Raw genomic sequence first — 55,370 nt, forward strand, 5'->3', positions numbered from 1 at the left:
CCACCGCCATCGGCCGGCCCAGGTGCGGGATGGTGAGATAGAAGAAGCGCTGGAGGGAACTCGCGCCGTCCATGCGCGCGGCTTCCATCTGCTCGCGGTCGAGCGACTGCAGCGAGGTGATGAAGATCAGGCAGGCGAAGGGCAGCCACTGCCAGGCCACCATGATGATCACCGAGAGCAGCGGCACGTCGGTGAGCCAGTCGACCGGCGTGGCGCCGAAGAAGCGCCACACGTCGGCCAGCACACCGTAGATGGGGTTCATCATCATGTGCTTCCACAGCAGCGCGTTGACCGCGGGCATGACGAAGAACGGAGAGATGAGCAGCACCCGCACGATGCCGCGGCCCGGGAAGGGCTCGTTCACCAGCAGCGCGAGCAGCACGCCGAACACCACGGTGATGACGATCACGCTGCCGATGAGCAGCAGCGTGTTCCACGTTGCGGGCCAGAAGTCCGGATCGGTAACGAAGTAGTGAAAGTTCTCGAGGCCCGCGAACGTTCGTTCGCCGGGCTGCATGAGGTTGTAGTTCACGAAGGAGAAGTACAACGTCATCAACAGCGGCACGATCATCCAGAGGAAGAGCGTGAGCACGGCGGGCGCCATGAGGGCCCGGGGCAGGAGTCTTTTCATTGCGTATGTCTCTCTGGTTTTTGTTCTCTCTTGCCGACTCTCCGCGCGATCATTTTTCCCGTTGGATATCGAGCGCGTGCATCGCGTCACGCACGGTGCTGCTCGTGCCGACGCTCACGTACTGGCGATAGAGGCCGTCGTAGATATGCATCGCCTCGGCATTCGGGACGTAGTCGACGAACTCGCGGGCTCCGTAGCGCCGCGCCCCGTCCGCGAAGTCGGGAACCACCCCCGCCGCGACCGCGCCATGAATGGCGGCACCGACGGCCGTCGCGTGGTCGATCAACGGGACATGAACGGTGCGCCCGAGCACATCTGCCATCAACTGCATCAGCAGCGGATTCCTTCCGGACAGTCCGCTGGTCAGCACGATGCGTTCGACTGGTGCGCCATCGGTGGCAAGGCAATCGACAATGCGCCGCGTGCCGCAGCACAAGGACTCCAGCAGCGTGCGATAGACGTCGACCACCGTCGTCTTCAGACTCAGGCCAAGCAGAAGGCCGCTGAGCGAGGAGTCGCCGAACGGCACGCGGCATCCATTCCACCAATCCAGAGAAAGCATCCGGGTCTGACCGGGTCGCATGTCGGCCGCGAGTGCATTGAGGCGGGCGAATTCCCGGTCCGGATCCGTCGATTGCAGAAAGCCCTTAATGAACCATTCGAGCGTGTCGCCGAAACCCGCCTGACCCGCTTCGTAGCACCAGAAGCCCGGCAGCACGCCATCGCGTGCCACGCCTTCGATGCCACGCGGCAGGGGACGCCGGGCATCGTCCAGCAGCATGAATGCGGCCGAGGTGCCCAGGGCCCCGACCAGCGTGCCGGAGCGCACCGCCCCGGCGGCCGGCATCACGACGTGCGAATCGATGACGGCCACGGCCACGGTGGCTTCGCCCTCGATGCCGGTCCGGGCCCGCCAGCCGGCACTCAAGCGGCCGGCTGGCTCGCCGATGGTCACGGGCGTCCCCAGCTTCGCTTCCAGTCCGCCGACCAGCGATGACGGATAGCCGATGCCCGGCTGATACTGGGCCTTGTAAGCCGCAAAGCCGAGGCTGCGCACTTCATGTCCGGTCAACTGCCACACGAGCCAGTCGCCGGCCTCGATGAAGCGCTCGGTTTCCGCCCAGAGATCCGGCGCCTCGTCGGCCATCTGCGCGGCTTTGGCGATCAGCCACTCGGCCGAGAGCTTGCCGCCGAAGTTCGCCAGGAATTCGCCGCCGTGCGCATTGATGCGATCCGCCCATGGCTGCGCCACTTGGTGCTTCCAGAGCTTGACGTAGGCGTGAGGGGCTTGCGGATGCAGCGTCGACAGCGGGGTGCCGTCCGCCCGCGTGGGCAAGGGTGAGCTGGCCGTGAAGCCCAACCCGATCCCGCGAATGACACGGCTGCGACCCAGATGCCCGAGGATGGCCTCCGCCGCTTCCGTGTAGTCGGGCGCGCATTGCAGCGCCCAGCCGGGCGGCAATGCCGTGCCGCCATCCGGCAACGCTGCTGCCAGCGTGCCGTGGCGATACGGATGCGTGTGGCTCGCTTCGATGGCTCCGCTAGCCACGTCGATCAGCACGCCTCGCGCCGATTGCGTTCCGTAGTCTAGCCCGATGAGATATTCGTGACTCATTGCGTTCAGGCTCCGACTGGGGCCGGCAGCAACGCCAACGCCGTCTCGACGATGCGAGGCAGGTCCACCCGGAAATGCGCGAAGAGCGCTTCCGCCGGGGCCGACTCCCCGAACTGGTCGATGCCGATCACCGCGCCGGACAATCCGACGTACTTGCGCCAATAGTCCGTGACGCCGGCCTCGATGGCCAGGCGCGGGACTCCTTCGGGGAGGACGCTGCGCCGGTATCGATCGTCCTGCCGGTCGAACTGAAAAGTCGAAGGCATCGACACCACGCGCGCTGCAACCCCTCGGGCCGCCAGGTCGGCCTGCGCCTGCACGGCGAGCTCGACTTCGGAGCCGGTAGCGATCAGGACCAGCGCGAGTTCACGTGGTTCGTGCCGGAGCACATAGCCCCCACGACGGATGTCGTCGAGCTGTCGCGCGTCGCGCGCCTGAAAGGCCAGCTCCTGCCGACTGAGCACCAGGCTCGTCGGCGTATGACGATGCTCGAGCGCCACCTGCCAGGCCACCATCGTCTCGACGCTGTCGCAGGGCCGCCAGACATCCATGTTCGGCATCATCCGCAGCGTTGCGATCTGCTCGATGGGCTGATGCGTGGGGCCATCTTGTCCGAGCGCGATCGAGTCGTGCGTGAACACATAGATCGGATTGAGCTTCATCAGAGCGGCCATGCGCAAGGCATTGCGGGCGTACTCCGAGAACATCAGAAAGGTACCTCCGAAGATCCGATGGCCACCATGACAGACGACCCCGTTCATGATCGCAGCCATGCCGAACTCGCGTACGCCGTGATAAAGGTAGTTGCCTCCTTGCAACGCCGTCACGCCTCGCGCGCCCTCCCACAGGGTCAGATTCGAGCTTGCAAGATCTGCCGAACCGCCCACGAGTTCGGGCAGCATTCCGGCAAAGGCCTGGATGGCGTTCTGGCTGGCCTTGCGCGTGGCGATCGTCTCGCCCGCTTCGGCGACGTCTCTCACATGCGCCTGTGCCTGCTTCTCGAAGCCGTCAGGCAGGGCGCCTGCGGCGCGCCGCTCGAACTCGGCTGCGTCGCGGGGATGCGCTGCGCGGTAACGCGCCATCGTTGCGTTCCACGCGGCCTCCGCGCGCCCGCCCGCAGCACGCGCATCCCAGGCCTCGTAGACGGCCGCCGGAATCTCGAAGGGCTCATACGGCCAATCGATCGCCGCACGGGTCGCCGCCACTTCCGCGGCACCCAGCGGTGAGCCATGCGAGCTGTGGCTGTCAGCCTTGTTGGGCGAACCCTTTCCAATGGTCGTGCGGCACAGGATCAGCGTGGGTCGGTCCACGGAATTCCTGGCAACGGACAGCGCAGCGGCAACCGCATTCACGTCATGCCCGTCCACGCTCCGGATCACGTTCCATCCGTATGCTTCAAAACGACTCGCCGTATCGTCTCCGAACCAAGCTTTGACATACCCGTCGATCGAGATGCCGTTGTCGTCGTAGAGCACGATCAGTTTGCGCAACGCCCAGGTGCCGGCCAGCGAGCAGGCCTCGTGGGAGATGCCCTCCATCAGGCACCCGTCGCCGACGAACGCGTAGGTGCAGTGGTCGACGATGTCGAGTCCGGGACGATTGAACTCCTCTGCCAGCAGCCGCTCGGCGAGGGCCATGCCCACGGCATTGGCCAAGCCCTGTCCGAGCGGACCGGTGGTCGTCTCAACGCCCGGCGTGTAGCCACGCTCCGGATGACCGGGCGTGCGACTTCCCAGTTGCCGGAAGCGCTTCAGGTCGTCAATCGACAGGTCGTATCCGGTCAGGTGCAGCAAGCTGTACAGCAGCACGGAGCCGTGGCCATTGCTCAGAACGAAGCGGTCGCGATTGGCCCAGGCCGGGTTGGCCGGGTTGTGACGCAAATGATGCTGCCACAGGGCAACCGCGATCTCGGCCATGCCCATGGGCATGCCCGGGTGGCCGGATTGAGCTCGCTGTACCGCATCCATCGACAAGGCACGGATTGCGTGCGCTGAAAGATCCGGGGTCGATACGTCGGACTGATTGTTCACAGGCACACCTGTCTCCAGAGAAATTGCGTCAACGCACCCCACGCCATTGCTTGGAGTTCAGGCAATACTATTTATGTTTTGATCGATAATATCTAGTAAATACCCTAGTTATGATTGTTTTACGTCATAACTGCCACAGGAGTATGTAGGCTCGATCAGCGATCGAGACTGATCGAGTTAAGTGATGGCAAGCCAAACGAGATGTCTTCTCGGCGCAGGCGTCGACGTCCGCGCGCAACAAACGTCACGCGCAGGGCTGACGCTGCCCGTGCCTCCCCTCGCTTACTGCTCTGTGCTCGAGCGCGCCGAACTGACGACCAGCGTCAGACATGCCGCCGCGCGAGAGGCGGTCACACGGCTACGCAGTCGTATGGTCAGGTGCATGCCTCCTGCCCCGAGCGCATTCCCAACCGTGCGGCCCAGGTTGCGTACGGCCTGCCCTGTCATCTTGCAGCCGGGCTGCACCCACAGCACGATGATGACCCCGTGGGCCTGCTCGATCTCGACGCCTCGCCCGTCGACCAGTTGCAGCGCCTGTTCCATCGCCGTGTCGAGTTGATCGGCCCGGTCCAGGCACTGCGTGACCAAGGTTAACTGTACCTCCCGAAAGTCCAGCACTTCGATCACGTCGGACTGATCCCAGGCAGGCTCCAGGAACGGATCGCCGTCCATCACAGACCGCCGTATCGCCGCATAGAACCATTGCACCGCAGCCAGGTCGTCCGGCTCCCAAGACGCCGAAACATCGATTCGCGCTTCGATGGACTTGAACAGGATGCCCAGCATCGAGTCGCGGCCCACCCTCCGTCGCGTCTCGGCGCCCAGCACAACGCCGACGACTTGCGCATCCTGCTCCCAGGCGCGCCAGATCAAGAACATCGCGGCTTCGATTTCGGCGGGCCGCACACCCACGCCAAACACCAGACACAGAATCCGCGCGTGGTTCATGTTCAATTCCTCGGCGACAGTGGCGGCACCACCGCGCCCGATCTCGAAGTAGATGGGCTCTTCATCGAGCAGGTCTTCTGAAGGCCCCGTAGGAAGCTGATTGGGCTTGGCAAAGAACTGCCGCACGAAGCGCCGACCTACAGCGCCGATGCCGATCATGCGCACGGGGCTGGCCCCGTCGTCTACGGCGGATGCGGAGGTATGAAGAACATTCATAGGTGTCACCTGTATGGCCGTGCGCGACTCACACGCACGGCGATGAAATGGAGAGGAGAAAAAGAAAAGCGCCGCACCAGCCTCTCAGCCAGTGCGGCGCTTTGCGCGCGCGGAAGGGTTGCTACATCAGCACTGGCTATCCAGGCTCTCGGCCGCGAAGTTCTTGCCTTCGGTGCGGGTCAGTTCGCGCAGGCACACCGGCGTCTTGCTGCTGATGGCCCGGTCGAGCAGCGCGTAGTCCATGCGCCGCATCTGTCCGGCCTGCATCCAGACCGTGTTGCCCTTGCCGGTGTGCAGGCACACCGCCTCTTCACCGCAAGGCTCGTATTTGGTGATCAACGACATGAGGTTCTCGGGGCCGCCACTGGCAGGGGTGGCCGACGCCGGAGGTACAGATGCCGAAGCATCGACGCCTCGCTGGGGATTGCCGGCCGCGATCATGTCCGCCGCTTTCTGCAACCGGGCTTGCTCCGCCTGCTCGGCCGCAGTGGGGGGCGCAACCGGTGCAGCGGCGACAGGTTGAGCCGCCGCCGATGCGGGGGTGAGAGCGGAGGTAGCGGGCAATGATCCAGCCGAGGACGCTGCCGGCTGCCCATACTGCATCGATGACGGGATAGCCTTTCCACGGGCTTTGAGGACATTGCGCACATGCTCGTCAAAGGCCAAAGCGTTGGACGCGACTTTCAGATACGGCGTTGTCGTCGCGGTGCTGTAGCTGACGGACGTGCTGAAGGTGTTCGCCCCTTCGTCCTTCACGATCTTGTACGCAACGGACAGCTGCAGCGGCGCTTCGCTGACCTTGTCGCCGGTCACCACCCGTATCACTGTGGCGTCCATCTGGGATTGCTGTGGTCTGTCGATGTTCCAGTACAGCTCGGGTGGAATGCCGTACTTGAGGGCCGAGCCCAGCGGGTTGCCCATCCAGTCCATGAAGAAGTTCATCTTCTGGACCACGGCGGGCTTGAACGCGAACGTCAGGTGCACCTCGCACGAGCGGCGCTTGATCGATTCGTCGTAGGACGTCACGACAGGCGTGCCTGCTTCAAGGGACACGGTATCTGCCGTCTTGAGCTTGTAGTTGCCAAGGTCTTCGTCGTGCCCCTTGGCGACCATTCTCAGCACGGCCTCTATGCGTTGTGGATCGTTGCAAGGAGGGGCTTCGGGACCGCAGCCGACGAGCAATGCGGAAGTCGAAATGGCCAGACCGAACAGGGACAGTCGGAATTTGGCCTTGCGGATGTACTGGAACATGGTTGGGTTCTCTTCGTTGTAGCTGTTGATTGGTTCGAGCACTCGGGCTGCCTGTGTCTCGTAGCGAATCGCCCGCTCCTCGCAGCGCGTCCCCGATAAATGCACGCCGCTCAAATGCTACCAAATCGGTAGTATTTGAGGTGCGCATTGTCAGGACTATCTTGATCTTTGGACCCAAAGATCTAAATGACCGTTCTGGGGAGACGCCTCAAGCAGGCGAGGCAGTTGGCTGGCTTGTCACAAGAACAAGTTGGCATTGAAGCCGACCTTGATCCGATGTCTGCCAGCACGCGAATGAACCGCTACGAGTTGGGCAAACGCGCGCCCGCGTATGAGTTGGTTGAAAGGTTCGCGAAAGTGCTTGGGGTGCCGACTGCATATTTCTATGCGGTGGCCGAGGACGAAGCTCAGCTTCTGCTTGCCTTCGGCAAGTTGCCGAAGGCCAAGCGGTCACAGGCTGTCGAGTTCGTTGTCGGCTTGAACAAGTAGATACCACCCCACTGAGCAACGAGATTCATCTCAGTACTCCTCGGGCAACAGCAATGTCGTGACACTGCGATCTGCTTCGGTGATCAACCAGATGCGTTCGTCACTCACGTCCAAGTGGGTTGATGCTTGCTCCGTTTTTGCGCCGCCTTCGGGCACGCTCTGAAGCGGCAATCGATAGACCGACAGCACGCGCGATCCATGCGCAAGTGCGTCTTCGTTGGTCTGCGCGTCCTCGGCACAGCATTCACCCCAGTCACCTGCAACGTGGAGCGCCAGAAGCGTGAAGGGGTTGCTGTTCGTGCGGTGCATAAGCGCGAGCGCACCAGGGGTGGCAACGATGCGGCCAAGTTCGAAGCGCGGCGCACTATCGGGCTTGATGTAGCCGGAGAGAAGGTTCTTCATGGTTGATTGCTCAAAGTGAAACGCCCATGCGGCGGCGCGCCCGGACCTGTGAAGGCAAAGGCGCACTAACGGAGGGCGAAGGGGTTGGAGAAAGAAAAACAGCCGCAGCGGCTACCGGGTGGACCGGCTCCTACTGCGACTGCTTGCTGCAAGCGGCGGGCGCATGCATACGGGCATGGTCTTGCCTAGCTTTCGCTGGCAGGTTTCTACCCGTGGGTATATTGTAGCACAAAAACAACAAATACCGAGCGAGGTACGCCCCCTCCATCGGAAAGAAAACTCCTGTTTTGGCGGCTTTTGGTGCGCCACGCGCGGTAGCCCTGGCAAGGGTGCTAACGCGGCCCTTGGCGACCGAGAAAGCCTGCTAGCCACGCGGCAACCAGGGCTTGGCTTGCCCAGCAAAGGCCACGGCCAACCATTGCCGCCCACCGCACCAGGGCAAACCAAAACATGGGCAAAACCATGGCACGTGGCCCACCAACCAGCGCTGCAAGCCCCGCGCCCAGCAAAAAGCCCCAGTAACAAGGGCTGCTACTGGGGCTTGAGTTTGGCGGAGAGTGTGAGATTCGAACTCACGGACGATTTCTCGTCGGCAGTTTTCAAGACTGCTGGTTTAAACCACTCACCCAACTCTCCGGAACCGTAGATTTTATGCCGACGGCGATGCCTCAATCTCCGTCCGGCAAGAACAGCGTCTGCAGATCGCTCAAGAAATCCAGCCCGCGCTCGGTCGGCCACACCCGGAACAGGTCACGCGCCACAAGCCCCTTGCGCTCGGCCTCTTCCAGCCCGCGCTGGATCGACGTCATCGCCAGCCCCGTGCGCTCGCTGAACTGCGGCAGCGTGAACCCCGCCTTCAACCGCAGCGCATTGAGCATGAACTCGAACGGCAGATCCGCCAGCGACACCTCGTCGCTCTGCGACACGGCCGCGCCGGCGCGCGCGTTCTCCATGTACAGCCGCGGCTCGCGATAGCGCACCTGCCGCACGATGCGGTGCGCAAAGCTCAGCTTGCTGTGCGCGCCGGCGCCGATGCCCAGGTAATCGCCGAACTGCCAGTAGTTGAGGTTGTGCGCGCACTGGTGCCCCTCGCGCGCATAGGCCGACACCTCGTAGCGCGACATGCCGCGCTCGCCAGTCCGCTCGGTGATGCGGTCGAGCATCGCGTAGGCGATGTCGTCTTCGGGCAGCGTCGGCGGAAACTTCGCGAACCAGGTGTTGGGCTCGATGGTGAGGTGATAGACCGAAATGTGCGGCGGCGCGAGCGCCAGCGCCTGCGACAGGTCGGCCTCCAGGTGCTCGAGCGTCTGGCCGGGGAGCGCATACATCAGGTCGAGGTTGAAGGTGTCGAAGGCGCTCGCGGCCTCCTCCACCGCGGCGATGGCCTGCGCGCGATCGTGCACGCGGCCGAGCGCGATGAGGTGCTCGTCGTTGAAGCTCTGCACGCCCACCGACAGTCGCGTGACGCCCGCCGAGCGGTACGCGCGGAAGCGGTTGCGCTCGAAGGTGCCAGGGTTCGCCTCGAGCGTGATTTCGCAATCGGGCGCGAGCTTCAGGCGCGCGCGCACGTCGCCGAGCAGGCGGTCGATGGCCTGCGGCGAGAACAGGCTGGGCGTGCCGCCGCCGATGAAGATGGTGTGGACGGTGCGGCCCCAGATCAGCGGCAGCGCGGCGTCAAGGTCGGCCACCAGCGCATCGATGTACGCCGCCTCGGGAATGCCCTCCGCATCGGCCGCGCTCGTCGCGCGCCATTCGTGCGAATTGAAGTCGCAGTACGGGCACTTGCGCAGGCACCACGGCAGGTGGATGTAGAGCGAGAGCGGCGGCAGCGCCGAGAGCTGCAGCGGGCCGGGCCGCATCCAGTGCAGCACGTCGTTGGCCTGCGGCGCACCCGTGGGTTGCGCCGGCTGGATCGGGAAGACAGTGGCCATCGGCGGCCTACAGCCAGCGCTCGCGCATCAACGCGAGCATCGCCTGTGCCGCGCGGCCGCGGTGGCTGTTGGCGTTCTTGACCTCGGGCGTGAGCTGCGCAAAGGTCTTGCCGAAGGCGGGCAGGAACATCACCGGGTCGAAGCCGAAGCCGTTGTCGCCGATGGGTGCCAGCGCGATCTCGCCGACCACGCGGCCGACGGCGATGAGCGGCTCGGGGTCGTCGTGGCTGCGCAGCGCGACCAGCGTGCTGACGAGCGCCGCGCGGCGGTTGACGACACCATCGAGCTGTTCGAGCAGCGCCTTGACGTTGTTCGCATCGCCCTTGGCGTAGCCGAATTGCGTGGCGTAGTACGCGGTGTCGACGCCCGGCAGGCCGCCGAAGGCATCGACGCAGAGGCCCGCGTCGTCGGCGATGGCCGGCAGGCCGGTGGCGGCGCTGGCGTGCCGTGCCTTGGTGAGCGCGTTCTCGACGAAGGTGCGAAAGGGTTCTTCAGCCTCGCCCACGCCCAGCGCCGACTGCGGCACCAGGGTGACGGACAACGCCGCGAACAGTTGCTGAAGTTCGGCGAGCTTGCCTGCGTTGTTGGAGGCCAGGACCAGTTTCATGGATCGATCAAAGTGGCTGTGACGCCCGGCTGGCAGGCATCAGTAGCTGGGAGGATTTCAGTTCGAGGGGTTCGAGAGCAGGGCCTGCTTCTGCAGGGTGACGAGCTCGCCAATGCCCTTCTCGGCCAGGCCGAGCAGCAGGTTCATTTCTTCGCGCGTGAAGGCCACGCCTTCGGCCGTGCCCTGCACTTCGACAAAGTGGCCGGCGCCGGTCATGACGACGTTCATGTCGGTGTCGCAGCTCGAGTCTTCCGTGTATTCGAGGTCCAGCAGCGGCGTGCCGCCGACGATGCCCACCGAGATGGCGGCCACGTGGCCCTTGATCGGCGATGCGGCCAGGGTGCCTGCGGCGATCAGCTTGTTGACCGCGTCCTGCGCGGCGACGAAAGCGCCGGTGATGGCCGCAGTGCGGGTGCCGCCATCGGCCTGCAGCACGTCGCAGTCGAGGTGGATGGTGCGCTCGCCGAGCGCGGCCAGGTCGAACACCGCGCGCATCGAGCGGCCGATGAGGCGCTGGATTTCCTGCGTGCGGCCGGTCTGCTTGCCCTTGGCGGCTTCGCGGCTGCTGCGGGTGTGCGTGGCGCGCGGCAGCATGCCGTATTCGGCCGTGACCCAGCCTTCGCCGCTGCCCTTCTTGTGCGGGGGCACGCGCTCTTCGACCGAGGCGGTGCAGAGCACGCGGGTCTGGCCGAACTCGATGAGCACCGAGCCCTCGGCGTGGATGGTGAAGCCGCGGGTCATGCGAACGGGGCGCAGCTGGTCGGCGGCACGGCCGCCGCTTCGGGTGAAAGCAGTCATTGTTGAAACTCGAAAAGGAAAAAAGGCCAGCCGCTCTTCAACGGCATGTTCGGGGAACACCGCGGAACCGGCTTTGCCGGGCCGCTGGTGTTGCCCCCTGGAAGGGGGTTGGCGCAGCGACACGAAGTGCGCGAAGACTGGGGGTCATCTAGCTTTTGCGCGCGGCGGAACGGCGAATGGCTTCGTTGATCTCGGCGATGGAGCGCTCGATGGCGTCTTCGTCCATGTCTTCGATCTCGCCGTCCGAGGGCATGCCGGCCTGGATGGTCGAGGCGAACACGCCGTCGTCGATCGTTTCGGTGGAAATGCCGCGGTCTTCGCCGGGCGTCTCGGACATCTCCCACTCGAGCGCGATGAGTGTCACGTTGTCGCTGTGGGCGCCGCCCTTGCGCAGCGCCATCTCGGCGAGGTCGGGGGCCGCATCGGACACGGGCTTGCCGGAGGAGAGCGTGTGGACGATGAGCGCATCGTCGAGCACGCCCCACACGCCGTCGGAGCACAGCATGATGCGGTCGCCGCGCTGCAGTTGCAGCGGAGGCGAGATATCGAACAGCGGCGTGGTCGGCGAGCCGAGGCAGGTCAGCAGCAGGTTGCGGTTGACCGGCATGTCCGAGCCGTGGGGCTTGGGGCGCTCAGCGTGCGAATGGTCGCGCGTGCGGGTCAGCAGGCGGCCGTCGCGCACGACGTACAGGCGCGAATCGCCGCAGTGCATCCAGGTGGCCGCCGTGCCCTGAAGCAGCGCCGCGACGACGGTGGTGCGGGGCGTGTCGAGCATGGCCTTGTGGCTCGCGTACCGCATGATCTGCTGGTGCGCGGCCATGGCCGATTCGGCCAGGAAACCCTTCACGTCCTTCACGGTCGGTCGTGCCTCGCGCTGGTAGAGCGCGGCGATGGTCTGCAGGGCCAGCTGGGCCGCCACTTCGCCTTCGGGATGACCGCCCATGCCGTCGGCCAGCACGAACAGGCCCGACTCCCGCGTGTAGCAATAGCCCATGCGGTCTTCGTTCTTGAGACGTCCGCCTTTGCGGCTGACCTGGAAGACAGAGAATTTCATGTCGTCATGCGGGGCGGGTGGTGGGGGCCGCAGCCCGGGGCAGACTCTTCTTGTCGAAGGAGCGGATGTTGTCGATCGACAGCCGCACCTTCTCGCCGACGGTGAGCTTGGTGTAGCGGCGCTCGCCTTCTCGGCTCAATTCCTTCTGTAGCGCGAACACCGACTGGGGGCGCGAGAGCGGATCGAGCGACATGCACCACTCGACCACCTCGATCAGGTTGTCGGAATACACGCCGCGAAGGCGCGAGAGCGACAGGCTCAGGCGGTCCTTCTCGATGCGGCGCGGCGCGTCGTTGGGCGGGTAGCCCTGCATGCAGGCGTAGATACAGGCGCCGATGGCGTAGATGTCGGTCCAGGGGCCCATCGACGAATCACGCCGGTACATCTCGGGGGCGGCAAAGCCCGGCGTGTACATGGGGCGGATGAAGATGCCTTCCTTGCTGAGCACTTCGCGCGCGGCGCCGAAGTCGATCAGCACGGCGCGGTCGTCGTCGGTGACGAAGATGTTGGCCGGCTTGATGTCCAGGTGCAGCATCTTGTACTGGTGCACGATGCGCAGGCCGCGCAGGATCTCGTCGAAGAGGGAGCGGATGGTCGATTCGCGGAAGACCTTCTGGCGCTTGAGATCGCGCGCGGTGACCACGAAGTCCTGCAGGGTCGCGCCCTCCAGGTAGTTCATGACCATGTAGACGGTCTCGTTCTCGCGGAAGAAATTGAGCACGCTCACCACCGAGGCGTGCGAGATCTGCGCGAGGGAGCGGCCTTCTTCAAAGAAGCTTTTGAGCCCCAGCCGGTAGAGGGACAGTTTTTCGGGCGGCACCTGCGGATGCAACTCGCCGGGCCCGCGAGTGGCCAGCGAGGAAGGCAGGTATTCCTTGATGGCCACCTGCTGTCCGTTGGGGTCGATGGCGAGATAGACAACGCCAAAACCACCCGCCGAAAGCCGGCGAACAACGCGGTAACCGCCAATGACCGTATCGGGCAACAGGGGCGAAGGCTTGACCTTTGACATAATCCGGGAGTTTCGCCCGAAGGCGATGGTGCGGCAAGCGAACGCTGTACCGACGCCTCGGTGCATGCAAGCAAAACCACAGTGAGGCGCAATGCCAGTTTACAGCATGACCGGCTACGCCAGCGGCCAGAACGGGTCCGCAGGCAGCCACTCCGAAGCCGAAGCACGGCCTCCCGCCGCAGGTCGACTCGGGGTCGAAATCCGCTCGGTCAACAGCCGCTTCCTCGACCTCACCTTCAAGTTGCCGGAGGAGCTGCGCCAGCATGAGACGGCGCTGCGCGAGTTGCTCACGGGCAAGCTCAAGCGCGGCAAGGTCGAGGTGCGCGCGGCCATCGAAAACACCGCCCAGGCGGGTGTCGTCGAGCCGTCCGTCAAGCTGCTCCAGCGGCTCAACGGGGTGCAGGACGGCATCAAGGCCTGGCTCCCTGGGGCGCGAGAACTGAGCGTGGCCGACGTGATCCGCCTCGCCGGTGGCGACGGCACCACCCGCGGCGACTGGGGCCCCGACCTACTCGACGTGGCCGGCAAGGCGCTCGAGGCGCTGATGTCGGCCCGCCAGCGCGAAGGCGCCCGGCTCGCCAAGATGCTCGAGGCGCACCTCAACCAACTGCGCACCCTGGTGCAGCAGGCCGGCCCGCTGGTGCCCCAGCTGGTCGAACAGCAGCGCAACCGCTTCCTGGAGCGCTGGCAGGAAGCCATGGGCCTGACCGCCGGCACGGGCGGCACGCTGCCCGAAGCCGCCCAGGACCGCGCGCTGACCGAAGCCACCGCCTTCGCGATCCGCATCGACGTGGCGGAAGAGCTCACCCGGCTGAACTCGCACCTCGACGAGATCGAGCGGCTGCTCAAGAAGGGCGGCGAGATCGGCAAGCGCCTGGACTTCCTCATCCAGGAACTGCACCGCGAGGCCAACACTCTGGGCTCCAAGTCGGCAGCCCTGGAGCTCACGCGCATCGGCGTGGACATGAAGGTGCTGATCGAGCAGATGCGCGAACAGGTCCAGAACATCGAATGACGACGAGCGAAAGAATGGATTATCCCGGCAACATCTTCGTGGTGGCCGCGCCCAGCGGGGCCGGCAAATCGAGCCTGGTCAAGGCGCTCATGGAACTCGACTCGGCGGTCCAGCCGTCGGTGTCGCACACCACGCGACCGCCGCGCGGGCAGGAAAAGCACGGCCGCGAGTACTTTTTTGCCTCGCCCCCCGAATTCGACGCCCTGATCGCGGCGGACGGCTTCGTGGAATGGGCCCATGTGCACGGCCACCGGTACGGCACCTCCAAGAAGGCCATCGAGGAGCGGATCGCCCAGGGGGCCGACGTGATCCTCGAGATCGACTTTCAGGGCGCGCTCCAGATCCGCAAGACCTTCGCCAACGCGGTGATGATCTTCATCCTGCCGCCCAGCTGGGAAGAACTGCGCTCCCGGCTCGAACGGCGCGGCGAAGACAGTGCCTCGGTGATCGAACTGCGCCTGAAAAACGCCGCAGAAGAGATGGCCAGGGCCGGGGAATTCGACTTCGTTATAATCAACGAGTTATTTGAGCGGGCGCTTTTTGATCTCAAGGCGATTGTCCACGCTCAGCGTCTCCGGTATTCCGCACAGCGCCGCGCACGCGCCGATACCTTTGCCGCACTGAACATCCCCTGATCTCCTGCTCACCGACCGAAAGATACTCATCATGGCCCGCATCACCGTCGAAGATTGTCTGGTTCAGATTCCGAACCGCTTCCAGCTCGTCCTGGCCGCCACCTACCGTGCGCGCATGCTGAGCCAAGGCCACGCGCCCAAGATCGAGAGCAAGAACAAGCCCGCCGTCACGGCTCTGCGCGAAATCGCCGAAGGCAAGATCGGCATCGAAATGCTCAAGAAGGTGCCGGGCTGATCTGACGCAGCCCTGCAACGAAAAGGCACCGCAAAGCGGTGCTTTTTTTATGTCTGGACGCGTCCATGGAACGGTCACGCTAAAGTGGTAGCCATGAGCGCGGTCGCCAAACATCAGTCCCATGCCCCATCGGGGGGCACGCCGAAGCCGAGTCCGGCGGCGCTGAACGCGGCCGCCGCAAGCTTTGCCGCATTGACCGCGCGCCTCGACTACCTGGGCGCCGAAGACACCGAGCTGGTACGCCGCGCCTACCGCTTCGCCGACGAGGCCCATCTGGGCCAGTTGCGCAACAGCGGTGAGCCGTACATCACCCATCCCATCGCCGTGGCGGCGCAATGCGCCGAATGGAAGCTCGATGCCCAGGCGCTGATGGCCGCACTGCTGCACGACGCCATCGAGGACTGCGGCGTCACCAAGCCCGAGTTGATCGAGCGCTTCGGAGCCCCGGTGGCCGAACTGGTCGACGGGCTCACCAAGCTCGACAAGCTGCAGTTCAACACGCGCGAAGAAAACCAGGCCGAGTCGTTCCGCAAGATGCTGCTGGCCATGGCGCGCGATGTGCGCGTCATCCTGGTCAAGCTGGCCGACCGCACGCACAACATGCGCACGCTGGCCGATGCGCCGCGCGAGAAATGGGCCCGCATCTCGCGCGAAACGCTCGAGATCTACGCGCCGATCGCGCACCGCCTCGGCCTGAACCAGACCTACCGCGAGCTGCAGGAACTGTCGTTCCGGCACCTCAAGCCCTGGCGCTATGCCACGCTGTCCAAAGCGGTGGCCAAGGCGCGCGGGCGACGTCGCGATTTGATCCAGAAGGTGCAGAAAGAAGTCGAAGCAGCCTTCTCTTCCGCCGGCATGACGCTGCGGATCGCGGGGCGCGAGAAAACGCTCTACTCCATCTACCGCAAGATGGAAGAAAAACACCTGAGCTTCGCCCAGGTGACCGACATCTACGGCTTCCGCCTGATCGTACCGAACGTGATCGCCTGCTACACGGGCCTGGGCATCCTTCACCAGATGTACAAGCCGCTGCCCGGCAAGTTCAAGGACCACATCGCAATCGCCAAGCTCAACGGCTACCAGTCGCTGCACACCACGCTGGTGGGCCCGGCCGGCGTGAGCGTCGAGTTCCAGTTGCGTACCGAGGCGATGCACGTGGTGGCCGAATCCGGCGTGGCCGCGCACTGGCTCTACAAGGCGGCCGAGCCGAACGGGGCGAGCAACGACCGGCTGGGCACCAAGTGGCTGCAGTCGCTGCTCGACATCCAGGACGAGACGCGCGATGCCGCCGAGTTCTGGGATCACGTCAAGGTCGACCTGTTCCCCGACGCGGTCTACGTCTTCACGCCCAAGAGCCAGATCATGGCGCTGCCGCGCGGCGCGACGGTGGTCGACTTCGCCTACGCCATCCACAGCAACATCGGCGACCACACCTCGGCCGCGCGCATCAACGGCGACCAGGTGCCGCTGCGCACCGAGCTCAAGAACGGCGATGTGGTCGAGGTGATCACCGCGCCGGTGTCGACGCCCAACCCCGCCTGGCTCGGCTTCGTGCGAACGGGCCGGGCGCGCTCCAAGATCCGCCACTACCTCAAGACGCTGGCCCATGCCGAATCCGAAGGGCTCGGCGAAAAGTTGCTCGCACAGGCGCTGCGCGCCGAAGGCCTCGGCAAGCTACCCGACGAGGACGACGAGCACCAGGCCCTGTGGGAAAAGCTGCTGCGCTTCACCGGCAACCGCACCCGTTCCGAATTGCTGACCGACATCGGCCTGGGCAAACGCATCGCGAGCATCGTCGCCAAACGGCTCATGGCGCTGCTCGCCGAGCTGGGCGAACGTCCCGACGCCCTGCTGCTGAGCCGTGAACGCTTCATCCCGCACGAAGCCGTGTCGCAGGGCGCAGTCACGCTCGATGGCAGCGAGAACTCGTCGGTGCGCTTTGCGCTGTGCTGCCGCCCCATTCCGGGCGACCAGATCGTCGGGTACCTTGGGCATGGCGAAGGCTTGGTGGTGCACACCGAGGACTGCGGCGTCGGCCAGCGGCTGCGTCACAAGGACAGCGAACGATTCTTCGCGGTCGAATGGGCGGACGAGCCGACGCGCGCCTTCGAGACCGGCGTCGTGATCACCGTGCGCAACGACAAGGGCGTGCTGGCGCGCGTGGCCGCCACGCTGGCGGATGCGGAAGCAGACATCACGCACGTGGAAATGGCCGATGAGACGCCGCAGGATTCAACCGACCTGCGCTTCGTGATCGCCGTGCGCGACCGCATGCATCTCGACGCCGTGCTGCGCGCCGCCCGACGAACCGCGTCGGTGCTGACCGCGGCGCGAACAGTTCCGGTGCCCTGAAGAAAACCCGGCTGCGCGGCGCGTCAATCCGCTACCGGACGCGGTGCCGGATAGCTCACCGACAGGATCTCCACCTCATGCGCCCCGCCCGGCGTCACGAGCTTCACCACATCGCCTTCGCGTGACTTGAGCAAGGCCCGCGCGATCGGGGAGATCCAGCTGACCTGCGACTGGGCGCTGTCCGCTTCGTCGATGCCGAGAATCGTGATGGTGCGCTCGTCGCCGCCCGTCTCGTCGACATAGCGAACCGTGGCACCGAAGAAGATCTGATCGCTGCCGTGGTGCACCGATGGATCCGTGACTTCCGCGATCTCGAGACGCTTGGTGAGAAAACGAATGCGCCGGTCGATCTCGCGCAGGCGCTTCTTGCCGTAGAGATAGTCGCCATTCTCCGAGCGATCGCCGTTCTTGGCAGCCCAATGCACGGCTTCAACAACCTTCGGGCGCTCCTCGTCCATCAGTTGGAGCAGCTCGTCGCGCAGCCGCGCATACCCCGCTGGCGTGATGTAGTTCTTGCTGCCGGCCGGCAACGAAGGCGCAGCGCCATCGGCGCCGTCGTCATCCGCGTCGTTGTCGGTTTCCTTGGTGAATGCCTTGTTCAACGAAGAACCTTTATTGATCAGGAAGTACAGGTGGCCCGCGTCGCATCAGCCCAGGTCCGAGCGCTTGCAATCGAACATCATGTTCGGCTCGACACTTCGCAAGGCGGGCACCTTGTTGACGAATACCACCCCCGCCCTCGCCAATTGCCAATCGCCGGACTTGAACAGCCTGAAGAGGCTCGTGACCTCGTCGCCGGCAGCAGGAATGGCGTTGAAGAGATAGATGGGCTCGCCGGAGGATGTGCCGTCCATGCTCACCAGCTCGGCGCGCATCTTGCCCATGGTTTCCGTGTCCTTCGTCCTGGAGCGCACGATGTCCATGCTCACTGTGCGCGAGTGCTCGTCGATCGCGATCCTGCGAATCCAGTTGAATGAGCCGGCCGCGCTGCTGGGGCTCGGCACGCATGCGATGGTTCCCGCAGACGCTGAGCCCGCTGCTGAAAGCAGCAAGAGCAGTTGCCATGCGAGCCGCGTGGTTCGAGTGTTCATGGCCGGGACTTTAGCGCCCCGACGCGAGGGCGACAGCAGCCACTCAAGTACCAGCCCTTGATTCGAATTCAGGCATGCGGCGCCCCAAAAGAAAATGGCCTAGAAGGTAAACCTTCTAGGCCATTCAAGAGAGTGGTGCGGCTGGCAGGAATTGAACCCACGACCCCTTGGTTCGTAGCCAAGTACTCTATCCAACTGAGCTACAGCCGCACAGCTTGCAATTATAGCATGCGTTTTTTGACCTTCTGGACTTGCATGATCGAAAGTTGCAAATGCAGTGTTGGTAGGCCGTGATGGGCTTGAACCATCGACCAACGGATTATGAGTCCGCTGCTCTAACCAACTGAGCTAACGGCCCACTGGGTCACGATTCTATTCGCCGCCGCAGCCTACTTGCGATGGCTCAGCGCATTGCTCACCAGCCGCGACGTGATGTCGACGATCTGGATCATGCGCTCGTAGGGCATGCGCGTCGGGCCGATCACGCCCAGCGTGCCCACCACCTGCCCGTCGACTTCATAGTTGGCACTGACGATGGAGAGCTCTTCGAACGGCACCACCTGGCTTTCACCGCCGATGAAGATGCGCACGCCCTCGGCCTTGCTCGACACATCGAGCAGGCGCATCAACTGGGCCTTCTGCTCGAAGAGCTCGAAGGCGCGGCGCAGTTGGCCCATGTCGCTGGAGAAGTCGGTCACCGCGAGCAGGTTGCGTTCGCCTGAGATCACGACGTCGTCTTCCTGCGCCTCGGTCAGCACTTCGGAACTCACCTGGACCGCCGCCTGCATCAGCGCGGCGATTTCTCCGCGCAGCTTCTCGACCTCTGACTGCAGACGGTCGCGCACCTGCTCGATCGTCAGACCCGCGTAATGCGCGTTGATGTAGTTGGAAGCTTCGACCAGCTGCGACTGCGAATAGTCGGCCTCCGGAAAGATCACCCGGTTCTGCACGTCGCCATCGGGCGAGACGATGATCACGAGCAGCCGGTTCTCGGACAGACGCAGGAATTCGATCTGCTTGAACACCGAGGCGCGGCGCGGCGCCATCACGACGCCGACGAACTGCGAAAGGTTCGACAGGATGTTCGCCGCGTTGGCGATCACCTTCTGCGGCTGGTCGGGTGCGAGGCTCGGCGTGCTCATCTGCTCGCGCTGCGCGGTCAGCATGGTGTCCACGAACAGGCGGTAGCCGCGATGGGTCGGGATGCGGCCGGCCGAGGTGTGCGGACTGGCAATCAGCCCCAGCGCCTCGAGGTCGGACATGACGTTGCGGATGGTCGCCGGCGACAGATCCAGCCCCGAAGAGCGCGACAGCGTGCGTGACCCGACGGGTTGCCCGTCGGCGATGTAGCGCTCGACGAGCGTCTTGAGCAGCAACTTGGCACGGTCGTCCAGCATTGCAAGATTTTAGTGTTGTAATTTGTGAGATATGACCTCCCGCTTCCGTCACGTCGCCCTGATCGGCAAATACCAGGCTTCCGGCGCCAGAGCGCAGGCGGATGCGCGCGACGGCGTTATGGAGACCATCGGCACCTTCCTGGAATCGCAAGGTTGCAAGGTCTTCGTCGAGCGTTCGACCTGCGAGGAGGAAGACGCCGACGCCCCCGCCCATCCACGCTACGAAGCCCTCTCGGTCGAGGAAATCGGCCAGCGCTGCGACCTCGGCCTCGTGGTCGGCGGCGACGGCACCATGCTCGGCATCGGCCGGCAGCTCGCCAGCTACGGCATCCCGCTGATCGGCATCAACCGCGGCCGGCTCGGCTTCATCACCGACATCCCACTGGATAACTTCCAGGCCACGCTCATTCCCATGCTGGCCGGCGAATACGAGGAAGACCACCGCAGCCTGATGCACGCACAGGTCATGCGCGACGGCGTCTCAGTGTTCGATGCCCTCGCGATGAACGATGTGGTGGTCAACCGCGGCGCCACTTCGGGCATGGTCGAGTTGCGCGTGTCGGTGGGCCGCCATTTCGTGGCCAACCAGCGCGCCGACGGCCTGATCATCGCCACGCCCACCGGATCGACCGCCTATGCGCTGTCGGCCGGCGGGCCCTTGCTTCATCCGGCCGTGCCCGGATGGGTGCTGGTGCCGATCGCACCGCACACGCTCTCGAACCGCCCGGTGCTGCTGCCCGATGCCGACGAGATCGTGATCGAGCTGGTCGGCGGACGCGACGCCAGCGCCAATTTCGACATGCAGTCACTGGCCTCGCTCGCGATCGGCGATCGCGTGGTGGTGCGCCGCTCCGACTTCCGGGTGCGCTTTCTGCACCCGCGCGGCTGGAGCTATTTCGACACGCTGCGCAAGAAACTTCATTGGAACGAAGGGGGCTCCTGACATGGCGCTGCGACGCATCGCACTGCGCGACTTCGTGATCGTGCGATCACTCGAACTCGACCTGTCCGGCGGCTTCACGGTATTGACCGGTGAAACCGGCGCGGGCAAATCCATCTTGATCGACGCGCTGCAACTGGCGCTGGGCAACCGGGCCGACGCGGGCGCCGTGCGTGAAGGCGCCGAGCGCCTGGACGTGAGCGCCGAATTCGACGCCGACCCGGCCCTGGGCAGTTGGCTCGACGAAGGCGGCTTCGAAGCCGGCGACGCGCTGCTGCTGCGCCGCACCGTCGACCTGCAGGGACGCAGCCGCGGCTGGATCAACGGCAGCCCCGCCACCGCCACGCAGCTGCGCGAACTCGGCGATCGCCTGCTCGACATCCACGGCCAGCACGCCTGGCAGAGCCTCACGCGCCCCGAGGCCGTGCGCGGCCTGCTCGACGCCTACGCGGGCGTACGCACCGATGCGCTCGACGCCGCCTGGCAGGGTTGGCGCCAGGCCCTCTCCGCCCTCGAACACGCGCGCTCGGCGCAAGACTCGCTGCAGCGCGAACGCGAGCGGCTGCAGTGGCAGATCTCCGAGGTCGCCAAGCTCGCGCCCGGCACCGACGAGTGGGAAGAGCTGTCGACCAATCATTCGCGCATCTCCAATGCCCAGGCGCTGATCGACGCGGCGCAGGGCGCGAGCCAGGCGCTCGAAGACGACGACAACGGCGCGCTGTCCGCGCTCACCCGCGCGGCCGCGCTGCTGAAGGACTGCGAGCACATCGAGCCCGAATTCCGCACGCTGGGCGAGGTGCTCGCATCCTGCGTGGCGCAGGCCTCGGACGCCGCCCACACACTGCACGGTTACCTGCGCGACGCCGAGGCCGATCCGCAGAGCCTCGCCGAGCTGGACGAACGCATGGGCCTCTGGATGTCGCTCGCGCGCCGCTACAAGCGCACGCCCAGCGAACTGCCCGCGCTGCTGGCCGGCTGGCAAGCCGAACTGCAGGCGCTCGATGCGCAAAGCGATCTCGACGGCCTGGAACGCGCCGAGCAGAACGCGCAGCAGGCCTACCTGAAAGAAGCCAAGGCGCTCGGCAAGGCCCGCAAGCAAGCCGCACCTCGCCTCGCCCAAGCCGTCACGCAAGCCATGCAGGGCCTCGGCATGCAGGGCGGACGCTTCGAGGTCGAACTGCAGCCGCTGGCACAACCCAGCCGCGCGGGCCTCGAAGACATTGCCTTCCTCGTGGCCGGCCACACCGGCAGCACGCCGCGCGCGATCGGCAAGGTGGCGTCTGGCGGCGAACTCTCGCGCATCGCGCTGGCCATCGCCGTGACGACCAGCCAGCTCGGCGCCGCGCAGACGCTGATCTTCGACGAGGTCGATGCCGGCGTCGGCGGTGCCGTCGCCGAGACCGTCGGCCGCCTCATGAAGCAACTCGGCCGCGACCGCCAGGTGCTGGCCGTGACCCACCTGCCGCAGGTGGCCGCCTGCGCTGACCATCACCTCGTCGTGGCCAAGCGCCAGACGGCGGGCGCCGGCAAGGACGGCCCGCGCACCGAGAGCGGCGTGTCGCGGCTCGACGACGACACCCGCGCCAACGAAATCGCCCGCATGCTGGGCGGCGAGAAGGTCTCGCAGACCTCGCTCGCGCACGCCCGCGAGATGCTGGGCCACAAGACCTCGGCGGCCACGCCATGAGCGCAGCGCCGGGCCGCCCCAAGCAAGCGAACGCCCCCTTGGGGGGCGACGCTTACACGTCAGTGAAGCGGCTGGGGGCACCATGAACCTCGATCTGGTGCTCATCACCGGCATGTCGGGCTCAGGCAAGTCCGTGGCGCTGCATGCGCTGGAAGACGCCGGCTACTACTGCGTCGACAACCTGCCGCCCGAACTACTGACCTCGTTCATCGCGCTGCAGCACGAGCAACATGCCACGCGCGTGGCCATCGCGATGGACGTGCGCAGCGGCGTGTCGCTGCCGATCGTTCCGCAGCAGCTCGAAGCGTTGCGCCACGACGGCGTGTCGCTGCGTTCGCTGTTCCTCGACGCGACCACCGACGCGTTGCTGCGCCGCTATTCGGAAACCCGCCGGCGCCATCCGCTCTCGCGCCAGGAAGGCCGCACCGACGTGCCGGAACAGCACCGCGTGCTGATGCAGGCCATCGAGCTCGAGCGCGAATTGCTCGCCGACCTGCGCGACGGCGCTGACGTGATCGACACCAGCCTCATCCGCCCCGCGCAATTGCAGAGCTACATCAAGGCACTGATCTCCGCGCCGCAGAGCGCGCTCACGCTGGTGTTCGAATCGTTCGCCTTCAAGCGCGGCGTCCCGCTCGATGCGGACTACGTGTTCGACGTGCGCATGCTGCCCAACCCGCACTACGTGCCCGCACTGCGCGCACTCACGGGCCGCGACACGCCGGTGATCGAGTGGCTGCGCGAGCATGAAGACGTGGCGCGCATGTACGGCGACATCGAGCAGTTTCTGTCGCACTGGCTCGATGCGCTGGCGCGCGACCATCGAAGCTACGTCACGGTGGCCATCGGCTGCACGGGCGGACAGCACCGCTCGGTATTCCTCGTCGAGCAATTGGCGCACACCTTCGGCGCCCGCTGGGGTGCGCTCAAGCGCCACCGCGAACTGGACGCCAGCTAGCTAGGCCGCGCTACGGCTCTCCAGCAGCTTGCGCACCGGCGCCGGCAGTCCCAGCCGGGCCCATTCTTCCGCCTCGACCCAGCGCGCAACGTCGCCCTGCGGTTGCACGCCTTCCAGCAGCACCGGGTGCAGGTGCAGGTCTTTGTGGGTCAGAACATGGACGAAGGGAGGGAGGTCTTGCGCGCCGTGCTGTGCGGCGGATGGCAGCGCTGCGAGCAAATCGTCGCGGCTGTCGAACACCGGCAGGCAATGGAGCCCGGCCCAGATGCCTTTGGCCGGCCGCTTCTCCAGCCAGACGCGCCCCTGTGCATCCCGCGCCAGCAGCACCCAGAGCGACTGCGCACTGCGCTTGAGCTTGCGTGTCTTGACGGGGTAGCGCTCCGGTGAGCCTTCGCGCAAACCCACGCAGGTCTTGTCGACCGGGCAGATCATGCAGCTGGGCTTGCGTGGCAGGCAGACGGTGGCGCCGAGGTCCATCACCCCCTGCGTGTAGCTCGCGATCGCTTCGCGATCTTCGGCGGGAGGAAGGAGCTGCGTCGCCTGGTCCCACAGTGCGCGCTCCTGCGCGGACGAAGACATGTCGCCGCCGAAACCGAGCACGCGCGTGAGCACGCGCTTCACGTTGCCGTCGAGGATGGCCACGCGCTCGCCGAAGCAGAACGCCGCGATCGCCGCCGAGGTGGAGCGGCCGATGCCGGGCAAGGTCACGAGCTCCGCCGCGGTATGCGGAAACTCGCCGCCGAATCGCTCGACCACTTCCTGCGCGCAGCGGTGCATGTTGCGCGCTCGGCTGTAGTAGCCAAGCCCGCTCCAGAGCCCGAACACCTCGTCCTCGGTGCCCGCGGCCAGCGCCCTCACGTCGGGAAAGCGTTCGAGAAAGCGCGCGAAGTAGCCGAGCACCGTCGACACCTGCGTCTGCTGGAGCATCACCTCCGACAGCCAGACGCGGTACGGGTCGCGGGTGTTCTGCCACGGCAACTCGCTGCGCCCGTGGCTGCGCTGCCAGCTGACGATCTGCGCAGCGAAATCCGACGGCATCTGCTGCGAACCGGCTGCCGCCGTGGAAGCGGAACGCTCAGGCCGCACGCAACTCGCTGAAGGGGACTGCAGCAGCCTGCGGCTTGCCTTGCTGCGTGATCAGCGAAGTGAATTCACGCAGGCGGGCGTGCAGCTCGGCCAGGTTGGTCTCCTGCGCCGCCAGCTCGAGCAGTCGTTCGTCGAGATTGCCCGCCGCGTTCTGGATGCGCTCGATCGCCTCGATGCGCTTGCTGAAGTTGCGGCGGCGCTCCTTGAGCTGCGCATCGATCTGCGCGCTCGCGCCCTTGCTCCAGCGCTCGACCTCGGTCATCGCGGCCTCATTGACCAGGCGCAGGCGGCTGGCCAGCGCACGAACCAGCTTGTCGCAGAAATCGGCCTGCGCGAGCTTGAGCAGGTTGCCCACGCCCAGGTAGTGGATGTGGCTGCGCTCGATCTGGCTCAGCTCCTGCTCGAAGCCGGTGAGATCGGGCTCGGCGGGCGCCTGCAGGGTGAAACCCTGCTCGGCGTTGAGTTGGCGGAAAGTGGCGTGCAGCATCGACTGGATCTCGGCCGTCGTCGCCTGCACTTCGCGCAGGTTGTTGCGCAGCGAATCGAAGGTCTCGCCGTACACCTTGCGCACATTGAGCTTGATGCCGGGGCGCTTGAGCGCCGCCGACAGCCGCACCATGTCGGCCTTCAGCGCGGTGCGGCCCAGCACGGCATACACCTCGCGCAGCAGCTTGCCCTGCACCGAGCGCAGCGCCAGGATGCGGGTGTTGCTGCCCTCGAACTCGGCGTGTTCCTGGTCGATGCGCGAGCGCATGTGGCGGATCACCGAGACGTTCTTGCCGCGAAGGCCCTGCAGCTCGAGCGCCTGCTCCGACAGGTCGCGCTGGCGCACCTTCAGGATGCGTTCGGCCTCGGTGCGCAGCGCAGTCATGCCGGCATCGACGGCCAGGCGCAGCATGGTCTCGCGCTTGCCAAGCACGCCTTCGCCCAGCAGGGCTTCGAGCGCGGGCAGCCGGCTGGCTTCGAGCAGCCGGGGGTCATGCTGGATCTTGGCCTGCAGGCCCTTCTGCGCGGACACCGGCAGCACCTGTGCAAGCGGCACTTCGAGCAGCCGGGCCGCGCTGTCGCGCTGTCGCTCGATCTGCAGTTCGATCTGCGCGTGGGTGCTCAGCGAGTCCCACATCGTGTCGATCTTGTTGAGCACGACGAAGCGCGTGTCGCCGCCTTCGTCCTCGGTGATCAGGTGTTCGCGCCAGATCGACAGGTCGGAGCGCGTCACGCCGGTTTCGGCGCCCAGGATGAAGACCACGGCGTGCGCCTGCGGGATCAAGCTCACCGTCAGCTCAGGCTCGGCGCCGATCGCGTTCAGGCCGGGGGTGTCGAGAATGACCAGACCCTGCTCCAGCAAGGGGTGCGGCATGTTCAAGACGGCATGGCGCCAACGCGGAATTTCGACGCGGCCTTCGGCGTCCTGCACCGGGTTGTCGTCGGGCGTCTCGGGGTTCCAGAAGCCGAGCGCGCGGGCCTCGTCCTTGCTCACCCAGCGGACTTCGGCCACCTTGCCCATGGCCTGTGCCAGTTGCTCGGCGTTGCCGACCTCGATCGGGATCTCGGTCCAGCGGGTCGACTTCTCGCGCCAGTGGGTCAGCGAATGCGGCTCCAGACGGGTTTCGATCGGCAGCAGCCGCAGCTTGGGCGCCAGCGCCGGGTCGTAGCCCAGCTCGGTCGGACACATCGTGGTCCGCCCCGCGCTCGCGGGCATGATGCGGCGCCCGTAGTCGGCAAAGAAGATCGCATTGATCAGCTCCGACTTGCCGCGTGAGAACTCGGCCACGAACGCGACCATCACCTTGCTGGTGCGGATCTGCAGTTCCAGGCCCCTCAGGCGCTCGGCCACGGCCTGGTCGAGCAGCTCGTTCTCGGTCAGCCAGCGGGACAGCCACTGCAGCCGATGGGCGAAATTGCTCCGCCACGCACCGTGCTGATCGAGTTGTTGGTTGAAAGAGCGGCTCAAGGGAAATGTGTAAGAAAGAACTTACAAATATAGCATCGCAAACCGCGCAGCGGCCGTTTGCAGGGTATTCATTCGACGCCGCAACACGCTACTTTTGACAATTAGGACAGAAATAAGTGGAGCGCTGCCCCTGGCGGAGCTGCCGGATCGGCGTTGCGCAGACCCGACACGGCTCGCCGGCCCGGCCATAAACGGTGGCTTCGAGCTGGAAATAGCCGTTCTGCCCATCCACGTTGGAGAAGTCGCGCAGCGTGCTCCCCCCCTTTTCCACCGCCCTGGCCAGGATTTCGCGCACCGCCGCATGAAGCTTGGCCGCCCGTGGCCGACTGATGCGCGCAGCCGACAGCGTCGGGCGGATGCCAGCCTGGAACAGCGCCTCGGACGCATAGATGTTGCCGACACCCACCACCACGTCGCCCGCCAGCAGCACCTGCTTGACCGCCGTCTTTCGCTTGCGAAGGCCCGCGTGGAAGGCATCGAGGTCGAAGGCGTCGCCCAGCGGCTCCATCCCCAGTCCGCCGAGCAGCTTGATGGCCCAGGGCGCAGCCTCGTCCTCCACATAGACCACGGCGCCGAAGCGGCGTGGATCGTTCAATCGCAGGGTGCCGCGATCGGTGACGAGATCGAAGTGATCGTGCGTGCCGGGCGGCGGGAGCGCCGCGTCGAAGCGCAGGCTGCCCGACATTCCCAAATGCAAGAGGAGCAGGCCCTGGTCCAGGTCGATCAGCAAGTATTTGCCGCGGCGCCGCACCTCGCGCACATGCCGCCCGACCAGTGCCTCGGGCACGACCATCAAGGCCCAGCGCAGCGGTTTTCCGATGCGCACGGATTCGATGCGTGCACCGGCGATGCGGTCGGCAAAACCGCGGCGGGTGACTTCGACTTCGGGTAACTCAGGCATGAAAGTAAAACTCCGGCGAAGACGAAGCCCCACGCGACGCTCGTTCAAAAGCCTCGATTATCATGATTCGATGATTCCATCGCCCCGCCGACACCGCCTTGCGGCGGCCGCATCTCTCGTGTTGCTGGCTTGCGCGGCGCACGCGCAAACCTCCGATCCCGCCGCCCCCAACAGCCCGGCGCCCATCATCGAGCGCAACGCACCGCCGAGGCCGGCGGTCCGACCCCGGGTCACCGCCCCGAAGCCTGCCAGCGAACCCGCGGCGCAACCGTCGGCGCTGACGGCCGACCTGTTCTACGAAATCCTGATGGGCGAGATGACGGCCCGCTCCGGCGACCCCGGCTCCGGCTATGCGCTGGTGCTCGACGCGGCACGCCGGCTGCGCGACGGGAAGCTGTTCCAGCGGGCGGTCGAGATCGCGCTGCAGTCGCGCTCCGGCGACGCCGCGCTGGCTGCGGCCCGCGCCTGGCAAGAGGCGCTGCCCACGTCGCGCGATGCACGGCGCATCGAATTGCAGATCCTGATCGCGCTGAATCGCATCGGCGAAACGGTCGAACCCCTTCGCGCCGAAGTCGCGGCCACCTCGCAGATCGAGCGTCCGCTCCTGATGGCGGTGATCGCGCGCAACTACTCGCGCGCCTCCGACAAGAAACTGGCCGCCTCGGTGGTCGAACGGGCACTGGTCGACGAGCTCAAGAGCCCGACCACCGGCGGCCTGGCCTGGGCCACCGTGGGCCGGCTGCGCCTCAATGCCGGAGACAACTCCGGCGCCCTGGAGGCCGCGCGCAAGGGCCAGGAGGTCGACCCGGCCTCCGACGCCCCGCCCGCGCTGGCGCTCGAGCTGATCGATCCCAACCAGCCGCTGGCCGAGCCGATCGTGACGCGCTACCTCGCGAGCAACACCAAGGCCACGCCCGACCTGCGCATCGCCTATGCGCGCGTGCTGGTCGAGAACCGTCGCTACAGCGACGCCCAGACGCAGCTGCAGGCACTCACCACGGCGCGCCCTGAACTGGCGGAGCCCTGGCTGCTGCTCGGCAGCCTGCAGATGCAGGCCAAGCAAGACAGCGCGGCCGAGACCTCGCTCAAGCGCTACATCGAGCTTTCCTCGAGCCAAAGCAACAAGGACGTTGACGCGGCCGACCGCAAACGCGGCGTGACGCAGGCCTACCTCGCCCTGTCGCAGCTGGCGGAACGACGCAAGGACCTCGCGGGCGCGGAGCGCTGGCTCGCGCGCATCGACAGCACCGAGGACCTGACGCTCGCCCAGACCCGCCGCGCAGGCCTGCTGGCACGCCAGGGCAAGCTGCCCCAGGCACGCGAAGTCATCCGCGCCCTGCCTGAGCGCACGCCCGATGACAAGAAGCAGAAATTCCTCGCCGAAGTGCAGTTGCTGCGCGACGCCAAGCAATACCAGGCGGCCTACGACATGCTGGCGCAGGCTTCCGCGGCCGCACCCGACGATGGCGACCTGGTCTACGACCAGGCCATGGTGGCCGAGAAGCTGAACCGCCTGGACGACATGGAGCGGCTGCTGCGCCGGTTGATCCAGCTGAAGCCCGAAAGCCAGAACGCCTACAACGCCCTGGGCTACTCGTTCGCCGATCGCAAGATCCGGCTCGACGAAGCCCGCACGCTGATCCAGAAGGCGGTGCAGCTGGCGCCGGAAGATCCATTCATCGCCGACAGCCTGGGCTGGGTCGAGTTCCGACTCGGCAACACGGCCGAGGCCATCCGCATCCTCGAAGCCGCCTACAAGACCCGGCCCGATCCCGAGATCGGCGCGCACTTCGGCGAAGTGCTGTGGAGCATCGGCCAGAAGGATCGCGCAGTGACGATCTGGAAGGAAGCGCTGCTGAGCGATGCGGAAAACGAGACGCTGCAGGAAACGCTCAAGCGCCTGCGCGTCAAGCCGTGACCTTGCTCGCCCCCGGGTTGCACGCCGGTCGCCGCGGCTTTCTGGCGGCGGGCGGGGCCACTCTTCTTTTGATAGCAGGCTGCGCCCAGTTGACGGGCGGATCATCGGCGCCGCGAGGCTCGGACAGTTGGAGCGGCCGCATGTCGCTGCGCATCGACAGCGAACCGGTCCAAACCTTTGCCGCGCTCTTCGAGTTGCGCGGCTCGGCCGATACCGGCGAACTCACGCTGACGACCCCGATCGGCAGCACGCTGGCCCAATTGCACTGGTCGCCAGGCGAGGCCTTGCTGAAGAACGGCAGCGACACCCGCCGCTATGAATCCGTCGATGCACTGATCGAAGCCGCCACCGGCGCGGCGATCCCCGTTGGCGCGTTGTTCGGCTGGCTGGCCGGACGCAACGAAAGCGTGCCCGGCTGGCGCCCCGACCTGGGCCAGCTCGCGAACGGGCGCCTGCAGGCCACGCGCGAGTCCCCGAGCCCCCGGGCGGACCTGCGCATCGTGTTCGAACGGTCATGAAGGCCCTCTACGACCTTCCCGCACCGGCCAAGCTCAACCTGTTCCTGCACATCACCGGCCGGCGCGACGACGGCTACCACCTGCTGCAGTCCGTCTTCATGCTGATCGACTGGTGTGACACGCTGCACGTCGAGCTGCGGCGCGACGGCCAGTTGACCCGCGAGGACCTCACGACCGAACTGCCCGCCGACGATCTCGTCCTGCGCGCAGCCCGTGCGCTGCAGGCGCATACCGCGCACGGCCAAGGCGCGCACATCGGGGTCGCGAAACACGTCCCGGCCCAGGCGGGGATGGGCGGCGGGTCTTCGGATGCCGCCACCTGCCTGCTGGCGCTCAACCGCCTGTGGAACCTGAACCTGCCCTTGTCCCGGCTCGCGCAGATCGGCTTGAAACTGGGCGCCGACGTGCCCTTCTTCCTCGGCGGACACCATGCTTGGGTCGAAGGCATCGGCGAGGAAATCACGCCCGTCACCCTGCCGTCGGCGCGCTTCGCCGTGGTCAAGCCCACCGAAGGTTTGGATACTCGCCTTATTTTTTCAGCGGATGATCTTGAACGCTCAACTCCTGTTGCTATAATCTCGGGCTTTGCTGCAGATAGCGAACAGCTTGAAGCCCAGAACCTAGATAACAAGGTTTTCGACTTCGGCCACAACGACCTGCAGCCGGTTGCCCAGCGACTTTGCCCCGCGGTCACCGATGCCATCGAATGGCTCGGCGCCCAAGGATTGAAGGCCCGGATGACCGGCTCCGGAAGTTCGGTGTTCGCAAAATTGCCGCAAGGGCCGCATGAAGCGGAACTGGTCGAAGCCCCTGCGGGCTGGCAGGTTCGTCAATGCAGCAATTTGGCTGTTCATCCTCTGGTAGGTTGGGCAGCCTGAAAATGGTCAGATCGCTTTTGCGGTCCGACGCGACATATATCGGTTGATGGTGCAAACCATCGACCCGTGTAGGGGAGTCGCCAAGCTGGTTAAGGCACTGGATTTTGATTCCAGCATGCAAAGGTTCGAATCCTTTCTCCCCTGCCAAATCTATTGAAACTGCGGTCTAACCCCCGCAGTGCTTTTCAAAACTGCGGCCTGATGGCCGCAGTGTTTCTTCTGCAGCACACCCGCTGCAATAATCGGCAGCCCACGGGCCGCCACGACTCAAAACCTTTTGGCGGCTTCCTCCAAGCCAATTTCGCACTGCCGGGACGCGCTCATGCAGGCTAATCACCCTGACTTCATGGTTTTCACCGGCAATGCCAATCCTGGCCTTGCCGCAGAAATCGCGCACAACCTCGGCACCTCGCTGGGCGCCGCACGCGTCGGTCGCTTCTCCGATGGAGAAGTCACTGTCGAGATCAACCAGAACGTCCGCGCACGCGACGTGTTCGTGGTGCAGTCTACCTGCGCACCGACCAACGAAAACCTGATGGAACTGCTGATCATGGTCGACGCGCTCAAGCGTGCATCGGCCGAGCGGATCAGCGCCGTGATTCCCTACTTCGGCTACGCCCGCCAGGACCGCCGCCCGCGTTCGAGCCGCGTGCCGATCTCGGCCAAGGTCGTGGCCAACCTGCTGGAAACCGTCGGCGTCGAGCGCGTGCTCACGATGGACCTGCACGCCGACCAGATCCAGGGCTTCTTCGACATCCCGGTCGACAACATCTACGCCTCGCCCGTGCTGCTGGGCGACCTGCGCGCCAAGAACTACGAAGACCTGATCGTGGTCTCGCCCGATGTCGGCGGCGTGGTTCGAGCCCGTGCGCTGGCCAAGCAACTGAATTGCGACCTCGCGATCATCGACAAGCGCCGCCCGAAGGCCAACGTCAGCGAAGTCATGAACGTGATCGGCGAGATCGACGGCCGCAACTGCGTGATCATGGACGACATGATCGACACGGCCGGCACGCTGGTCAAAGCGGCCGAAGTGCTGAAAGAGCGTGGCGCCAAGAGCGTCTACGCCTACTGCACACACCCGATCTTCTCGGGCCCGGCCATCGAGCGCATCACCAAGGGCACGGCCCTCGATGAAGTCGTTGTGACCAACACCATTCCCCTTTCCGATGCGGCCCTCGCATGTGGAAAGATCCGCCAGCTCTCCGTGGCACCGCTGATCGCCGAGACGATCCAGCGCATTGCCAAGGGCGAGTCGGTGATGAGTTTGTTCTCGGACCAGGACAACCTGTTCTGACCCGAGAGCCAAAGAGCGGGCTTCCTTCCGGAAGCCTTTTTGAATCGGAGTCGCACTGGTCGCGGTGGACTCTCACAGGAGCTAGTTATGAAATTCGTCGCTTTTGAGCGCGCCAAGCAGGGCACGGGTGCGAGCCGCCGTCTCCGCATCTCGGGCAAGACGCCCGGTATCGTCTACGGTGGTGAAGGCCAGCAGCCGCAGCTGATCGAGATCGATCACAACGCGCTGTGGCATGCCCTCAAGAAGGAAGCCTTCCACTCGTCGATCCTCGAAATGGAACTCGGCGACGCCTCCAGCAAGGTGCTGCTGCGCGACGTGCAGTACCACCCGTTCCGCCAGCTGGTGCAACACATCGACTTCCAGCGCGTCGATGCCAAGACCCGCCTGCACATGAAGGTGCCGCTCCACTTCAAGGGTGAAGAAGAGTCCGAAGCCGTCAAGACCGCGCACAACCTGGTGAACCACGTGATCACCGAGCTGGAAATCAGCTGCCTGCCGTCCGACCTGCCCGAGTTCATCGAAGTGGACCTCTCCGGTCTCACGAAGAACGCCACGCTGCACGTCAACGACATCAAGCTGCCCAAGGGCGTGAAGTACGTGAGCCACGGCAAGAACAACCCGGTCATCGTGTCGGCCGTGCCGCCGCTGGTCGCCGAAGAGCCGGCACCTGCCGCTGACGGTGCAGCACCTGCCGAAGGCGCCGCACCGGCTGCCGGTGGCAAGCCTGCCGCCAAGACGGCCAAGCCCGCCGCGAAGAAGTAATTCTTCCCGTCCCCTGCAAAAGGCCCGCCGCGTGCGGGCCTTTTGCTTTGGGGGCGGCGAGATAATTCCCGCCATGATCAAGCTGTTCGTCGGCCTCGGAAACCCGGGCCCTGAGTACGAAGCCACGCGCCACAACGCGGGCTTCTGGTGGATCGACGCCCTCGCGCGCGACTGGAAACTCAATCTCGTGCCCGAGCGCGGCTACCACGGCCTCGCAGCGCGCGCCAGCATCGGGGGCCAGAGCGTCTGGCTGCTGGAGCCGCAGACCTTCATGAACCTCTCGGGCAAGTCGGTGGCCGCGCTCGCGCGCTTCTTCAAGATCGCGCCGGAAGAAATCCTCGTCGTGCACGACGAGCTCGACGTGGTGCCCGGCCAGGTCAAGCTCAAGTTCGGCGGCAGCCATGCCGGTCACAACGGCCTGCGCGACATCCACGCGCAACTGGGCACCGGCGACTACTGGCGGCTGCGCCTGGGCATCGGGCATCCCGGCGTGAAGTCGGAGGTCATCAACTGGGTGCTCAAGAAGCCGCTGAAGGAACAGCGTGAACTGATCGAGGACGCCATCGTCCGCACGCTGCATGCCGCGCCCGCGCTTGTGGCCGGCGAGATGGAGAAAGCGACCATGGTCATTCACACGAGCAAACCGCCCCGGCCCAAACCGCCGCGGCGGGAGCCCGGCGACGAGGGCACGCCTGCCGCCACCTAGCCGGCAACCGGAGCGCAGGAGGGAGAGAAATAAAAAATGAAGTCGAGAAGAAGAGGAAAGAGGATGGGGAAATTCGGGCTGGCTATGTTTTTAATAGCGGCCTGCGCCTATTCCAACGGCGTGGCGGCCCAGGGTTCCGCAAAGACCTGGCGATGCGGCAGCACCTATTCGGACCGCCCCTGCGAAGGCGGCAAGACGGTGAAGGTGGACGATCCCCGCAGTGATGCGGACCGCCGCGCTGCCGAAGCCGGCGCAAAGAGCAACAGCGCACAGGCCGACAAGCTCGAGCGCTCGCGCCTGTCTCTGGAGAAAGCGGCCTACGACCGCGATCGCCAGGCGGCCCGTGAGGCAAGAAGCGCCGCGCTGGCCGAACGGCGCATGGCCCTGTCCGAGCAGCAAGCCCGTGAGCGCGCCACCAAGGCGGCTGGCGACCCGCGCAAATCGACCATGAGTTTCAACAGCGGCGGATCGGGCAGCAAGTCGGCCGGCGACGCCCCGGCACCCAAGAAAAAGAAGCGGAAATCCCGCGACTCAGACGCCGGCTGAAGAAGAAGGCGAAACCGCCGTCACCTTGATCGCTGTGAGGCGCTGGTACTTCTGCATCAGCGTCTCGCGGCTTTCCACGTGTTCGGGGTTCAGGGGAATGCACGCCACCGGGCAGATCTGCACGCACTGCGGCTCATCGAAGTGGCCGACGCATTCGGTGCACTTGTGCGGATCGATCTCGTAGTACTCCGCGCCCATGTAGATCGCATCGTTCGGGCACTCGGGCTCGCAGACATCGCAGTTGATGCATTCGTCGGTGATCATGAGGGCCATCCCCCGATTATCGGCGGACCGGCAGGGGCATCCGCCCGTGAATGACAAAGGCCACATTCACGGCACATTTGTTGCAGCAGTCAGGTTATGCTGCGCCCCGCCCCATGAGTCTGTTTCTATTCAAGCGCCTCGCCACACTGATCGGCACGTTGATCGGCGCTTCGGTCATCGTTTTCCTCGTGCTCGAGATCCTTCCCGGCAACGCCGCGCAGATGCTCATGGGCCCCGACGCATCGCCTGACGCCGTGGCCGCACTCGCCACCAAGCTCGGCCTCGACCAACCCGCGTGGACCCGCTACTGGCACTGGATCGGCGGCCTCCTCACCGGCAATCTCGGCGACAGCTACGCCTACAGCTCGCCGGTGCTCGACCTCATCCTCGAACGCTTAGCCCTCACGGTGCCGCTCGCGCTGCTGGCCATGACCTTCACCGTGGTCATCGCGCTGCTGGTGGGCGTGACCGCCGCCGCGCGCCACAACAAGCTGGGCGACGTCGGCCTCATGGGCATGGCGCAGGTCGGCATCGCGATCCCGAATTTCTGGTTCGCGATCATGCTGATCCTCGTGTTCTCGGTGCAGCTGCAATGGTTCTCGGCCGGCGGCTTCGAGGGCTGGAGCGAAGGCATCTTCGCGGGCCTCAAGTCGCTGTTGCTGCCCGCGCTGTCGCTGGCGGTGGTGCAGGCGGCGATCCTCGCTCGCATCACGCGTTCGGCGGTGCTCGAGGTGATGCGCGAAGACTTCGTTCGCACCGCGCGCGCCAAGGGCGTGTCGCAGCGCATGGTGCTGTGGACCCATGTGCTGCGCAACGCGATGATCCCGGTCATCACGGTGATGGGCATGCAGTTTTCCGAACTGCTCGCCGGCACCATCGTGGTGGAGAACGTGTTCTACCTGCCGGGCCTCGGCCGCCTGATCTTCCAGGCCATCAGCAACCGCGACCTGATCGTGGTGCGCAACTGCGTGATGCTGCTTGCGGCGCTCGTGGTCATCGTGAACTTTGTGGTCGACGTGCTCTATGCCGTGATCGATCCGCGCATCAAGGCGAGCGACATATGAGCAGCAGCACCGTTGCCGTCCCAAGCGCCGCCGCGCTCAAGGTGCCGGGCTTCTGGCGCCGCGCGCTGCATCACCGCAGCTTCGTCATCGGCGGCGTGCTCACGCTGCTGCTCCTGCTGGCGGCCGCCCTCTCCCTCGTCTGGACACCTTGGTCGCCCTACGAGATGGACATGGCCAACAAGCTCAAACCGCCGACCGGATCGCACTGGCTGGGCACCGACACCTACGGCCGCGACGTGGCCTCGCTGCTGCTCGTGGGCGCGCGCGCGTCCATCCTCGTGGGCGTGATCGCGGTCGGCATCGGCCTCGTGGTCGGCACGGCACTCGGCCTGCTCGCCGCGGCGAAGCGCGGCTGGGTCGAGGAGGCGATCATGCGGCTCACCGACTTCTCGCTCGCGTTTCCCGCCATCCTCTCGGCCATCATGATGACGGCGGTGTTCGGCGCCGGCATCGTCAACGCCATCGTCGCGATCGGCATCTACAACATCCCGACTTTCGCGCGCATCACGCGCGCCTCGGCCAACGCGATCTGGTCGCGTGAGTACATCGCGGCGGCGCGCGCCTGCGGCAAGGGTTCGTTCTCGATCACGATGCAGCACGTGCTGCCGAACATCTCGGCCGTGCTGATCGTGCAGATCACGATCCGCTTCGCCATCGCGATCCTCGCCGAAGCCGCCCTCTCCTATCTCGGCCTCGGCACGCAGCCGCCGCAGCCTTCATGGGGCCGCATGCTCAGCGAAGCGCAGACGATGATGTTCCAGTCGCCCCTGCTCGCCGTGTTCCCCGGCATGGCCATCGCGATGGCGGTGCTGGGCCTGAATCTGCTCGGCGACGGCCTGCGCGACCTGCTCGACCCTCGCCTCGCACGCGCCCGATAGCCGATATGCCCCTCCTCCAAGTCAAGGACCTGCACATCGAACTGCAGACGCAGCGCGGCCCGGCCGAGGCCGTGCGCGGCATCGACTTCACGCTGGAACGCGGCGAAACGCTGGGCATCGTCGGCGAGTCGGGCTGCGGCAAGTCGATCACCGTGATGTCGCTCATGGGCCTGCTGCCCTCGAACGCCAAGGTCACCGGCAGCATCCGCTTCGACGACACCGAACTCGTCGGCCGTGACGAAAGAGACATGTGCCAGATCCGCGGCAACCGCATCGGCATGATCTTCCAGGAGCCCATGACCGCGCTGAACCCAGTGCACACCATCGTGCGCCAGGTCGGCGAGCCGCTGCGACTGCACCGCGGTCTTTCGAAGGCGGAGGCACGCAAGGAAGTGCTGGCGCTGCTCGAGCGCGTGGGCATTCCGGATGCGGCCTCCCGGCTCGATGCCTATCCGCACCAGTTCTCGGGCGGACAGCGACAACGCATCGGCATCGCGATGGCGCTGGCCTGCGGCCCCGACCTGCTGATTGCCGACGAGCCGACCACCGCGCTCGACGTCACGATCCAGAAGCAGATCCTCGAACTCATCCAGGGCCTGGTGGAAGAACGCGGCATGGCACTGATCCTGATCTCGCACGACCTCGGCGTGATCGCGCAGACCGTCTCGAAGATGCTCGTGATGTACGGCGGCAGCGTGGTCGAGAGCGGGCCGACCGAGGCCGTGTTCGCGCGCCGCGCGCATCCGTACACGCAGGGCCTGTTCGCCGCTCGCCCGGCACTCGGCGCGCCGCGCGGCGTGCGCCTGGCCACCATCCGCGGAAGCGTGCCCGAGCTGGTCGACCTGCCGAAGGGCTGCCCGTTCGCGGGCCGCTGCAGCTACACCATCGACGCCTGCCAGACGACGCGCCCACCGGCCACGATGCTGCCGCAGGACCATGCGGTGCGCTGCATCCGCCTCGAAGAAATCGCGACGAAGGTCGCCGTAGCCTCATGAGTGACTCCGCCCTCGCCTCGCCGCTGCTGGAGGTGACCGACCTCGTGCGTCACTACGACCTGCCGCGCGAAAAACTCTTCGGCCCGCCACCGACCGTCAAGGCGCTCAACGGCGTGAGCTTCAAGGTCGAAGCCGGGCGCAGCCTCGGCATCGTTGGCGAATCGGGTTCGGGCAAGTCGACCATTGCGCGTCTCGTGATGGCGCTCGACACGCCCACCTCGGGCAGCGTGAAGTTGCTGGGGCGCGACCTGCACACATTGCCGAAGAGCGAGCTACGCACGGCACGTCGCGATTTCCAGATGGTCTTTCAAGACCCCTACGGTTCGCTCGATCCGCGCCAGACCGTCGCACGCATCGTCGCCGAGCCACTCGAAGCATTGGCCGAGGCATCGCGCAAGGAGCAGCGCGAGCGCGCCGCCGAATCGCTCGCAGCCGTCGGCCTGCGCACCACCGACATGGACAAGTACCCGCACGAGTTCTCGGGCGGGCAGCGCCAACGCATCGCCATCGCGCGTGCGCTCATCACGCGCCCCAAGCTCATCGTTGCCGACGAACCCGTGAGCGCGCTCGACGTGTCGGTGCAGGCCCAGGTGCTCAACCTCATGCAGGACCTGCAGCAGCAGTTCGGCGTGAGCTATCTGCTCATCAGCCACGACCTCGCGGTGGTCAACCACCTGTGCGACGACGTGTGCGTGGTGTGGAAGGGGCTGATCGTCGAACAAGGCCCACCCGGCGAGCTGTTCAGCAACGCACGGCACCCGTACACGCGCACGCTGCTCGATGCAGTGCCACGCACGCCCACCGGCGGCACGCTGCTCACGGCCTGACACTGAAGCGTCGCCCGCCCTTCGTAGGATGAGTGGGTCATAAGCATCTGGTTGCGCGGAGGCACCCGTCTCGCGGATCATGCTTGCCCCGTTCCCCAGGACACCGAGGACACCGCTTCATGCTCCAACGACGCACCCTGCTCGCTACCGGCGCCGCTGCCGCGACATCACTGGCGTTGCCGCTCACCGCCCTCGCGCAAAAGAAAAAAGACACGCTGGTGATCGGCCTCACGCTCGAACCCACGGGCCTCGATCCCACCGCCAAGGCCGGCGCAGAAATCTCCGAAGTGGTGCTCTACAACGTCTTCGAAACCCTCACCAAGATCAACTCCGACGGCAGCGTCACGCCGCTGCTCGCCGAGAGCTGGGAAGTCTCGCCCGACCTGAAGACCTACACCTTCAAGCTCAAGCGCGGCGTGAAGTTCCAGAACGGCGAGCCCTTCAATGCGAGCACCGTGAAGTTCTCGTTCGACCGCGCGGCCGCGGCCAACAGCACCAACAAGGACAAGCGCACCTTCGCCAATATCGCCACGCAGGTGGTCGACGAGCACACGGCGGTGCTGATCACCAAGGAGATCGAGCCCGACCTGCTGTTCCTGCTCGGCCAAGCGTCGGCCATCGTGGTGGAGCCGAAGACGGTGGAGACCAACGCCACCAAGCCCGTCGGTACCGGCCCCTACCGGCTCGACAACTGGGCCAAGGGCTCGACCATCGTGCTCGCCAAGTGGGACGGTTATCGCCACGCCGATGCCGTGCAGATCCGCAAGGTGAGCTTCCGCTTCATCTCCGAGCCGGCCGCGCAGACCACCGCGCTGCTCTCGGGCGACGTCGACCTGTTCCCGCATGCCTCGGTGTCGCGCAGCCTTCCGCAGTTCCAGAACGACAAGCGCTTCCAGGTGGTGTTCAACGCCTCGCGCGGCAAGACCATCCTGGCCATCAACAACAAGCGCAAGCCCCTGGACGACGTGCGCGTGCGCCGCGCCATCTCCGCGGCCATCGACCGCAAGGCCGTCATCGAAGCGGCGGTGGATGGGCGCGGCATTCCGATCGGCAGCCACTACGTGCCGGGCGCGCCGGGCTACATCGACACCACGGGCATCAACGCCTACGACGTGGAGAAGGCGAAGAAGCTCCTGGCCGAGGCCGGCGTGAAGACGCCGCTCGAACTCGAGCTCGTGCTGCCGCCCCCGCCCTATGCGCGGCAGGGTGGCGAGCTCATCGCCGCGCAGCTCGCCAAGGTGGGCATCGTCGCGAAGATCCAGAACGTCGAGTGGGCGCAGTGGATGAGCGGCACCTACGGCAACAGGAACTACGACCTCTCGCTGATCCTGCACGTCGAGCCCTTCGACCTCGTGAACTACACCAAGCCCGAGTACTACTGGGGCTACCAGTCGGCGAAGTTCAACGAGGCCTTCGACAAGGCGCGCAACGCGCCGCGCGCGGCCGAGCGCCTCCGCTACCTCGGCGATGCGCAGCGGCTGCTGGCCGAGGACGCGGCCAACGTGTTCCTGTTCCAGCCGCAGTTCATCACCGTGGCGGGGCGCAACTTGCGCGGTCTCTGGAAGGACTCGCCGATCTTCGTGAACGACATCGCTGCTCTCTACTGGGCCTAGCGGAAGGGCCTGCGCGGCCTCCCGGCATCCGGGTACGTCCCGAGGAAAAACCGCTCCGGGGGCAAGGCGCCAGGCCACCCGCTGCGAGAGAATGATCCGCTGCGCACGTGGCATCTTTCGTGCTGCGTGCCTTGTCTTTCGTGGCGCCGCGCCTCCCTTCGGGGCATGGTGGGCGCCAAACCAGTCATTCGACCCTGGCCGTTTTCCGGAGATACCCACCTATGTTGAACCGTCGCACCCTCCTCACCACCGCCGGCGCCACCGTCGCGCTGGCCACCCCGCTGGCCGGCATGGCCCAAGGGCGGAAGGACGCCATCGTGATCGGCATGGCGCTCGAACCGCCGGGCCTGGACCCGACGGCCGGCGCCGCCGCCGCGATTGCCGAGATCGTGCAATACAACATCCTGGAGACGCTCACCAAGATCAACGCCGACGGCAGCGTCACGCCGCTCCTGGCCGAGAGCTGGGAAATCTCGCCTGATCTCAAGACCTACACCTTCAAGCTGCGGCGCGGCGTGAAGTTCCAGAACGGCGAGCCCTTCAACGCGGCCACCGTCAAGTTCTCGTTCGACCGCGCCGGTGGCGAGAAGAGCACCAACAAGGACAAGCGCACCTTCGCCAACCTCGCGACGCAGGTGGTGGATGACTACACCGTGGTGGTCATCAATAAGGAGATCGATCCCGACCTGCCCTTCGTGCTGGGCCAGGCCACGGCCGTGATAGTCGAGCCAAAGAGCGCTGACGCCAACGCCACCAAGCCCGTCGGCACCGGCCCCTACAAGCTCGACAGCTGGGCCAAGGGCTCGTCGCTCACGCTGAGCAAGTGGGAGGGCTTCCGCAGCCCCGCCACGGCCAAGATCAACAAGGTGACCTTCCGCTTCATCGCCGACACCGCCGCGCAGGCCGCCGCGCTGATGGCGGGCGACGTGGACGTGTTCACGCGCATCGGCACGCGCGTGGTGCCGCAGTTCAAGGCCAACCCGCAGTTCCAGGTGATCCTGGCGGGCTCCCGCGCCAAGACCATCCTGTCGATCAACAACCAGAAGAAGCCGCTGGACGACGTGCGCGTGCGCCGCGCCATCCTCGCGGCCATCGACCGCAAGGCCGTGATCGAGGGCGCCGCCGACGGCCTGGGCGTGGCCATCGGCAGCCACTACGTGCCGGGCGCGGCGGGCTTCGTCGACACCACGGGCGTCAACCCCTTCGACATCGAGAAGGCCAAGAAGCTGCTCGCCGAGGCCGGCGTGAAGACGCCGCTCGAACTCAAGATGACGCTGCCGCCGCCGCCCTACGCGCGCCAGGGCGGCGAGGTGATCGTGGCCCAGCTCGCCAAGATCGGCATCGTGGTGAAGGTGCAGAACGTCGAGTGGGCGCAGTGGCTCAGCGGCACCTACGGCAACAAGGACTACGACCTGTCGATCATTTCGCACGTGGAGCCCTTCGATCTGGGCAACTACGCCAAGTCGGACTACTACTGGGGCTACCAGTCGAAGGCCTTCAACACGCTGTTCGACAAGATCAAGTCCACCGCCAATGCCACCGAGCGCAACAAGCTCCTGGGCGATGCGCAGAAGATGCTGGCCGCCGACGCGGCCAACGGCTTCCTGTACCAGCCGCAGTTCCCGACGATCGCCAAGAAGAACGTCAAGGGCCTCTGGAAAGAGAACCCGATCTTCGTGAACGACCTGTCCGCGCTTTCCTGGGGATGAGCGTCACCGTGTCCGATGCCCCTTTGTTGAGCGACCTGTCCGCGCAGGAGCTCTCGGCCGCGTACCGCGACAAGCGCCTCTCGCCGGTCGAGGTGACGCAGGCCGTGATCGCGCACATCGAGCGCTGGGAGCCGCACCTGCAGGCCACCTGGCTCTTTCGCCCGGAGGCCGCGCTCGAACAGGCGCGCGCGTCGGAAGCGCGCTGGCAGCGCGGCGATGCGTTCGGCCCGCTCGATGGCGTGCCGACCACCATCAAGGAAAACATCGCCACGCGCGGCGACCCGATGCCCGCCGGCACGGCCGCCGTCGACCTGAAGCCCGCGACCGTCGATGCACCGCCGGCCGCGCGCCTGAAGGAAGCCGGCGCGGTGATCGTGAGCAAGACCACCATGCCGGACTACGGCATGTTGTCGTCGGGCCTCTCGAGCTTCCATACGCTCGCGCGCAATCCGTGGGACCTGGGCAAGACGCCGGGCGGCTCCAGCGCCGGTGCGGGCGCCGCGACCGCTGCCGGCTATGGCCCGCTGCACCTGGGCACCGACATCGGCGGGTCGCTGCGGCTGCCCGCGAGCTGGTGCGGCATCTTCACGCTCAAGCCGAGCCTGGGCCGCATTCCGATCGACCCGCCCTACATGGGCCGCGCCGCGGGGCCGATGACCCGCACCGTCGGCGATGCTGCGCTGCTGATGCAGGTGCTCTCCAAACCCGACGCGCGCGACAGCATGAGCCTGCCTGCGCAGGACATCGACTGGGCGGCCTTCGACGTGTCGCCCGATCATCTGCGGGGCCTGCGCATCGGGCTGCTGCTCGACGCGGGCTGCGGCCTCGCGGTCGAGCCGGAGATCCAGACGGCGGTCGAACATGCCGCGCGCCTGTTCGAGAAAGCCGGCGCGATCGTCGAGACCATGCAGCCCTTCATGTCGCAAGCCATGCTCGACGGCATGGACCACCTGTGGCGCATGCGCTCGCTGGTGGACATGAAGGCCCTGCGCGCCGACCAGCGCGCCAAGGTGCTGCCGTATATCCGCGAATGGGCCGAGAGCGCGGCCGAGTTCAGCGGCGAGCATGTGTTCCGCAGCTTCAGCCAGTTCCATGCGACGCGCGTGGCGGCGGTGCAAGCGTGCGCGCGCTTCGACTACGTGATCTCGCCCGTGTCGCCGAACATGCCCGCAGCGGCCGAGGCGCCTTCGCCGACCAACGATCCGCTGCGGCCGCTGGAGCACATCGGCTTCACGGTGCCATTCAACATGTCGGAGCAACCGGCGTCGTCGGTGAACTGCGGGTATTCGGCGGGCGGGATGCCGATCGGGCTGCAGATCGCTGGACACCGGTTCGACGATCTCGGCGTGCTGCGCGTGTCGCGCGCGTTCGAGCAGATTCGCGAGGCGCAGCGGCCCTGGCCTGTGGTGCCTTCGCGCTAGGAGGCGCGTTGGCGTTGTTCGGGCCGGCGCTCGCGCCCCCGAACACTCTCGACTCAGGTCGCCGCGTAGCGCCCCGGCTTGTGGTTGATCCACAAGAAGAGCCCCATCACCACCGCAGCCAGCACCGACCACCCCACGCGCTGCGGTGGAATCACGAACAGCGCGAGCAGCACCACCGTGCAGTCGACGCCGATCTGCACCTTGCCGGCTGGCCAGCCGCGCTTTTCCTGCAGGTACAGCGTCAGCACCGTCGCGCCCCCGAGGCTGGCGCGATGGCGCGCGAGGAACAGGCAGCCCGTGCCCAGCAGCAGGCCACCGAACACCGCGGCAAAAGCCGGGTGCAGTGAATCGATCGACAGATAGCGCGGCGCCCAGTCGGTCATCACCGACAGCAACGCGATCGCCGAGAAGGTCTTGAGCGTGAAAGCCCGGCCCATGTGGCGCCAGGCGAACCAGTAGAACGGCAGGTTCACCAGGAAGAACAGTTTGCCGAAGCTCACGCCGGTCGCGTAGTGCAGAAGGAACGCGACGCCCGCCGTGCCGCCCGTGAGCAGGCCCGCCTGGCCGAACAGCATCATGGCGATGGCGACGAACAAGGTGCCCGAAAAGATCGCTTGGGCGTCGTCGAAGCGGGAATGGCGCAGCAGATCCGGCAGGTTGTTGGGTTGTGGCGCGTCCATGGCGGGGGTGACGCAAATCCCGCGCCACCCCGGGGCGCCTCACACCAGATGGGTGGCCAGCATCTCGCGGGCGCGGGTCACGAACCCCGTCTCGCCCCGGCGTCCGGGCAGGAGCTGGAACGCCACCTTGGGCAAGGCCGGCAGCCCGTGCGGCGCGGCCAGCCGGGTCACGCCTTCGCACACCGCCGATTCGTTCAGACACGCGACCCCCAGCCCCGCGGCCAGCGCCGACTGCAACCCCGCCACGCCCGACGCGACGTGAGCGAGCACATACGGCACGCGCCGCCGCCGCAACAGCGCCACGGTGAACTGGTGCAGCGAGCAGGTGTCCGGCAGCGCCAGCAGCCGCACCGGCTCGCCCCGCGCCACGCGCAGGCCGGTGGCACCCAGCCACGCGAGCGATTCGCGCCGGATGAGCGAGGCCTTGGCGCCCTGCGTCGAGGAGGACGACGATGCACCCGCGATGTCCATCGCCAGGCCGACGTCGAAGTCGCCGTGCGCATAGGCGACCCGCAGCGCGTCGCTCTTCAGGATGCTCACGTTCAGCCGCACCTGCGGATAGCTTTCGCCCAGGCGGCCCAGCAACTGCGTGAGATCGCCGGGGCGGAAGTAGTCGGTTACGGCGACCCGCAATTCGCCCTGCAGCGTTTCGCCGTGCAGGTCGCGAAAGGCCTCGTCGCTGAGCGCGAGGATGCGCCGCGCGTACGCCAGCAGCCGCGTGCCCGCCTCGGTGGGCGCGACGCCAGCCTTGCTGCGCGTGAGCAGCGACTGGCCCGCCCGCTCCTCGAGCTTGCGCATCTGCTCGCTGACGGACGACTGCGAGAGGAACACGCGAGGGGCGGCCGCCGTGAGGCTGCCCGCGTCGATCACGGCCGCCAGCGTGCGAAGTTGTTCGAGGTCGAAGCTTTGCATGGCCTTATCCATCCGTTTATCCGATGGATTCCATCATATATTCCCGCTTTTCCGATGACCATCGGAATTCCAAAATCACTCCATCGTTCATTCATTTCACAGGAGTCCACCATGCCCCACATCGTTGTCCACCTCTCCGGCGAACCCGACACCGCCCTCACCCGCAAGACCGTCGACACCGTCGCCGAGCTCACCCAAAGCGTGCTCGGCAAGCAGCTGCCAGTGATCGCCATCACCGTGCAATACATCGCCGCCGACGCCTGGTTCATCGGCGGCCAGACGCTGGCATCGCTGGGCAAGTCGGCCTTTCACCTGGACATCAGCATCACCGACGAAACCAACACCAAGGCCGAGAAGGCGCGCTACCTGCGCGAGGTGCATGCGGCCATGACGAAGATCCGGCCGGACCTGCACGAGGTGTCGTACATCCACGTGATCGACGCGCGCGGCGCGGCCTACGGCTACGGCGGAAAGACCCAGGAATACCGCCACCAGCAGGCCGGGGTTTGAACCCTTCGCGGGGGCATGGCACCATGCCGTCATGCCCTCCGCAACCTCGCACGCCGACAGCCTCGGCAATCCGCTCACCCTCGACGACCCCGCCAGCCTCGCGCTGGTCGACGACTTCGTCATGGGCTTCATCTCGACCGAATCGCGCGCCGTCAACCTCATCGCGCTGGCCGACACCGATGCGAGCCCCATCGTGCAGGCGTACTGCGCCACGCTGCACCTCTTTGCTGAATCGCGCGATGCCGTGGCCAACGCGCGGCCGTTTCTCGCGAAGGCCCGTGCCGGCGCCGCGTGCGCCACACCGCGCGAGCAGCGCTACATCGCGGCCATCGAGGCGTGGGCGGACGGCGACATCGCCCGCGCCATCGCGCTGCACGCGGAGCAGGCACACGAATTTCCGCGCGATCTCGTCTCGGTCAAGCTGGGCCAGTACCACTGCTTCAACACCGGCGACTGCCCCGGCATGCTGCGGCTCGCGCTCGCGGTGCTTCCTTCGGCGGCCGACGTAGCCTACGTGCACGGCATGGCCGCCTTCGGCTACGAGCAGTGCCACCTGATGCGCGAGGCCGAGGCCAGCGCGCGGCTGGCCATCGCCATGTGCCGCAAGGAGCCCTGGGCACACCACGCACTCGCGCATGTGATGCTCACCGAAGGCCGGCTCGCCGAAGGGCTGGCGTTCATGGAAAGCGTGAGCGACACCTGGATCGGCCTGAACTCCTTCATGGTCACGCACAACTGGTGGCACGTGGCGCTGTTCCTGATCGACCTGGGCCGCGACGCCGAAGCGCTCGCGGTGTACGACGAGCATGCATGGGGCGTGGTCAAGGACTACTCGCAGGACCAGATCGGCGCCGTCTCGCTGCTCGCGCGCCTGGAGCTCGCGGGCATCGACGTGGGTGCGCGCTGGAACGACGTGGCCGGTTACCTGCTGCAGCGCCAGGCCGACCACGTGCTGCCTTTTCTCGATCTGCAATACCTCTACGGCCTCGCACGCGCCGGACGGCCCGAGGCCGATGCGCTGCTGCACAACATCGAGGCGTTCGCACCCAACGCACCGCCCTCGACGCGCGCCGCATGGCAGCGCGTCTGCGTGCCGGCCGCGCACGGGCTCGTGGCCCATGCGCGCGGCGATTTCTCAGCCGCCATCGATGGCCTGGGCGTCGCGCTGCCGCGCATGATCGAGATCGGCGGCAGCCATGCGCAGCGCGATCTTTTCGAGCAGGTGTACCTCGATGCATTGATACGCACCGGCAGCGAGTCCACGCTCGCGGCGGCGCAGGGCATCTTGCAGCAGCAGCTCAACGGCCAGCCCGAGTCGCTGCGGCTGCGGCGACAGGCGGGGGCCGTTTATGCGCGGCTGGGCCTCGGGCAACTCGCTGCGGGAGTCACCTGAGCGCGCGTGCGCTCAGTCCTCGTTCTTCTTGAGGTGCCGCGTCTGGTCGTAAGTCGGCTGCGGCGGCAGGTCGGCGAGGTGGCGCGTGTCGGCCCATTCGACAATCTCGATCGCATCCGGCGCGGCCGGATCGGCGATGCGGATGCGGTTGAAGCCCGCATTGGGAATGTCGCTCTGGCGCGGCCCGCTGAGGCTCAGCCCCTTCGCGGTGCGCCACACCATGTCGAGCACGCCGCCGTGGGTGACGACGATCAGGTGCTGTCCCTTGTGGGCGGTGGCGATGGTGCCGAGCGCCGCGACGATGCGCGCATGAAACTCGCGCGCCGTCTCGCCCTCGGGCATCGCGTGGTCTTCGCGGAACTCCAGCCACTCTTCCCACGCGCGCGGATGCAGGCTCTGGATCTCGTCGGAGCGCATGCCCTCGACGATGCCGAAGTACTGCTCCCGCAATCCCGCCGAGGTGACCACCGGCAGCGACAACTGCAGCGCCGCCGGGGCGGCCGTCTGCTGGGCGCGCATGAGGTCGCTGCTGATCAGGTGCTGTGCCGTTTCGCCCGCCAGGCGCAGGCCGATGCGCCTGGCCTGTTCATGGCCGATGTCGTTGAGCGGCACATCCGCATGCCCCTGGAAGCGCAGTTCGCGGTTCCAGGCGGTTTCGCCGTGACGGATCAGGATGAGGTCGGTGGTGGTGTCGGGTTTGGGCGTTGGCATTGCCGCCCATTTTCCACCGTGCGCGTGACGCTCAGGTTTTTGCGGCCGCCAGTTGTTGCACGGCCGCCACCGCTTCGCTTGCGAAGCCCAGGCCCGTGCCCATGCCGACGCGCGCGGGCGACGGCGTGAGCAGCGCCAGCACCCAGACGATCACGAAGCCGCCGACGATGGCGCAGATCACCACCACCGCGGTGTACGCAATGGCCTTGTCGAGCGGGCACTTCATCAGCACCGGCAGGCCCAGGTAGATCAGGTAGATGCCGTAGAGCGCCGCCACCCCGCCCAGCACCGACAGCGAAGGCAGCAGGCTGAAGATGCCGCCGACAAAGCCCGCCGTGCTCGCATAGGCCGAGAGTTTGAGTGCGCCGATCTGGCTCTTGGTGCCTTCGAAGGTCGGCGCCATGGCGTCGATGATGAGCGCCAGCACGAACACCATCACCAGCGACAGCACGTAGCCCACGATCATGTGGGCGAGCCCCGCGACGATCGGCACGCGGAAGTTCACGCCGAAGACACCGAGGCCGACCACCGAGAGGCCGATGAAACTCGCCACCGCTGGAATCAGCGCGAGGATCATCACGTAGTTCTTGTAGAGCGAAGCGGCATCGGCCGGCTCCGCGTCGATCACTGGCCAGGTGGCCTTGGGTTTGAGCAGGATGTCCTGCACGCGTTGAACCAGGTTCATTTGTTGTCCTCGACATGAAGCAAAAAACGGAAACGGGAGAGGCGCGCGCGGGGTGCGTCGTGCAGCGCCGGAAAGTATGTCGATCAAGACCCTCAATGGCTGCTGGCCATGAAGCCTATGCCGTGACCTATGCCGTGATCTATACCGTTCCGCCGGCTTGCCGCGATCGCGCAAAATCGCCCCATGCCCCAACTTGTCCTGCTGCCCGGCCTCGCCTGCGACGAGCGCCTCTGGGAGGCCCAGCGGCCTGCCCTTCCCTCCGCCTTCGACGCCCGCGTGAGCGACGTCCAGACGCGCAACGACACCGTCGAAACCATGGCCGCGGCCGTGCTGCGCGAGCACGCGGGGCCGCTGGTGCTCTGCGGTGCCTCGATGGGCGGCATGGTCGCGATGGAGGCGGCCCGCCAGGCACCCGAACGCATCGCCGGGCTCGCCCTGCTCGGCACCAGCGCGCGGCCCGAGACGCCCGAGATGTTCACGCTGCGCGAAGGCGCCATCGAACTCTTCGAACGCGGCGAGGCACGCGACGTGATCGAGGCGAATGTCTATTTCGCCTTCCATCCCACGCAAGCCGACGACCCGGTGCTGGTGCGGCGCTATCTCGACATCGTGCTCGATGCCGGTACGGCCCAGCTCATTGCCCAGAACCGCGCGGTGATGCGGCGCCCCGATGCGCGCACCCACCTGGCCTCGCTTCGCGCGCCGGTGTTGTTGATGTGCGGCGACGACGACAAGCTCGCGCCGCCCGAGCACACGCGCGAGATGGCGGAACTGCTGCCGCAGGCCGAGGTCGTGTGGGTGCCGCAGTGCGGCCACATGCTGACGATGGAGAAGCCCGATTTCGTCAACGCGGCGTTGAACGCCTGGCTCGCGAAGACCTTTCCGTCGGCCTGAAGAGGCTCGGCGCTTCAGCGCTCAGTGCAGCTGGCCGCCGGTCTCGGCCACGTCCTGCTTCACCGCGAGCGCGGTGGCGACCGCGATGCGCAGCGCCTCGGTCATCGTGGCGAGCGACATGCTCGGCGCACCCGGAAAACGCGCCGCCTGCTCCGGCAGGTAGGGAATGTGGATGAAGCCACCGCGCAGGCCCGGCAAACCGGATACCGGATGCGTCGCGATGCGGTGCATCAGCCCGTAGAAGATGTGGTTGCAGACGAAGGTGCCCGCGCTGTTCGACACCGAAGACGGAATGCCGGCCGCGCGCAGGTCGCGCACGATGGCCTTGATCGGCAACGTCGAGAAATAGGCAGCGGGCGCGCCCGGCACCACCGGCAGGTCGATCGGCTGGTGGCCCGCGTTGTCGGCGATGCGCCCGTCGTCGATGTTGATCGCGATGCGCTCGGGCGTGATCTCCGAGCGCCCGCCGGCCTGGCCGACGCAAAGCACCAGTTGCGGTTTCAGTTCGTCCATGGCGCTCGCGAGCGCCTCGATGGCGTCGCCGAAGACGCAAGGCATCTGGCGCGCATGCACCGTGGCGCGGCCGATCTTCGCGCCGTCGAGTGCGCGCACAGCCTCCCATGACGGGTTGATGGCTTCGCGGTCGAACGGGTCGAAGCCGGTGAGCAATACACGCAACGGCGGGGAGGATCTGGGCGACTTCGGCTGGGTCATGGGTCCGAAGGTACCGCAGAAACCCTTCCAGGCGGGTGTTGCTATTTCTTGGGCGCCAGGTCGAGTGGGCTTGCGGGCAGGTCGCTGCGCCGCGTCTTCGGCTTCTCTTCGATCTTGCAGCCGCTGTCCTGGAACGGGCCGGACAGCCGGTCCCAGTCGGAGTTGATGACCTGCTGATAGCACACGACTTTGCCGCTCTCCTTGTGCTTGAACAGATAGAACCCGCCGACCGGTTGGGCCAGCGCGATGTTGCAGGCGGCAACGCTACCGAGGATGAATGCGAGGGCTGCGAATTTCATGGTCTTCTTCCTGGAGATCAAGGTGCGGACGACGTTGCCAGGCTTTTCGCCACCGCAAAAATCAGATTGCGGGACTGCGCGACGATCTTGTCGCGATTGGCCTCGAAGCCCGCACTGGTGACTCCGCTTGGCGTCTGCATGGTCGGCGTGTGAATATGGCCTGCCGGAATGGTGAGCCCAAAAATGTCGCGCATCAAGGTGTTGCGATAGGCACTGGCATTGGAGAGATAGTTGCCTCCGCCGCCATTGAGCGCGCAGTTGGTTTCCAGGGGGCTTGGTCTGGCAGCCGCCTGGGCGACGCCATACGCTTCGAAGTACTTTTGGAGCGCGGCCGGTTTGTCCGCCGTCGAGGCTGCGTAGTAGGCGTCGAGGGCCGCCTTTTCGTTGGCCTTGGCCAGGTTGTAAGCCGCTTCCGTGTCCGAGGCTGCCTGGGTGCACGGGCCGACGTCATAGTCGTCATTCCGGGCCACCGCCCAACCGCCCCCCTCCAGGTCCGCACCGGTCTTGGCCTCGATGAGCTGCTGAAACGGCAAGGTTGCGGCGATGAATTGCGGCGGTGCATCCCTTCTCCACGGAGTGGGCGAATAGCCCAGCCATCGTTGTGGTGGATTGATGTCGCACTCGAGCGTCGCAGGGAGACCGTCGCCTTCGCAGGGCGGGTTCAAGTTGTCGTTGCCGACAAAATTCGCGAAGTGATAGCGCCCGTTGTAGTGCTCCAGGTCGAAACTGGAACGGCCTTGGCTCATGGTGACGGACGCATCGACGCGCTTGCTGCCGGGCTTGAACCAGGGCCCCAGCGTGTCCTCCTGCATGCCGGCGATGAAGGGGCCGTAGTTGACGGGCAGGATGAAGGTGTGGATCACCGCTGTGGTGCCGTCGGCCAGCGCCACGGTATTGCCGTCCAGCGACAGGATGGTCGCCCCCGAAGGATTGCCCTTGAGCATCCCCAACTGTCCGTCCTTGCCGGCGGCGCCCAGTGTGAATGGATCAAAGCCGCTCACAAGAATGCGCTTGTACTGCGGCCCCTCGGGGAAATCGATGGCGTACTGGCCGCGCGAGGCGCGTTCGAACTCGTTCTGCAATGCGGCGCGCTGGTCGTCCGAGAGAGGGAAGTCGGGCTTCCACTGGCGCAGCGCCAGCGTCATGGTGAGGCGCGCCCAATACAACATGCGGTCGTCGCTCTTGGACAAGGTGCCCTGCACGACGCGCCCCTGAACGCGGTCCAGCGCCGCCTGCCAGAGCTTCACGCCCTCGCTCTTGAGCAGCGTCACCGCCTCGTCGTAGCTCGATGCGCCGGCCATGCCGTTGTTGCACAGCTTCGCGGCAAAGTCGGGGCCGAACTTGTCGAATCCGCTGGCCTGCAGGAGCTGCTGCGAGAAGCTCAGCGCGTCGCTGCTTGCGAGCTTGTTGGGCAGGCGTTGTTCCTCGTAGGACGCCGCCACGGTGGTGTCCATCGCGCACTTGGCCTGAACCGGTGGCGGTGGCGGCGGACTCGTCGTCGGTGGCTGCGCAGGAGGCGGTGGCGTGCTTCCGGCAGCAGCAGCAGCAGCGGCCGCCGCCATGGCCGCGAGCGTGGCCGGATCGGCCCCGCCGCCTCCGCCCCCACCGCCGCAACTGGCAAGCGCCAGGGCGCAGACACCGAGCGCGGCGCCCGTCTGGAGCCGCCGCCGTGTGGTCTTCGTTTTCTTCATCTCTTCCCTTCCCTGCTCGGGTGACGTGAAAGCCGGGTGCGCCCACTGGCACGACTTCTGCAACCGCCGATGTGAAGGCGGCGGTTGCAGAGGGCGGGTTGCACCTCTCTGTGTGTGTGACGGCTTTATGAAAACATGGCGCCTCGGTGGCTGTCGAACGAGTTTTTGTTGAAGAGGCCGATAAAAAAAATTCGCAAGGCACCCGGACGCAGGGAGAGACTCATCCATGAACACCCGATTTCTGGAAACGCTCGTGATGCTCGACCGGCTCAAGAGCTTTCGCGAGACCGCGCAGATGCTCTGCACGACGCAGGCGGCCGTGTCCAAGCGCATCGAGGCGCTGGAAGAAGAGCTGGGCGTGCTGCTGGTCGACCGCACGCAGCGCACTCTCAAGCTCACGATCCTCGGCGAGCAGGTGGTGCGCCAGGCCGAGCAGATGCTTGCGCTCGAAAAGCAGCTCAAGCTCTCGGTGCACCCCGACGCACCACCGTCCGGGCGGGTGCGCATCGGCGTCATCGAGACGGTGGTCCACACCTGGCTCACGCCGCTGATCCACATGCTGAGCGAGCGGCTGCCGGCCATCGAGCCCGACATCACGGTGGACACGGCGCACAACCTGCGCGACCAGTTCCGGCGCCGCAAGTTCGACCTGATGATCCAGAACGACGACATCGCGGACGTGGCGAACGACGGCGAGTCGACAGTCACCTCGCTGTGCCGCTTTCCGATGCTGTGGGTAGCACGCCCCGCCGTGCTGCCGAAAGCGCGCACCCTGCAACTGGAAGACCTGGAACGCGTGCCGGTTCTCACCTTCTCCAGGACCTCGGGGCCGCGCGCGCATGTCAGCGCGCTGTTCGTCGGGCGCGCCGCGGAGCCGCGCGTGTGCAGCTTTCCCTCGGTGCAGTCGATCATCCAGCTCACGAAGGGCGGCTTCGGCGTGGCGGCGATCCCGCCGATCTTCGTGAGGAAGGAGCTGGCCGAGGGCTACCTCGAAATTCGCGACGGTCCCGCGCTGCCGCCCATGGTGATCACACTGGCCCATGCGCGCGGCACGGCGCCGGCAGTGCATGCGGTCGCCAAGCTCACGCGCGCCATCGTGGCCGACTACTGCGCCGAAGCGGGAGAAGAATGGGTGAGCGCGCTGTCGCCCGACCCGTTGCCTTGAAGACGCGTGCCGATCAGGCGCGAACCGCGATGCCCTCGGCCTGCAGCCGCTCGCGAATGCGGCGCGCGAAGGCCAGCGCATGCGCGCCGTCGCCATGCAGGCACACGGTCTGTGCGTTGACGGCGACCGTGCTGCCATCGATGGCGGTCACCTTGTGGTCGCGCACCAGCGAGAGGGTCTGCGCGATCGACTGCTCTTCGCTCTCGATCAGCGCACCGGGCTGGCTGCGCGGCACGAGGCTGCCATCGGGCATGTAGCCGCGGTCGGCGAACACTTCCTCGACAGGCGTGAGGCCGGCGCGGCGCGCGGCGTCGATCATGTTGCTGCCGGCAAGGCCGAAGAACTTGAGCGACGGGTCGAAGCGGCGCACCGCCTCGCAAAGCGCATCGGCGAGCTCGGGCTCCTTGACTGCCTGGTTGTAGAGCTGGCCGTGCGCCTTCACATGCGCGAGTTGCCCGCCCTCGGCCTTGACGATCGCGGCGAGCGCGCCGACCTGGTAAAGCACGTTCGAGACGATCTCGTCGGGCGGCAGGTGCATGGTGCTGCGGCCGAAGTTCTCGCGATCGGGAAAGCTCGGGTGCGCGCCGATGGCCACGCCGTGTTCGATGGCCCAGCGCACGCACTGGCGCATGGTCTTGGCGTCGCCCGCGTGCCAGCCGCAGGCGATGTTGGCGGAGCTCACGAGGCCGAGCAGCGCTTCGTCGCTGCCAGCGCCCTCGCCGAGATCGGCATTGAGGTCGATGTGCATGGGGAAGGTTCCTTCTTCTTCAGCGGGCCGGCACCGGCGCGGCCCGCTGGCGGTGTGCTCGCACAGTCTATGCCGCGCCCGGCCAGCCTGCCACCGCAAGCCCTTGCGCCACTTGCGCGAGGTAGCGCTGCTGGCCGGCCCAGGCGGCGAGCGCCTCCGCCATGTCGACCTGCACGAGGCGCAGCTTGCCGTTGAGCGGCGCCTGCGCGAGTTTCCAGAGGTCGGCGCGGATCACGACGCCGATGCGCGGATAGCCGCCTGTCGTCTGCGCATCTCCCATCAGGATGATCGGCTGGCCCGAGGGCGGCACCTGGATCGTGCCGGGGATCACGCCCGACGACAGCATGTCGCCCGCGCGCTTGCGCTTGAGTTCGGCGCCCGCGAGCCGGCTGCCCATGCGGTTGCTCTGCGAGGTGATGCGCCAGCGCTCGCCCCACAGCACCTCGCGCGCGGCCAGCGTGAACTGTTCGAATTCGGGACCGGGCAACACGCGCAGCGCGATGGCGCCATCGGCTTCTTCCGCGCCCCAGTCGGGGCCGCGCAGGCCGAAGGGCTTGCGTGTGCGCTGTGCGGCGTCGAGCCGCGACGGGCCCAGCGGCAGCTTGTCGCCCTTGCGCAGCGCGCGGCCTTCGTGGCCGCCGAAGCCAGCCTTGAGATCAGTGCTGCGCGAGCCGAGCACGGGCGCCACGTCGATACCGCCCGCAATGGCGAGCCAGCTGCGCAGGCCCGCCTTCTTCGTATTGGCTGCATTGGCGCCCTGGAGCTTGAGCACCTGGCCCGCCGCCACCGGCACGCTCCAGCAGGGCCAGAGCGGCACGCCGTCGAGTTGCGCGCCGAAGTCGTCGCCAACGAGCGCGATGCGCGTGTCAGTTTCGAAGCGCAGTTCGCAGCCGCCCATCGTGAGTTCGAGTCCCGCGGTGCCGTCGGGATTGCCGACCAGCCGGTTCGCGAGCGTGAGCGCCAGCACATCGAGCGCGCCGCCGGGGCAGATGCCCAACTGGCGATGGCCGTGCCGCCCGAGGTCTTGCACCGAGGCCAGCAGGCCAGACTTCTGGACGACGATCATGTCTGCACGCTCTCGACGACGAAGCGCACACGGTCGCCCGGGCGCAGCAAGGTGGGCGACTCGGCGGTCGGGTCGAACATCTCGAGCGAGGTGCGGCCGATGAGCTGCCAGCCGCCCGGCGACACCAGCGGGTAGATGCCCGTCTGCTCGCCGCCGATGCCGACCGAGCGCGCGGGTACCGCGGTGCGCGGCTCCGCGCGGCGGGGCGTGGCGAGCTCGGGCGCGAGGCCTCCCATGAAAGCGAAGCCCGGAAGAAAGCCGAGCAGATACACCACGTACTCGCCCGCGCTGTGACGCCGCACCACTTCCGCCGGCGTGAGGCCTGTGTGGGCCGCGACGTCGCGGAGGTCAGGTCCGTGCTCGCCGCCGTAGGCAACGGGGATCTCGACCAGGCGGCCTTCGACGGCCTTGGCAGAAAGCTTCGGCCAGGCTTCGAGCACCTGTGCCGTGAGCGCGTCGAGTTCGATGGCCGTGGGGTCGAAGGTCAACGTGAGGTTGTTCATGCCCGGCAGCACTTCGCCGACGCCGGGCCATTCGCGGGCCTCTGCGGCCAGCGCCCAGATGCGTTGCTGCTGCACCAGCGTGGCCGGTGCCGGCAGCTCGCACAACAGCGCTGCATCCCCGAGCAGATGCAGGCGGGGTGGCGGATATCTATCGGTCATCTGGTTCGAACAGGCGCGGCAAGGGCCATTCGTGAAACACCGCGGAACCGGCTTTGCCGGGCCGCTGGTGTTGCCCCCGGCGAGGGGGGAGGAGAAGCGACACGAAGTGCGCGAAGCCTGGGGGAGTGCCTATTCACGGCCGAGGCTGCGCACCTTGGCGGCCAGCATGTGCTCGACGTTGGGCGAGACGAACTTGTTGACCTCGCCGCCGAGCATGGCGATCTCGCGCACGAAGGTGCTGGAGATGAACTGGTACTTGTCGCTGGGCGTGAGGAACACGGTCTCGACATCGGGCATCAGCGAACGGTTCATGCCGGCGAGCTGAAACTCGTAGTCGAAGTCGGTCACGGCGCGAAGGCCCCGCACCATGGCCTTGCCGCCGCGCGCCACCACGAAGTCGCGCAAAAGGCCCGAGAAGCTCTCGACCGTGACCTGGTCGCTGTAGGGCTTGACGGCTTCGCGCGCCATGTCCATGCGTTCCTGCAGGGAGAACAGCGCCTTCTTGTGATGGCCCGCCGCGACGGCGACGATCACCTTGGAGAACAGCTGGGTGGCCCGGCGCACCACGTCCTCGTGACCGAGGGTGATGGGATCGAATGTGCCCGGATA

The 55,370-nt window shown here is 66.2% G+C and carries 55 protein-coding genes and 4 tRNA genes (1 of these 59 running past the window's edge); 27 read left to right on the plus strand and 32 right to left on the minus strand.

Annotated features, from left to right (window positions below; translation table 11 throughout):
• From NU688_RS25445 to NU688_RS25465, 5 genes are all read right to left on the minus strand, one after another.
• On the minus strand, positions 1–631 hold a 631-nt coding region (locus NU688_RS25445; protein ID WP_257863618.1), incomplete at its 3' end, for a carbohydrate ABC transporter permease.
• A 49-nt stretch (positions 632–680) separates the two neighbouring features.
• Positions 681–2,246: an FGGY-family carbohydrate kinase gene (locus tag NU688_RS25450; RefSeq protein WP_257863619.1), complete on the minus strand. Its 1,566-nt coding sequence runs from the start codon at positions 2,244–2,246 to the stop codon at positions 681–683.
• A gap of 5 nt (positions 2,247–2,251) precedes the next feature.
• Positions 2,252–4,276 carry a transketolase gene (tkt, locus tag NU688_RS25455; protein WP_257863621.1) on the minus strand — a complete coding sequence of 675 codons (2,025 nt, stop codon included), beginning with the start codon at positions 4,274–4,276 and terminating at the stop codon, positions 2,252–2,254.
• A 282-nt stretch (positions 4,277–4,558) separates the two neighbouring features.
• Positions 4,559–5,440 carry a hypothetical protein gene (locus NU688_RS25460; RefSeq protein ID WP_257863622.1) on the minus strand — a complete coding sequence of 294 codons (882 nt, stop codon included), beginning with the start codon at positions 5,438–5,440 and terminating at the stop codon, positions 4,559–4,561.
• 126 nt (positions 5,441–5,566) lie between these two features.
• Positions 5,567–6,691: a hypothetical protein gene (locus NU688_RS25465; protein ID WP_257863623.1), complete on the minus strand. Its 1,125-nt coding sequence runs from the start codon at positions 6,689–6,691 to the stop codon at positions 5,567–5,569.
• A gap of 186 nt (positions 6,692–6,877) precedes the next feature.
• On the opposite strand from NU688_RS25465, the gene NU688_RS25470 reads away from it, so the two are divergent.
• The gene (locus NU688_RS25470) at positions 6,878–7,180 is read left to right on the plus strand and encodes a helix-turn-helix domain-containing protein (protein ID WP_257863624.1); all 303 of its coding nucleotides are present in this window, start codon (positions 6,878–6,880) and stop codon (positions 7,178–7,180) included.
• A gap of 30 nt (positions 7,181–7,210) precedes the next feature.
• Here NU688_RS25470 and NU688_RS25475 read toward each other — a convergent pair whose 3' ends face one another.
• The 7 genes from NU688_RS25475 to NU688_RS25505 all read right to left on the minus strand — a co-directional run bounded on the left by NU688_RS25475 (position 7,211) and on the right by NU688_RS25505 (position 12,984).
• Entirely contained in the window at positions 7,211–7,582 is a 372-nt protein-coding gene (locus tag NU688_RS25475; protein ID WP_257863625.1) for a type I restriction endonuclease subunit M, read from the minus strand.
• Positions 7,583–8,130: 548 nt separating this feature from the next.
• A tRNA-Ser gene (locus NU688_RS25480) sits at positions 8,131–8,218 on the minus strand.
• Between the two features lie 32 nt (positions 8,219–8,250).
• Positions 8,251–9,513: a radical SAM family heme chaperone HemW gene (gene hemW / locus NU688_RS25485; protein WP_257863626.1), complete on the minus strand. Its 1,263-nt coding sequence runs from the start codon at positions 9,511–9,513 to the stop codon at positions 8,251–8,253.
• A 7-nt stretch (positions 9,514–9,520) separates the two neighbouring features.
• On the minus strand, positions 9,521–10,120 hold the full coding sequence (gene rdgB, locus NU688_RS25490; protein ID WP_257863627.1) for an RdgB/HAM1 family non-canonical purine NTP pyrophosphatase: 600 nt from the start codon (positions 10,118–10,120) through the stop codon (positions 9,521–9,523).
• A 57-nt stretch (positions 10,121–10,177) separates the two neighbouring features.
• Positions 10,178–10,918, minus strand: a complete 741-nt coding sequence (gene rph / locus NU688_RS25495) for a ribonuclease PH (RefSeq protein WP_257863628.1) — start codon at positions 10,916–10,918, stop codon at positions 10,178–10,180.
• A gap of 148 nt (positions 10,919–11,066) precedes the next feature.
• Positions 11,067–11,972, minus strand: coding sequence for a PP2C family serine/threonine-protein phosphatase (locus NU688_RS25500; protein WP_257863629.1), 906 nt, complete (start codon positions 11,970–11,972; stop codon positions 11,067–11,069).
• A 4-nt stretch (positions 11,973–11,976) separates the two neighbouring features.
• Positions 11,977–12,984, minus strand: a complete 1,008-nt coding sequence (locus tag NU688_RS25505; RefSeq protein ID WP_257863630.1) for a serine/threonine-protein kinase — start codon at positions 12,982–12,984, stop codon at positions 11,977–11,979.
• A gap of 91 nt (positions 12,985–13,075) precedes the next feature.
• Between NU688_RS25505 and NU688_RS25510 the strand changes: the two genes are divergently transcribed.
• The 4 genes from NU688_RS25510 to NU688_RS25525 all read left to right on the plus strand — a co-directional run bounded on the left by NU688_RS25510 (position 13,076) and on the right by NU688_RS25525 (position 17,221).
• Positions 13,076–13,999: a YicC/YloC family endoribonuclease gene (locus tag NU688_RS25510; protein ID WP_257863631.1), complete on the plus strand. Its 924-nt coding sequence runs from the start codon at positions 13,076–13,078 to the stop codon at positions 13,997–13,999.
• 14 nt (positions 14,000–14,013) lie between these two features.
• A complete protein-coding gene (gmk, locus tag NU688_RS25515) occupies positions 14,014–14,634 on the plus strand; it encodes a guanylate kinase (RefSeq protein ID WP_013543329.1) in 621 nt (206 codons plus the stop codon).
• A 31-nt stretch (positions 14,635–14,665) separates the two neighbouring features.
• Entirely contained in the window at positions 14,666–14,869 is a 204-nt protein-coding gene (gene rpoZ, locus NU688_RS25520; protein WP_013543330.1) for a DNA-directed RNA polymerase subunit omega, read from the plus strand.
• A 93-nt stretch (positions 14,870–14,962) separates the two neighbouring features.
• Complete coding sequence (locus NU688_RS25525) at positions 14,963–17,221, plus strand: bifunctional (p)ppGpp synthetase/guanosine-3',5'-bis(diphosphate) 3'-pyrophosphohydrolase (RefSeq protein ID WP_257863632.1); 2,259 nt, start codon at positions 14,963–14,965, stop codon at positions 17,219–17,221.
• Positions 17,222–17,244: 23 nt separating this feature from the next.
• On the opposite strand, the gene greB is transcribed toward NU688_RS25525, so the two are convergent.
• From greB to hrcA, 5 genes are all read right to left on the minus strand, one after another.
• Positions 17,245–17,823 carry a transcription elongation factor GreB gene (gene greB / locus NU688_RS25530; RefSeq protein ID WP_257863633.1) on the minus strand — a complete coding sequence of 193 codons (579 nt, stop codon included), beginning with the start codon at positions 17,821–17,823 and terminating at the stop codon, positions 17,245–17,247.
• A 45-nt stretch (positions 17,824–17,868) separates the two neighbouring features.
• Positions 17,869–18,312 carry a hypothetical protein gene (locus NU688_RS25535; protein ID WP_257863634.1) on the minus strand — a complete coding sequence of 148 codons (444 nt, stop codon included), beginning with the start codon at positions 18,310–18,312 and terminating at the stop codon, positions 17,869–17,871.
• 133 nt (positions 18,313–18,445) lie between these two features.
• A tRNA-Arg gene (locus NU688_RS25540) sits at positions 18,446–18,522 on the minus strand.
• A gap of 71 nt (positions 18,523–18,593) precedes the next feature.
• Positions 18,594–18,670: transfer RNA gene (locus NU688_RS25545), tRNA-Ile, on the minus strand.
• A 31-nt stretch (positions 18,671–18,701) separates the two neighbouring features.
• A complete protein-coding gene (hrcA, locus tag NU688_RS25550; protein WP_013543356.1) occupies positions 18,702–19,709 on the minus strand; it encodes a heat-inducible transcriptional repressor HrcA in 1,008 nt (335 codons plus the stop codon).
• Between the two features lie 31 nt (positions 19,710–19,740).
• On the opposite strand from hrcA, the gene NU688_RS25555 reads away from it, so the two are divergent.
• From NU688_RS25555 to rapZ, 3 genes are all read left to right on the plus strand, one after another.
• Complete coding sequence (locus NU688_RS25555) at positions 19,741–20,652, plus strand: NAD kinase (protein WP_257863635.1); 912 nt, start codon at positions 19,741–19,743, stop codon at positions 20,650–20,652.
• A 1-nt stretch (position 20,653) separates the two neighbouring features.
• Positions 20,654–22,336: a DNA repair protein RecN gene (gene recN, locus NU688_RS25560; protein WP_257863636.1), complete on the plus strand. Its 1,683-nt coding sequence runs from the start codon at positions 20,654–20,656 to the stop codon at positions 22,334–22,336.
• Positions 22,337–22,418: 82 nt separating this feature from the next.
• Positions 22,419–23,294 carry an RNase adapter RapZ gene (rapZ, locus tag NU688_RS25565; RefSeq protein WP_257863637.1) on the plus strand — a complete coding sequence of 292 codons (876 nt, stop codon included), beginning with the start codon at positions 22,419–22,421 and terminating at the stop codon, positions 23,292–23,294.
• Here the strand turns inward: rapZ and mutY are convergent, their stop codons facing one another.
• The 3 genes from mutY to mutM all read right to left on the minus strand — a co-directional run bounded on the left by mutY (position 23,295) and on the right by mutM (position 27,235).
• The gene (gene mutY, locus NU688_RS25570) at positions 23,295–24,332 is read right to left on the minus strand and encodes an A/G-specific adenine glycosylase (RefSeq protein ID WP_257863638.1); all 1,038 of its coding nucleotides are present in this window, start codon (positions 24,330–24,332) and stop codon (positions 23,295–23,297) included. It lies immediately after the preceding gene.
• 37 nt (positions 24,333–24,369) lie between these two features.
• Complete coding sequence (locus tag NU688_RS25575; RefSeq protein ID WP_257863639.1) at positions 24,370–26,334, minus strand: dynamin family protein; 1,965 nt, start codon at positions 26,332–26,334, stop codon at positions 24,370–24,372.
• Between the two features lie 88 nt (positions 26,335–26,422).
• Positions 26,423–27,235: a bifunctional DNA-formamidopyrimidine glycosylase/DNA-(apurinic or apyrimidinic site) lyase gene (mutM, locus tag NU688_RS25580; RefSeq protein WP_257863993.1), complete on the minus strand. Its 813-nt coding sequence runs from the start codon at positions 27,233–27,235 to the stop codon at positions 26,423–26,425.
• A gap of 70 nt (positions 27,236–27,305) precedes the next feature.
• Between mutM and NU688_RS25585 the strand changes: the two genes are divergently transcribed.
• The 8 genes from NU688_RS25585 to NU688_RS25620 all read left to right on the plus strand — a co-directional run bounded on the left by NU688_RS25585 (position 27,306) and on the right by NU688_RS25620 (position 33,860).
• Positions 27,306–29,153, plus strand: a complete 1,848-nt coding sequence (locus tag NU688_RS25585) for a tetratricopeptide repeat protein (RefSeq protein WP_257863644.1) — start codon at positions 27,306–27,308, stop codon at positions 29,151–29,153.
• A gap of 140 nt (positions 29,154–29,293) precedes the next feature.
• A complete protein-coding gene (locus NU688_RS25590) occupies positions 29,294–29,671 on the plus strand; it encodes a lipoprotein insertase outer membrane protein LolB (RefSeq protein ID WP_257863645.1) in 378 nt (125 codons plus the stop codon).
• A complete protein-coding gene (gene ispE / locus NU688_RS25595) occupies positions 29,668–30,549 on the plus strand; it encodes a 4-(cytidine 5'-diphospho)-2-C-methyl-D-erythritol kinase (protein WP_257863646.1) in 882 nt (293 codons plus the stop codon). The genes NU688_RS25590 and ispE overlap by 4 nt, the downstream gene beginning before the upstream one ends.
• Before the next feature lie 70 nt (positions 30,550–30,619).
• Positions 30,620–30,696: transfer RNA gene (locus NU688_RS25600), tRNA-Gln, on the plus strand.
• A 175-nt stretch (positions 30,697–30,871) separates the two neighbouring features.
• Positions 30,872–31,846 carry a ribose-phosphate pyrophosphokinase gene (locus NU688_RS25605; RefSeq protein ID WP_013543366.1) on the plus strand — a complete coding sequence of 325 codons (975 nt, stop codon included), beginning with the start codon at positions 30,872–30,874 and terminating at the stop codon, positions 31,844–31,846.
• An 87-nt stretch (positions 31,847–31,933) separates the two neighbouring features.
• Complete coding sequence (locus NU688_RS25610; protein ID WP_257863647.1) at positions 31,934–32,608, plus strand: 50S ribosomal protein L25/general stress protein Ctc; 675 nt, start codon at positions 31,934–31,936, stop codon at positions 32,606–32,608.
• Between the two features lie 73 nt (positions 32,609–32,681).
• Entirely contained in the window at positions 32,682–33,314 is a 633-nt protein-coding gene (gene pth / locus NU688_RS25615) for an aminoacyl-tRNA hydrolase (RefSeq protein WP_257863648.1), read from the plus strand.
• Positions 33,315–33,350: 36 nt separating this feature from the next.
• The gene (locus NU688_RS25620) at positions 33,351–33,860 is read left to right on the plus strand and encodes a hypothetical protein (RefSeq protein WP_257863649.1); all 510 of its coding nucleotides are present in this window, start codon (positions 33,351–33,353) and stop codon (positions 33,858–33,860) included.
• Here NU688_RS25620 and NU688_RS25625 read toward each other — a convergent pair.
• Entirely contained in the window at positions 33,846–34,133 is a 288-nt protein-coding gene (locus tag NU688_RS25625; protein WP_093438640.1) for a YfhL family 4Fe-4S dicluster ferredoxin, read from the minus strand. The two genes, NU688_RS25620 and NU688_RS25625, sit on opposite strands and share 15 nt — an antisense overlap.
• Before the next feature lie 104 nt (positions 34,134–34,237).
• On the opposite strand from NU688_RS25625, the gene NU688_RS25630 reads away from it, so the two are divergent.
• The 7 genes from NU688_RS25630 to NU688_RS25660 all read left to right on the plus strand — a co-directional run bounded on the left by NU688_RS25630 (position 34,238) and on the right by NU688_RS25660 (position 42,631).
• Positions 34,238–35,188 carry an ABC transporter permease gene (locus NU688_RS25630; RefSeq protein ID WP_257863650.1) on the plus strand — a complete coding sequence of 317 codons (951 nt, stop codon included), beginning with the start codon at positions 34,238–34,240 and terminating at the stop codon, positions 35,186–35,188.
• Positions 35,185–36,066: an ABC transporter permease gene (locus NU688_RS25635; RefSeq protein ID WP_257863651.1), complete on the plus strand. Its 882-nt coding sequence runs from the start codon at positions 35,185–35,187 to the stop codon at positions 36,064–36,066. Before NU688_RS25630 ends, NU688_RS25635 begins: the two co-directional genes overlap by 4 nt.
• A 5-nt stretch (positions 36,067–36,071) precedes the next feature.
• Positions 36,072–37,061, plus strand: a complete 990-nt coding sequence (locus NU688_RS25640) for an ABC transporter ATP-binding protein (protein ID WP_257863652.1) — start codon at positions 36,072–36,074, stop codon at positions 37,059–37,061.
• Complete coding sequence (locus tag NU688_RS25645) at positions 37,058–37,888, plus strand: ATP-binding cassette domain-containing protein (protein WP_257863653.1); 831 nt, start codon at positions 37,058–37,060, stop codon at positions 37,886–37,888. The genes NU688_RS25640 and NU688_RS25645 overlap by 4 nt, the downstream gene beginning before the upstream one ends.
• Before the next feature lie 119 nt (positions 37,889–38,007).
• Positions 38,008–39,501 (plus strand): ABC transporter substrate-binding protein, encoded by a 1,494-nt coding sequence (locus NU688_RS25650; RefSeq protein WP_257863654.1) that lies wholly within the window; start codon positions 38,008–38,010, stop codon positions 39,499–39,501.
• A gap of 221 nt (positions 39,502–39,722) precedes the next feature.
• Entirely contained in the window at positions 39,723–41,210 is a 1,488-nt protein-coding gene (locus tag NU688_RS25655; RefSeq protein WP_257863655.1) for an ABC transporter substrate-binding protein, read from the plus strand.
• Positions 41,207–42,631 carry an amidase gene (locus tag NU688_RS25660; protein ID WP_257863656.1) on the plus strand — a complete coding sequence of 475 codons (1,425 nt, stop codon included), beginning with the start codon at positions 41,207–41,209 and terminating at the stop codon, positions 42,629–42,631. Before NU688_RS25655 ends, NU688_RS25660 begins: the two co-directional genes overlap by 4 nt.
• A gap of 53 nt (positions 42,632–42,684) precedes the next feature.
• On the opposite strand, the gene NU688_RS25665 is transcribed toward NU688_RS25660, so the two are convergent.
• A complete protein-coding gene (locus NU688_RS25665; RefSeq protein ID WP_257863658.1) occupies positions 42,685–43,311 on the minus strand; it encodes a YitT family protein in 627 nt (208 codons plus the stop codon).
• 39 nt (positions 43,312–43,350) lie between these two features.
• On the minus strand, positions 43,351–44,223 hold the full coding sequence (locus tag NU688_RS25670) for a LysR substrate-binding domain-containing protein (protein ID WP_257863659.1): 873 nt from the start codon (positions 44,221–44,223) through the stop codon (positions 43,351–43,353).
• Positions 44,224–44,334: 111 nt separating this feature from the next.
• On the opposite strand from NU688_RS25670, the gene NU688_RS25675 reads away from it, so the two are divergent.
• Entirely contained in the window at positions 44,335–44,733 is a 399-nt protein-coding gene (locus tag NU688_RS25675; RefSeq protein ID WP_257863660.1) for a 4-oxalocrotonate tautomerase, read from the plus strand.
• Between the two features lie 31 nt (positions 44,734–44,764).
• On the plus strand, positions 44,765–46,126 hold the full coding sequence (locus NU688_RS25680; protein ID WP_257863661.1) for a tetratricopeptide repeat protein: 1,362 nt from the start codon (positions 44,765–44,767) through the stop codon (positions 46,124–46,126).
• Between the two features lie 12 nt (positions 46,127–46,138).
• Here the strand turns inward: NU688_RS25680 and NU688_RS25685 are convergent, their stop codons facing one another.
• Both NU688_RS25685 and NU688_RS25690 read right to left on the minus strand, forming a co-directional pair.
• A complete protein-coding gene (locus NU688_RS25685) occupies positions 46,139–46,837 on the minus strand; it encodes a histidine phosphatase family protein (protein WP_257863662.1) in 699 nt (232 codons plus the stop codon).
• A 31-nt stretch (positions 46,838–46,868) separates the two neighbouring features.
• A complete protein-coding gene (locus tag NU688_RS25690) occupies positions 46,869–47,522 on the minus strand; it encodes a Yip1 family protein (RefSeq protein WP_257863663.1) in 654 nt (217 codons plus the stop codon).
• Between the two features lie 183 nt (positions 47,523–47,705).
• Between NU688_RS25690 and NU688_RS25695 the strand changes: the two genes are divergently transcribed.
• Positions 47,706–48,416 carry an alpha/beta fold hydrolase gene (locus tag NU688_RS25695; protein ID WP_257863664.1) on the plus strand — a complete coding sequence of 237 codons (711 nt, stop codon included), beginning with the start codon at positions 47,706–47,708 and terminating at the stop codon, positions 48,414–48,416.
• A gap of 21 nt (positions 48,417–48,437) precedes the next feature.
• On the opposite strand, the gene pcp is transcribed toward NU688_RS25695, so the two are convergent.
• Genes pcp through NU688_RS25710 form a run of 3 tightly spaced genes read right to left on the minus strand, consistent with a single transcriptional unit; the run spans position 48,438 to position 50,883 of the window.
• A complete protein-coding gene (gene pcp, locus NU688_RS25700; RefSeq protein WP_257863665.1) occupies positions 48,438–49,130 on the minus strand; it encodes a pyroglutamyl-peptidase I in 693 nt (230 codons plus the stop codon).
• A gap of 41 nt (positions 49,131–49,171) precedes the next feature.
• Positions 49,172–49,429, minus strand: a complete 258-nt coding sequence (locus NU688_RS25705; RefSeq protein WP_257863666.1) for a hypothetical protein — start codon at positions 49,427–49,429, stop codon at positions 49,172–49,174.
• 17 nt (positions 49,430–49,446) lie between these two features.
• Positions 49,447–50,883 carry a hypothetical protein gene (locus NU688_RS25710; RefSeq protein ID WP_257863667.1) on the minus strand — a complete coding sequence of 479 codons (1,437 nt, stop codon included), beginning with the start codon at positions 50,881–50,883 and terminating at the stop codon, positions 49,447–49,449.
• A gap of 463 nt (positions 50,884–51,346) precedes the next feature.
• Here NU688_RS25710 and NU688_RS25715 point away from each other — a divergent pair, with 463 nt between their 5' ends.
• Entirely contained in the window at positions 51,347–52,285 is a 939-nt protein-coding gene (locus tag NU688_RS25715; protein ID WP_257863668.1) for a LysR family transcriptional regulator, read from the plus strand.
• Positions 52,286–52,298: 13 nt separating this feature from the next.
• Here NU688_RS25715 and pxpA read toward each other — a convergent pair whose 3' ends face one another.
• From pxpA to coaD, 4 genes are all read right to left on the minus strand, one after another.
• Entirely contained in the window at positions 52,299–53,033 is a 735-nt protein-coding gene (pxpA, locus tag NU688_RS25720; protein ID WP_257863670.1) for a 5-oxoprolinase subunit PxpA, read from the minus strand.
• 67 nt (positions 53,034–53,100) lie between these two features.
• Positions 53,101–54,099 (minus strand): biotin-dependent carboxyltransferase family protein, encoded by a 999-nt coding sequence (locus tag NU688_RS25725; protein WP_257863672.1) that lies wholly within the window; start codon positions 54,097–54,099, stop codon positions 53,101–53,103.
• A complete protein-coding gene (pxpB, locus tag NU688_RS25730) occupies positions 54,096–54,761 on the minus strand; it encodes a 5-oxoprolinase subunit PxpB (RefSeq protein ID WP_257863674.1) in 666 nt (221 codons plus the stop codon). The genes NU688_RS25725 and pxpB overlap by 4 nt, the downstream gene beginning before the upstream one ends.
• 129 nt (positions 54,762–54,890) lie before the next feature.
• Positions 54,891–55,370, minus strand: the 3' portion of a protein-coding gene (coaD, locus tag NU688_RS25735) for a pantetheine-phosphate adenylyltransferase (protein WP_257863675.1). Its footprint extends 24 nt past the window's final position; only the last 480 of its 504 coding nucleotides appear in the window; its start codon lies off the right edge, out of view — the gene reads right to left on this strand; it ends in the stop codon at positions 54,891–54,893.

Source organism: Variovorax sp. ZS18.2.2 (genome assembly GCF_024701975.1).
Classification (GTDB): domain Bacteria; phylum Pseudomonadota; class Gammaproteobacteria; order Burkholderiales; family Burkholderiaceae_C; genus Variovorax.

Bases quoted from the DNA above. Each gene is read 5' to 3' on its own strand.
- NU688_RS25450 (WP_257863619.1), bottom strand. From the start codon at position 2,246: ATGAGTCACGAATATCTCATCGGGCTAGACTACGGAACGCAATCGGCG.
- NU688_RS25460 (WP_257863622.1), bottom strand. From the start codon at position 5,440: ATGAATGTTCTTCATACCTCCGCATCCGCCGTAGACGACGGGGCCAGC.
- NU688_RS25465 (WP_257863623.1), bottom strand. From the start codon at position 6,691: ATGTTCCAGTACATCCGCAAGGCCAAATTCCGACTGTCCCTGTTCGGT.
- NU688_RS25470 (WP_257863624.1), top strand. From the start codon at position 6,878: ATGACCGTTCTGGGGAGACGCCTCAAGCAGGCGAGGCAGTTGGCTGGC.
- NU688_RS25475 (WP_257863625.1), bottom strand. From the start codon at position 7,582: ATGAAGAACCTTCTCTCCGGCTACATCAAGCCCGATAGTGCGCCGCGC.
- hemW (WP_257863626.1), bottom strand. From the start codon at position 9,513: ATGGCCACTGTCTTCCCGATCCAGCCGGCGCAACCCACGGGTGCGCCG.
- rdgB (WP_257863627.1), bottom strand. From the start codon at position 10,120: ATGAAACTGGTCCTGGCCTCCAACAACGCAGGCAAGCTCGCCGAACTT.
- rph (WP_257863628.1), bottom strand. From the start codon at position 10,918: ATGACTGCTTTCACCCGAAGCGGCGGCCGTGCCGCCGACCAGCTGCGC.
- NU688_RS25500 (WP_257863629.1), bottom strand. From the start codon at position 11,972: ATGAAATTCTCTGTCTTCCAGGTCAGCCGCAAAGGCGGACGTCTCAAG.
- NU688_RS25505 (WP_257863630.1), bottom strand. From the start codon at position 12,984: ATGTCAAAGGTCAAGCCTTCGCCCCTGTTGCCCGATACGGTCATTGGC.
- NU688_RS25510 (WP_257863631.1), top strand. From the start codon at position 13,076: ATGCCAGTTTACAGCATGACCGGCTACGCCAGCGGCCAGAACGGGTCC.
- gmk (WP_013543329.1), top strand. From the start codon at position 14,014: ATGGATTATCCCGGCAACATCTTCGTGGTGGCCGCGCCCAGCGGGGCC.
- rpoZ (WP_013543330.1), top strand. From the start codon at position 14,666: ATGGCCCGCATCACCGTCGAAGATTGTCTGGTTCAGATTCCGAACCGC.
- NU688_RS25525 (WP_257863632.1), top strand. From the start codon at position 14,963: ATGAGCGCGGTCGCCAAACATCAGTCCCATGCCCCATCGGGGGGCACG.
- NU688_RS25535 (WP_257863634.1), bottom strand. From the start codon at position 18,312: ATGAACACTCGAACCACGCGGCTCGCATGGCAACTGCTCTTGCTGCTT.
- hrcA (WP_013543356.1), bottom strand. From the start codon at position 19,709: ATGCTGGACGACCGTGCCAAGTTGCTGCTCAAGACGCTCGTCGAGCGC.
- NU688_RS25555 (WP_257863635.1), top strand. From the start codon at position 19,741: ATGACCTCCCGCTTCCGTCACGTCGCCCTGATCGGCAAATACCAGGCT.
- recN (WP_257863636.1), top strand. From the start codon at position 20,654: ATGGCGCTGCGACGCATCGCACTGCGCGACTTCGTGATCGTGCGATCA.
- rapZ (WP_257863637.1), top strand. From the start codon at position 22,419: ATGAACCTCGATCTGGTGCTCATCACCGGCATGTCGGGCTCAGGCAAG.
- mutY (WP_257863638.1), bottom strand. From the start codon at position 24,332: ATGCCGTCGGATTTCGCTGCGCAGATCGTCAGCTGGCAGCGCAGCCAC.
- mutM (WP_257863993.1), bottom strand. From the start codon at position 27,235: ATGCCTGAGTTACCCGAAGTCGAAGTCACCCGCCGCGGTTTTGCCGAC.
- NU688_RS25585 (WP_257863644.1), top strand. From the start codon at position 27,306: ATGATTCCATCGCCCCGCCGACACCGCCTTGCGGCGGCCGCATCTCTC.
- NU688_RS25590 (WP_257863645.1), top strand. From the start codon at position 29,294: ATGTCGCTGCGCATCGACAGCGAACCGGTCCAAACCTTTGCCGCGCTC.
- ispE (WP_257863646.1), top strand. From the start codon at position 29,668: ATGAAGGCCCTCTACGACCTTCCCGCACCGGCCAAGCTCAACCTGTTC.
- NU688_RS25605 (WP_013543366.1), top strand. From the start codon at position 30,872: ATGCAGGCTAATCACCCTGACTTCATGGTTTTCACCGGCAATGCCAAT.
- NU688_RS25610 (WP_257863647.1), top strand. From the start codon at position 31,934: ATGAAATTCGTCGCTTTTGAGCGCGCCAAGCAGGGCACGGGTGCGAGC.
- pth (WP_257863648.1), top strand. From the start codon at position 32,682: ATGATCAAGCTGTTCGTCGGCCTCGGAAACCCGGGCCCTGAGTACGAA.
- NU688_RS25620 (WP_257863649.1), top strand. From the start codon at position 33,351: ATGAAGTCGAGAAGAAGAGGAAAGAGGATGGGGAAATTCGGGCTGGCT.
- NU688_RS25625 (WP_093438640.1), bottom strand. From the start codon at position 34,133: ATGGCCCTCATGATCACCGACGAATGCATCAACTGCGATGTCTGCGAG.
- NU688_RS25630 (WP_257863650.1), top strand. From the start codon at position 34,238: ATGAGTCTGTTTCTATTCAAGCGCCTCGCCACACTGATCGGCACGTTG.
- NU688_RS25635 (WP_257863651.1), top strand. From the start codon at position 35,185: ATGAGCAGCAGCACCGTTGCCGTCCCAAGCGCCGCCGCGCTCAAGGTG.
- NU688_RS25640 (WP_257863652.1), top strand. From the start codon at position 36,072: ATGCCCCTCCTCCAAGTCAAGGACCTGCACATCGAACTGCAGACGCAG.
- NU688_RS25645 (WP_257863653.1), top strand. From the start codon at position 37,058: ATGAGTGACTCCGCCCTCGCCTCGCCGCTGCTGGAGGTGACCGACCTC.
- NU688_RS25650 (WP_257863654.1), top strand. From the start codon at position 38,008: ATGCTCCAACGACGCACCCTGCTCGCTACCGGCGCCGCTGCCGCGACA.
- NU688_RS25655 (WP_257863655.1), top strand. From the start codon at position 39,723: ATGTTGAACCGTCGCACCCTCCTCACCACCGCCGGCGCCACCGTCGCG.
- NU688_RS25660 (WP_257863656.1), top strand. From the start codon at position 41,207: ATGAGCGTCACCGTGTCCGATGCCCCTTTGTTGAGCGACCTGTCCGCG.
- NU688_RS25665 (WP_257863658.1), bottom strand. From the start codon at position 43,311: ATGGACGCGCCACAACCCAACAACCTGCCGGATCTGCTGCGCCATTCC.
- NU688_RS25670 (WP_257863659.1), bottom strand. From the start codon at position 44,223: ATGCAAAGCTTCGACCTCGAACAACTTCGCACGCTGGCGGCCGTGATC.
- NU688_RS25675 (WP_257863660.1), top strand. From the start codon at position 44,335: ATGCCCCACATCGTTGTCCACCTCTCCGGCGAACCCGACACCGCCCTC.
- NU688_RS25680 (WP_257863661.1), top strand. From the start codon at position 44,765: ATGCCCTCCGCAACCTCGCACGCCGACAGCCTCGGCAATCCGCTCACC.
- NU688_RS25685 (WP_257863662.1), bottom strand. From the start codon at position 46,837: ATGCCAACGCCCAAACCCGACACCACCACCGACCTCATCCTGATCCGT.
- NU688_RS25690 (WP_257863663.1), bottom strand. From the start codon at position 47,522: ATGAACCTGGTTCAACGCGTGCAGGACATCCTGCTCAAACCCAAGGCC.
- NU688_RS25695 (WP_257863664.1), top strand. From the start codon at position 47,706: ATGCCCCAACTTGTCCTGCTGCCCGGCCTCGCCTGCGACGAGCGCCTC.
- pcp (WP_257863665.1), bottom strand. From the start codon at position 49,130: ATGACCCAGCCGAAGTCGCCCAGATCCTCCCCGCCGTTGCGTGTATTG.
- NU688_RS25705 (WP_257863666.1), bottom strand. From the start codon at position 49,429: ATGAAATTCGCAGCCCTCGCATTCATCCTCGGTAGCGTTGCCGCCTGC.
- NU688_RS25710 (WP_257863667.1), bottom strand. From the start codon at position 50,883: ATGGACACCACCGTGGCGGCGTCCTACGAGGAACAACGCCTGCCCAAC.
- NU688_RS25715 (WP_257863668.1), top strand. From the start codon at position 51,347: ATGAACACCCGATTTCTGGAAACGCTCGTGATGCTCGACCGGCTCAAG.
- pxpA (WP_257863670.1), bottom strand. From the start codon at position 53,033: ATGCACATCGACCTCAATGCCGATCTCGGCGAGGGCGCTGGCAGCGAC.
- NU688_RS25725 (WP_257863672.1), bottom strand. From the start codon at position 54,099: ATGATCGTCGTCCAGAAGTCTGGCCTGCTGGCCTCGGTGCAAGACCTC.
- pxpB (WP_257863674.1), bottom strand. From the start codon at position 54,761: ATGACCGATAGATATCCGCCACCCCGCCTGCATCTGCTCGGGGATGCA.